Raw genomic sequence first — 47,096 nt, 5'->3', positions numbered from 1 at the left:
GGGTGGTGCGGCGGTCTGGTATGGTCCAGGCTGCCGCCTTCGTCGTTTGTGCGTTTGGACGCCGGAAAACGCCCGGTCCATGTCCGTACCCGCCGGTTACAATTCTGACAGTATGGCCTGCCGTCCACGCCACGATTGTCATGCTGCCAGGCGCGGAGCAGACCCCAAGAATGGGAGATTTCATCGTATGACATTGTCAGCCGCAATCATCCTTGCCGCAGGTGAAGGTACCCGTATGCGTTCTGCCACACCAAAAGTGTTGCATACGCTTGCCGGCAAGACCTTCCTCGAGCGGGTTATGGCGTCCGTCGCGGGGCTTGATCCTGAAACCCTCGCCGTGGTGGTCCATTACCAGGCCGAGCGTGTCGCCCAAGCTGCGCGTTCCTATAACGAATCGGTCGAAATCGTCCATCAAGACGACCTGCCCGGCACCGGACGCGCAGTCCAGTGTGCGATGAATCAGCTCGCTGCAGAAGGCAAAGCCGCGGGGACCGTGCTGATCGCCGCATCCGATATGCCGCTGCTGGATACCAACACCCTTGCTGGATTGCTTGACTATCATCGCACCAGCGGCAATGATGCGACGGTCTTGACTACTGTGCTCGACGACCCGACCGGGTACGGTCGCATCATCCGTGACAGCGACGGCAGCGTGCTGCGCATCGTCGAACAGAAGGACGCCAACAGCAGCGAACTGGCGGTTCGTGAGGTCAACACGTCCGTCTACGTATTCGATGCGAAAGTCTTGGCCGCTGCCATCGCCGGCCTTGACTCCAAGAACGCGCAAGGCGAATTCTACCTGACCGACGCGTTGGAAACCGCCCGCCGTACCGGACGGGTTGGGGCGTGGGCGGCTCCGGATCCCCTAAGCGTCGAAGGGGTCAACGACCGCGTGCAGCTTGCCGCGCTTGCCGGCGCGCACAACCGTCGGATTTGCGAATACTGGATGCGTCAGGGCGTGACCATCCTTGATCCGTCAACCACCTGGATTGAGGATGACGTGCGTATCGAACGCGATGCCGAAATCCTGCCAGGCAGCTTCCTGCAAGGGAAAACCACCATCGGCGAAGGCGCGGTCGTCGGCCCGTACACCACGCTCATCGATGCGACGATCGACGCCGAGGCTCATGTGGAACGTTCCCGCGTCCAGGAGTCGCATGTCGGCCGTGGCGCGAATATCGGTCCATGGACGTACATGCGCCCGGGCAACGAACTGGGCGAAGGCACCAAGGCCGGCGCATTCGTCGAAATGAAGAAAGCCCATATCGGCGACGGTACCAAGGTGCCGCATTTGAGCTATATCGGCGACGCCCAGCTCGGCGAACACACCAATATCGGCGGCGGCACCATCACCGCCAACTACGACGGTGTGCACAAGAACCGTACCAAGATCGGCTCCAACGTCCACGTGGGCGCCGGCAACATGTTCGTCGCGCCGGTTGAGATCGGCGACAACGTCACCACCGGAGCGGGATCGGTCGTCCGCCACGACGTGCCCGACGACGCGATGGTATACTCCGAGAACACACAACACATCATCGAGGGCTGGAAGCCCGCTTGGGAGCGCTGATATGACCGCATTGCAAAGTTCCATCGACGCCGTCCGCATCGCCGCAGCCGCAGCGGACCGCATGAAAGGCACGGATATCGTCGCCTTCGACGTGACCGGCCCGATTGCCATCACTGATGTGATGATGATCGTCACCGCGTCCAATGAACGCCAGGTGCTCGCCGTCGCCGAGGAAATCGAGAAGGATCTGTACACCAAGGGCGGTCATCTGCAGCCGCGTTCGCGCGAAGGCCTGCAGGAAGGCCGTTGGGTGCTCCTTGATTTCGGCGACTTTGTGATTCACGTGATGCATGAGGAGGAGCGGCGCTTCTACCGGCTTGAAAGCTTGTGGAAGGATTGCCCGGCCATCGATCTGCAGTTGCCCGGCGCTCCTGAAGGCGCGGGCACGGATGCCGCCGCCGCGGCCGCCGACGAGCAGTGAGTATGGCAAACCGTATGCTCCGTATGGGCGGCGAATATCACGGTCCTGAGCATCGCCGCGTCCAGCCGACCGGCCCGCATGTCAGGTCGATCATTATCGTGCGGCACGGACGGACCTCCTACAATGAGCAGCATCGTCTGCAAGGCCAGGTGGATATTCCGCTTGACGAGGTTGGTGCGTGGCAAGTGCGTCAGACGGCGCAAACCTTGCGTGAGTTGTACGTTGAAGGCCGTCCCGATATTCCCAAGCAGCTCGTTGTCTGCTCCGACTTGGGTCGTGCCGTGCAGACCGCCCATGCGTTCGCCGATCCGCTCGGTTTGGATGTGCATCCGGACGCCCGCGTCCGCGAACGCAGCTTCGGCGCATGGGAAGGCCTGCGTCTTGAGGAGCTTGAGCGGGATTTCACCGAGGACTACCAGTCGTGGCGTCATTTCGCCGGTGGAGAGCTCAAGCATGGCGCCGAGCCGAAAGGCGCGGTGGGGGAGCGCGGCGTCGAAGCGATCGACGACTGGTCGCATCGTGCCGGCCCGGACACCACGCTGTTCATTTTCTCCCATGGGGCGTGGATTTCCCAGACCTTGCAAACCCTGCTGGGCATGGCATCAGGCAATCATGACTTCGGTGCGATGACATCCATGTTCAACGCCCATTGGGCGCGGTTGACCGGTGCCGATCAGCCGGACGGCACGGTCCGTTGGAGAATGACCGAATACAACCATGGTCCCGCGATTGCGGACACCGACCAGTGGGAAGCCCCGACGCTGCACTGATTGCTGGGTGCCCATTATCCTGCCGCCGCAGTCCCTCTCCTACACAAACTGGCTACGCTAATAAGCAGCCAAGCGTAGCCAGTTGGTATGCGCACCCAAACTGGTGACGCAACGGAGGCCGTGAGCGTAGACAGTTTGTATAGTTACTCAAACTGGTTACGCTTGGGTGCGGCTGTGTGTAGATAGTTTGTGAATGGGCGTGCGCCGGTCCCAGCCATGTCGCGTGCCGACTGTGTGACGATTCCGGCCACGTGCCGATACTGACCATGCTGCGGGGCATGCCATGTATGTTGTTCACCGTGTGTTCATCTCTTGCCTTCCGTTCGATTATCATCGAAGGCGAGGGGTGATCGCTATGACCACATCACATGCGCACATGCCCGGCATCGAAGTCGCGGCGGAAAGAGGGCGGCGCACGTCGCGCATACCGGCGTGCGTGAACCCGATTTGGCGGGGAGCCGTCCGCCAGCCAGCAGTAGCCGGCACGTTCTACCCGGCGGATCCGGATGCGCTGCGGAACATGATCGACCGGCAGCTCGACTATGCGCGCACCTCGCTGTCCCATCAGCAGCAGCCCAATCGGCTGCCCGAAGGCACTCCGAAAGCCGTTATCGTGCCCCACGCGGGATACATCTACTCGGGCACCACAGCAGCTGTCGCCTATAGCCTGCTCGCCCGGGGGCGCGGCGAGATTCACCGGGTCCTCATCATCGGCCCCACCCACCGTGTTCCGGTGCACGGATCAGCCTGTTGCACCGCAGGTGCGTGGCGCACGCCATTCGGCGTCATGCCAATCGACACGGAAGCCGAATGCGACGCACTCGATGCCGGTACGCCCGGCCTCATCGTCAACGATGACACGCACCAGCGGGAGCACGCCGTCGAAGTCCAGCTTCCTTGGATCCAGCGCACGCTTGGCGGGAACGTCAGCATCATTCCCATCAATGCGGGAGACACCACGCCCCAAGAGCTCGGCACGTTGATTGAGCGGTTCTGGGAAGATCCCGGGACTGTCATCATCATCAGCTCGGATTTGTCACACTACCATCCTGAACATGTCGCCCGCAGCCTTGATGACGACACCATCTGGCGCATCGCCACCCGGACCATGCCGATCGTACCCGACCGCGCCTGTGGTGCCTACCCGGTCAACGGGCTGATCGACGTGTGCATACGGCACAACCTTGCCATCAGGCCGCTCGGCTGCTCGACATCAGGCGATGATGGAGCGCTGGCGCTCGCGGGCGGTGACGGTCTGCCCATGCGTCGGCCGGATATGGCCGATCGCGACCAGGCAGTCGTCGGCTATGCGTCTTTCGCTGTGTGGAACCAAGATGACGGTTCAGCGCGTCATGTACGCGTGCAAGAACCGCCCGAACGTGAGGATGCAGGACCGCAATTGCCTCCGGAAGCACAACACGTGCTGCCCGGTCTTGCCCGCGCGGCGCTTGCCCGGTATTGCGGCATCGACACCGATGAGCCGACCGCTCAAGAGACAAGCCAGACGCATCCTTGGCTGAACCGCGATGGAGCCAGTTTCGTCACCTTGCGCGAGCAAGGCGATTTGCGGGGTTGCATCGGCTCGTTGGAGGCGACTCGGCCGCTGGGTGAGGATATCGCCTGCCACACCGTGGACGCCGCAAGCCACGACCCGCGGTTCAGGCCGGTGGCGCCGTGGGAGTATCCGGGCATCAGCATCGAAGTGTCCGTGCTGTCCCCGAAACGGGCGTTGCCGGTATCTTCACGCGCTCAGTTGGAAGCTTCGCTCGTACCTCGGCGCGACGGACTCGTCATCGATGACGGGCATGGGCATCATGCCACGTTTCTGCCGCAAGTATGGGACCAGCTGCCGCATCCGCATGATTTCGTCGGCCACCTGCTGGCAAAGGCAGGGCTGCGCGCGGACACCACGTGGAATGATGCGCGCTTCGCCGCATGGACATACACGGTAAGCGTCTACGATGAGAAGGAAACGGGTGCCGATGCATCGGGCAGGGCTACCGGCGAGGAAAGGAAGCATCATGCATGAACGCAAGGCGCAGGCGTCGCATGGCGCCACGGATGCCGGGCAGCCGCTCGACCAGCCGCATCCGGATGAGGTCGCGGCTTCGATGCGTGGTGGATTTCAGCCGACCAGCCCGTTCCCGCACACCTATGAGTCGCCGTCGCCTCAACCGGACGGCAGGCGCGATATGGCTTCCGCGCCTGTAGCGGGTAATCGCGCGACCGGTCGATGGCAGCATCGTCTTGAAGACGGCAGAGTCCAATGCGACTTGTGTCCGCGCGGCTGCAAGTTGCGGGACGGCCAGCGTGGCTTCTGCTTTGTGCGTTCCAACCATAACGGGGTTATCGTGCTGGATACCTACGGGCGAAGCTCCGGATTCGCGCTGGATCCGGTGGAGAAGAAGCCGCTGAATCATTGGCATCCGGGCACGGCAATTCTCAGTTTCGGTACCGCCGGATGCAACAGCGGGTGCCGTTTCTGCCAGAATTGGGATATTTCGCGATCGCGGATTTGGGACACGTATGCGGTCGAAGCGCAGCCGGACGATATCGTCCGTGCCGCCCAAGGGTGCGGTGCCCCGTCCGTGGCGTTCACGTACAACGATTCCGTAGTGTTCGCGGAATACGCCATCGACACCGCGCATGCCTGCCGCGATCACGGTATCGGCACGGTGGCGGTCACGGCAGGATACATGTCTGCTTGCGCGCGACCTGAATTCTACCGGTATATGGATGCGGCGAATATCGATCTGAAAGGGTTCACCGAGGATTTCTACTGGCATGACACCGGTACGCATCTGACCGATGTGTTGGCGACGATCGACTATGCGGTCAATGCGGCTGATACGTGGGTGGAATTGACGACCCTGCTTATTCCCGGCCATAACGATGACGACAAGACCTTGCACGCGGAATGCGCGTGGCTGCGTGAGCATTGCGGGCGTGACGTGCCGTTGCATTTCAGCGCGTTCCATCCCGACTACCATATGCTGGACGTGCCGCCGACACCCAAGGAACGACTGTTGCACGCCCGCAGGATCGCGTTGCAGGAAGGCTTGCGTTACGTGTACACAGGCAATGTGTCGGATCGGGATGGCGGCACTACGTTCTGCCCGTCCTGCGGGGCGCGGCTGATCGAGCGCGACTGGTATGACATCACTGGATATCGGCTGACCGCCGACGGTACATGCCCTGATTGTGGGGCGATTGTCCCTGGCGTGTGGGACAAGCATCCAGGCACATTCGGCGGGATGCATCTGCCGGTTGATATTCGCCGGTATACGGCACAATAACGGGCATGACAGCGCAAGAGCGCGCTACGACAATATGACAAGGGCGACGGCGGACGGGTTTCCGTCTTGCCGTCGCCCATGTCAACACGGGTTGGACAACCTGATCGGCTCACCAGCGGAGCGCCTACGATGTCGTGTCGTGCGCCCAGGATTGCGCCGGTCAGTGTCGCGGCTCAGTCCTTTTCGATGACCGTGCCGGCCTTCGCGCCTGCGGTCAGATCATCGATTTCGGTGACTTCCAGCACCGGCACTACGGCAGGCTTCTTGGTGCCGTTGCGCTCGGCGACTTTGACCTGCTCCTCGTAGATCGCATCGTCGCTGTGCAAGGTCACTTTGCCGCGGAAACGATAGCCGGTTTTGGTTTTCAGGTCCGCAACACCGATGACCAGTTCGCTGCCATCGAGCAGGTTCTGGTAATGCTGGCGTGCGGTGCGCTCATGGTAGGCGATGTGATGATCGTCGAGCACGAAGGTGGACATCTTCGGTCCGATGTTGAGCTGGCCGTCTTTGCTGATGGTCGCCACCCAAGGCAGGTGGTTCGCGATGAAATCCTTCATTTCCGGGGTGATGGTAGCCATGATATTCCTTTCGCTCGTGGTCTTGCGTGTGTACCGTCTGGGGGCGCCTTGCACGCCGCCGCATCGCGGCTGCCGACCGGGTCGCCGGCGCCTGTGCGAACCGGTGATATCAGCTTACGGCAGTTTTCCTGTCATTGACGGCATGAAACGGGGGATTGTGAGGTATCTCACGACGGTTTCGCCGCGGGCGTTGAACCATCGGAGGAACGGGATATCGCACGAAGATCGGCGGCTGCGGCCTGATGGACGATTCGTGCCTCAAGGCGGAGGCGATGATATTTCAGTGAGGTGAATCTTGCGAAAAATCGGATGGCAGTCGGGCGTGTTCTTTCCTGGTGATGGCTATCGTAAGTACGACGAAAGCGACGATTGCCCGCACCTGTGTCGGCGTATATCGTCCTGAGCATCGAAGCCTACGGGGTGAAGGAGGAGCATCGCATGCGTGCACGCAGCCGCTTCCAGGAATTTCGCAGCCGCATGTCGCGCACATTCCCGCCGAATCTCGCCCGTATCATGCTGTTGTGCTGCGCCGCCCTGTGGGGTGGCAGCTATCTGGTCGCGAAAGTGGCGATGAACGCCATCACGCCCCAATGGCTGATGGCTATGCGCATGACCGGTTCCTGCATGATCATGTTCATCCTGTTCCATCGTGTGATCATTCCAGCGCTCACCCGTGAGATCATCGTTCCCGCGCTTGTTGTGGGCGTCACATATTACGGCACGATGGTGATGCAGACCGAAGGCTTGAAAACCATTGACCCCGGCCGCAGCGCCTTCCTGACCGCCTCGTACTGTGTGCTCACTCCGTTTGCGGCATGGCTGGTCGCCAAGCAGCGCCCCAAGATGATCAATCTCGTCGCCGCGGTCATCTGCCTGACAGGCGTGGGATTCGTCGCTCTGAAACCCGGGTCAGGCTCACTTGCGCTCAGCCAAGGCGATCTGATGACCATCGCGAATGCGGTGATTTTCTCGTTCAATCTCACGTTCCTGGGGCGTTATACCCAGCGGTTCCACCCGATCGCCGTCACGTTCATGCAGTTCGCCGTCGCCGATGTGTTCTTTTTGATCGGTGCGTTGCTTACTGAACCGCTGCCGAATGCGTCGTGGCTTGCGCCTGACGTGATCATGAGTTTCCTGTATTTGCTGATCGGCGCGACCACGATGGCGCAGATCATGCAGAATATCGGTCTCGCCCACGTGCCGCCATCGAGTGCCGCCATCATCATGTGTACGGAAAGCCTGTTCGCTGTCGCTTTTTCTGCCCTGTTCTGGGGCGAGGCGATTGGTTGGACGTCGATTGTGGGCTTTTCGCTGATTTTCGCTGCCATGATCATGTCCGTGGTGACGAAACGCAAGTAGCTGTCGCGGGTGCAATGCGGTTGTATCACAAACCGGTGCGCGGTATTCGAGCTGGGACTCGCACGTCACCGGTGTGGGAAGAACCCGCGCATGCACCCTTCTGCCGACGCTGAGTGTGTCGTGAGTGTCGGCAGAAGCAGGGAGTCGTCGCGATTGTCTCGCGAGACCGATGTGCCGTGAATGCGCTGCGCGTCAATCTTGGCAGAATGCGATGGCACCAAGCCGAATCACAGGGAGCGGCAGCGTCCCGGCGATTACTTTTCCAGTGAGCCGAGTTCCATGAAATTGGCCAGATCGTCGAGGCCAAGTCCCGCATAATCTTTGATATTCGTCACTTGCGGGCCGTCAAAGACCACGCCTTCAGGCGTGAATCCGGTGATCGCGACGACCGTGGCTCCGCTGGCGCCGCCGGATTGCAAGCCGACAGGAGAATCCTCGAACACCAGGCAATCAGACGGGTCGGCGCCCACGATTTCAGCGGCGCGCAGGTAAGGCGCCGGATCCGGCTTCGCCGCCAGTCCGTCCTCGCCGCAGACATATCCTACGAATGCGCCTTCAGGAGCCTGACGCGCCATATTGTCAACCATCGCGCGTGGGGAGGCGGACACGATCACGTTCGGGATGCCGGCATGCGAAAGCAGGTCAAGCAGTTCGACTGCGCCCGTCGCCCAGCATGGCTTCTCACGTTCGCGCTCAATCACATAGTTGACGATTTCCGATCGTAGCAATTCCGTATCCACCGGCGAGGGAATGTACTCCTGCACGATTTGCAGCAGGCGAGGGGTGGACTGGCCGCGCGCACGCAACGGTACTTCTTCGCTGAACGTGCCGCCATGCAGTTCGATGACATGCTGTTCGGCTGCAGCCCAGTAGATTTCCGAATCGATCAGTGTTCCGTCCATGTCCCAGAACACAGCTGCCGGAAGGCTTTCCGGCGCTTCGAGCACGGCGGACGATTGAGAAAGTGTCAAGGTGTCGTTGAAAGTCACCCGGCTCATTATGCTCATATGCGCGAACAAATAGGCTGCCGATCGCCGGCAAAGCGCTACCTCTGCGCCGCTGGTGCAATGCTGGGAGAACGACATCGCAACGGCTTAACCGATACATCACCCGGTTGTGACATGCATCCACATGGTGAACATGTGTGAGCATGACGCGATTTTTCAGCACCTGCCCAGCGTATTCCTGTCTTTTTCGATAAAGTCAAGCATGTGAAGAACTTTTTCAAGGGAATATCTGTGCCGCAGCTTGTCGCCGGTGCACTCGCCGCGGTCACCTCGTTCTTGCTGTCAGCCAAGATCGGTATTGCCGGTTCAGTCATCGGTGTGGCTGTAGGTTCGATCGTATCTGCGGTGTCATCGCAGCTGTATCAGAACATTCTCAAGGCGTCATCGGAAAAACTCCAGGATGTCAAAGGTGTTGATGACGAGCATCCGGACAGCGATGACGACAGCCAGTCGAACGATGCAGATGAAGGGGATGGGGAAGCCGCCAAGCCTCGACAGGTCAGCAGCGGCGAGACCACCGTGCTGCCCGCCCAGCATGAAGGGCAAGGCACGTCTGATGCGACACGGGCCATGCCCGCTGCCGGCGCGGCGGACGCGACCACGGTAATCCAGCCCGGGGATGACGCCACGCGCGTCATCGCAGGTGGGCTTGCGGACGACGCGCACCTTGAAACGCATGGCGGCGCGGGCGGACGTAAAGCGCGGGTTGTCGTCTCCGGCGAGCAGACCGGGAGCGCGGCGGCTCGGCATCTCACCGGCACGACAAGCAACGGACGCACCCGCAACGCTAAACGTGTGGCGATTATCGTGTCTGTGGTCAGCGCGCTGGTCGCTGTCGGCATCACCGCAGGCGTCATCATGCTGATCACTCGTGGTCAGGGTACGGATAGCGTGGTACGGGATATGGTCGGCACCGCGCGGGTGACGCCGAAGCCGACACCGAGCGAATCGCAGATGCAGGACGACAAGGACAGCCAATTCAACCGCCCGAGCACCTCGCCGTCTGCGACCGCGAGCGCGTCGCCATCGGCGAGTTCCAGCGCCTCTGCGTCTGCAACCCCAAGCTCCTCGCCGTCTTCATCGGCGACCGCGTCCCCGTCTGCGAGCGCGTCGAGCAGTGCGGGCACAGACTCGAATTCAGGCTCGGGCTCGGACTCGTCGTCCAGCTCGAACGGCGCAACCGGCTCGAATTCCGGTTCGTCCGACTCGTCGGGCTCCGGGACAACGGATTCAGGGGCTGGTACATCAGGGGCTGGTTCATCGTCCTCAAGTTCGACCGATGGGTCCGGGGCAACGGCAAACTGAACAATCCATAACGGGCGGTTGCGTGAGGCGCCGCCCGTTATGTTTGCCGCGTCAACTCGGCTAGATGCCGAATGCGTGACCGCGGACGAGAATCACCACGCCAAGCGCGATAAGCACGAGTGGAAACACGTACCGATCCGAGCGTTCTAGCCACTCGCCGATGCCTGGTCTGGTGGCGATGAACCGCGCAAGGAGCACAAGCACGGTGACCAGGATGAGGAACACCACGCAATATACGGCGACCACAGGGAGCGTGTTGGATACGAATACCGGCACGTACACGCCGATATTGTCCCCGCCGTTGGCGAATGTGACCGCGGCGACCGTCGGCAAGGTGACGCCTTTGCCTTCGCCGGTCTCATCGTCGTCGTTGCCGCGGATGCTGTCCCAGCCGGCTTTGATGCCGAGCGCCAGTGGAATCAGGCCGAAGTAGGGGATTGCTTCGGCGGGTAGCAGGGTGACTGCGCCGTATGAGGCGACGGCGGCGATGATGAGGATGCCGAGAAAACCGAGATACTGGCCAAGCAGGATGGTTCGTGTTGTCCCGCGATGTTTTGCGCCGCGGGCGAAGAACAGGGCGAGCACGATGATGTCGTCAATGTTTGTGACGGCGAATAGTGCCACGGCTTGGATGATGGATGCGATCATGGCGGATTCCTCCCGATTGGCTGATGTCCAGTGTGTCTGGTGCGTGATGCGTGGAGTGTGGTGTGCGTAGATTATCGCTGTCGGCTTGTCGCCGATGGTTGTTGGTCTCTTGCTGCCGGCAGTCGACTGATGTGCTGCGATTCCGGCTTCACTGGCATTGTTGACGCTGCTGACTGTATTTGACTGTGTTGACTCGTGACTCTCTCGCCGCCGCTGGCCTTACGTTCCCCAAGCGCGATATATCAACCAACAGCAGCTATCCGAGCTGTATTCCAGCTACAGTGTGTCGAAGGGAGGAATCGAATGCGACACGCCGAGAGGGGTGGTCGATTTTGATATTGGTCTGCGATGTTGTAATGTATACGAGGTTCGCGAAGAACGGACAACATAGCTGAAGACCGACCGGGGCTATGGCGCAGCTGGTAGCGCATCTCCATGGCATGGAGGGGGTCGGGGGTTCGAATCCCCCTAGCTCCACGATTTACCCGCATCGCAATCGCGATGCGGGTTTTTTATTCCGTAGCAAGGTCTGATATTGTCGGGGCAACAAGCGCAACCTGCGGATTGTGGATGTGGGTCTCAGCGTCGGCAGAAGCATGGACTGGGGCGTGCCGACAACCCTGTACTCCGCATCGCATACCCGCCAATCGCGACGGCTCAAACGGCTCAAGTTGACCATCAGACAAACGCGCGCTGAACATCGCGTTACGTCATGGGGTGAAACCGCGGGAAGACGGTTTCGTCCCAGCCGTGAGGGATTATGCTTATTTGGGATTCTTCGGCGGTCGCCGCGACTCGTTTGGAGTCAGGCCGCGGAACATCCACAGAAGGACGGTGGCTCAGGCGCACGATTCGCGTACGGCGAGAGCATAGATGAAAGGCAGGTGAGCGCATGCTGAGAATGTTCAGCACCATCAACGGTCAAGTGGAGCAGATCGAGAAACCGGAAAACGGCGCATGGTTATGTCTTTCGGAGCCGACCGACGTGGAGCTCGCCACGGTCTCCCAGGAAACCGGCATCGATCTGGCCGACCTGCGCGCCCCGCTCGATGACGAGGAACGTTCCCGCGTGGACGCCGAAGACGATTACACGATGATCATCGTCGACATCCCGACCGTCGAGGAACGCAGCGGCCGTGACTGGTACGAGACCATCCCGTTGTCGATTATCGTCACACAGAACCTCATCATCACCGTGTGCATGCAGGACACGCCCGTCCTCCACCCCTTCATGGAAGGCACCATTCGAGGCTTCAACACGTATATGAAGTCGCGGTTCATCCTGCAGATCCTGTACCGCAACGCCACGATGTACCTGCGATACCTGCGCATCATCGACCGCGAAACCGACAAACTCGAACTGCGTTTGCGCCACTCGATGCAAAACCGTGAAATCCTCATGCTGCTCGAATTGAGCAAGACCTTGGTCTACTTCACCACGAGCCTGAAATCCAACGAAATCGTGATGGAAAAACTCACCACGCTCTCACGGATCAAGCAATACCCGGAGGACGAGGATCTGCTTGACGATGTCATCACCGAAAACAAGCAGGCAATCGAGATGGCGAACATTTACAGCGGGGTCCTTGCGAACATGACCGACGCCTTCGCTTCGATCGTGTCCAACAACCTGAACAATGTGATGCGCATCTTCACCATCATCTCCATCGCGTTGTCCATTCCGACGCTCGTGTTCTCCATGTACGGCATGAATTTCCAGACCGGCATGCTTGGTATGCCGCTGACGGCCAGCAAATGGGGCTTCCTTATCGTCATCGTCCTCGCCATTGCCGCGGGCGGCCTGACTGCATGGTTCCTCGCCCGTTCCCGTCTATTCAAGTGATGTGAGCCTGAGCCCGGGCGCCTGCCGATCGGCATACCGCCTAGGTAGACACCAGAAGGTAAGGTCAGACACCAGACGCTCGCCATCGCCGCCGGTGATTCGCAGGCCGGTGACACACGGCAGCAGCATATGGCGGCGACACTCACAACGGCGACGCATACCACTGCGACACGCGTAGCCGCGATACGCACAACGGAGGTGATCAGATGCGCACACCACGACGAATACTTGCCACTGTGCTTTGCTGCGCCCTCGCGGCCGCATCTCTGACAGGCTGCGAAGGCGCCTCAGACGCGTCCGCCAATCTGCCGGAAGGCCCGACCATCACCATCGGCGTCGCCGCAGACATGCCGGGATTGAGCCGCTTGCACGACGGCTCCTACTCCGGATTCGACGTGAATGTCGCCACCTACGTGGCCAATGAGCTCGGTTATGCGAAAAAGCAGATCATGTTCAGGTCGGTCACCGTCTCCGATTACAGCAAACGGCTCAACGACCGCTTCGTCGACATCGTCGCGGCACCCCTGCCAATCGGAATCACCTCCAGCGACGACGCCACAACCTTCGCCGGCCCGTATTTGAGCGCCGCGCAAGGACTGCTCGTCCGCGCCGACGACGCCGACACGATTACCGGCACCGATGACCTGGCAGGCCATACCGTGTGCACCGTCACCGGGTCGGGAGCTTCCGACGGCATTCGCAGCCTCCAGCCCAAGGCGCGCATCCAGGAGCGTGCGACCTACCTGCAATGCGTCACCGCGCTGCTCGTCGGGGAGGCTGACGCAGTCAGCGGTGATGACGCGGCGCTCGCCGGTCTCGCCGCGAACGAAGGATCGCAGTATCTGCACGTTGTATCCGGCCGATTCGGCACGTCCTTGCACGCCGTAAGCGTCAAGGCGGGGGAGAGCGCACTCGCCTCGAAAATCGACGCGATCCTCAAGCAGATGGTCACCTCCGGCACTTGGCGCTCTTTTGCCGATGAGATGACCAATCAGCTCGGTTACCACCCGTCCGCGAAGCTCAATCCGCCGACAATACGTTCGGATAATGGATAGGCACTCGCGTCGTGTCCCGTTGTGCGGCAATAATCCTTGTTTATGACCGACAACACGCAAGCACACGAAGGCGAGCCAGCGTACCGCTATAACGCGAAGCTCGCACAGACCATCGAGGAAAAGTGGCAGAAGACCTGGGAAGAGCAGGGCACGTTCTGGGCGGCGAATGTCAAGGGTGACCTGACGGACGGCAACGGCGAGAACGCCGACGGCCGCACCCCCTACTTCGCCATGGACATGTTCCCCTACCCGTCCGGCAAGGGCCTGCACGTCGGCCACCCGCTCGGATATCTGGCCACCGACGTGGTCAGCCGCTACCACCGCATGAAGGGCGAGAACGTCCTGCATGCCATGGGTTATGACGCTTTCGGTCTGCCGGCCGAGCAGTATGCGGTCCAGACCGGCCAGCATCCACGCGTCACCACGGAGCAGAATATCGCGAATATGAGCCGCCAGCTGCATCGCATGGGACTGAGCTTCGACAACCGCCGCAGCTTCGCGACCATCGACCCTGATTACATGCGCTGGACGCAGTGGATTTTCTCCCGCATCTACGATGCTTGGTACGACCCTGATTTCGTCCGCCGCGACGGCGGCAAGGGTTCCGCCCGCCCAATCAGCGAACTGGTCGAGAAGTTCAAGTCCGGTGCCAAGCCAATCCCCGGCTTCGAAGACAAGGCGTGGAGTGATCTCAACGCCCGCCAGCAGGCCGACGTGCTCAACGATTTCCGTCTCGCCTACATCTCCAAGTCCCCGGTCAACTGGTGCCCGGGCCTTGGCACGGTTCTGGCGAACGAGGAAGTCACTGCGGAAGGTCGCTCCGAACGCGGCAACTATCCGGTTTTCCAGCGCGAGCTGCGCCAGTGGTCGATGCGCATCACCGCGTATGGCCACCGACTGATCCAAGATCTCGACACCATCGACTGGCCTGAGAAGGTCAAGCTCATGCAGCGCAACTGGATCGGCGAATCCCACGGTGCTGCCGTGCATTTCCCGGTCGCCTCGGAAGACGGCGAACAGGATATGGAAGTCTATACGACACGTCCCGATACCCTGTTCGGCACCACCTTCGCGGTGGTCTCCCCGGAACACGAACTGCTTGAGCATGTTCCCGCCGCTTGGCCGCAGGATGTGCCCGAAGCATGGAAGGGCGGGTACGCGACTCCGAAGGAGGCTGTGCACGCGTACCGGCTTGCTGCTGAGGCGAAAACCGCCAAGGACCGTGTCGACGAGGGCGGCGAGAAGACCGGCCTGTTCACCGGCCTGTACGCGACCAACCCGATCACCGGCAAGCAGCTGCCAATCTTCACCGCCGACTACGTGCTCATGGATTACGGCACTGGCGCGATTATGGCGGTGCCTGGCGGCGACCAGCGCGATTACGATTTCGCCGCCAAGTTCGGTCTGCCGGTCATCTACACCGTCAAGCCGCTGCCCGGCTCAAACGACGACCTCGCCAACTATGAGGGTAAGGCCCCGTTCGTCTCCCATGATGGCATCGTCGTCAACTCTTCGACCGACTCCACTTATGCGAAGGGCGACAGCCTGTCGCTCGACGGTCTGCGTGTTGACGAGGCAATCGACAAGGTCATCGGTTGGCTGGAAGCCGCCGGCGTCGGCAAGGGCACGGTCAGCTACCGTCTGCGCGACTGGCTGTTCAGCCGCCAGCGCTACTGGGGCGAGCCGTTCCCGATCGTCTACGACGAGGACGAGGTGCCGCATCTGCTGCCCGACAGCATGCTGCCGATCAACCTGCCCGACGTGCCGGACTACAGCCCGAAGACCTTCGACCCTGAGGACGCCGAATCCAACCCGGAGGCGCCGCTCAGCCGCAACGACGACTGGGTGAACATCACCCTCGACCTGGGCGACGGTCCCAAGCAGTATCATCGCGACACGAATACCATGCCGAACTGGGCGGGGTCCTGCTGGTACTACATGCGCTACATCGACCCCAAAGACGCCGAGCACATGGTGGAGACCGACGAGTTCAACTACTGGATGGGCCCGCACCACAACAAGACCGCAGGCGAATCCGGCGGTGTCGACCTGTACATCGGCGGCGTGGAGCATGCGGTGCTGCACCTGCTGTATTCGCGCTTCTGGCACAAGGTCCTGTACGATCTGGGATATGTCAGCTCGCCGGAACCGTTCCACAAGCTGTTCAACCAGGGCATGATTCAGGCTTACGCCTACACGGACGACCGCGGACAGTACGTGCCGGCCGACGAGGTCGAGCAAGGCCCGGCCGGCCCGGACGGCGAACCGACCTTCACCTGGCACGGCCAGCATGCGAACCGCGAGTTCGGCAAGATGGGCAAGAGCCTGAAGAACATCGTCACCCCGGACTACATGTACGAGAACTACGGTGCCGACACCTTCCGCCTGTATGAAATGAGCATGGGCCCGCTGGACGAGTCCCGCCCGTGGAACACGCGCAACGTGATCGGCGGCATGCGTTTCCTGCAACGCCTGTGGCGTAACGTGGTCGACGAGAACACCGGCGAAGTCAAGGTCTCCGACGATCCGATGGACGAGAAGACCTTGAAGCTCCTGAACAACACGATCGCCGACGTGACCGTGGAAATGGAGAACATGCGCCCGAACACGGCAATCGCCAAGCTCATCGTGCTCAACAACCACCTGACTGGTTTGAAGGCCGTCCCGCGCGCCGCCGTGGAGCCGCTGATTCTCATGCTCTCGCCGATCGCCCCGCATATTTGCGAGGAACTGTGGAACCGTCTGGGGCACGCCGAGTCGCTCGCCCATGAGCCGTGGCCGAAGGCTGATGAACGCTACGTCGGTCAGGATACGGTCACCGCGGTCGTGCAGATCAAGGGCAAGATTCGCGCCAAGCTGGAGGTCAGCCCGGATATCGCGCCCGAAGAGCTCGAAAAGCGCGCGCTCGAAGCGGTTGCCGACCGTCTCGGCGGCAAGGAACCGCGCAAGGTGATTGTCAAGGCCCCGAAGATCGTGTCGATCGTCCCGGCGGAGTGATTCGCCGGCCAAAGGTGTTCCCGCATCGGGGAAGCATCCTTTGACCACATTTGCCTTGACGGCGTGCAAAGCACCCATGTCCCCGGCATGCTGGAGACATGGGTGTTGTATTTTCCGAGTATGATGACGCGTCCCCGGGCAGTCTGCTTTCGCCGCCTCCGCCGCCTTGTAGAGCAGGGGCGGCGGCCGAGTCCGCCGGCGGGACCGAAACGAACACTGCCTCAGTAGCCGCATCTGAGACAGGCCTGGCCCCTGCCGGCGAATCAGCCGGACCAGCAACCGGCACGGGGTATACCAGCCTCGCCGCGCTCGCCGGCGTGAGAAGCACAGACGCGGTCGCGGCATGCCAAGGCACACCGGGGGAGCGTCGCCCGCGACTGACCTGCACCCCCGGTCAGGCAGCCATCATCATGCTCATACTCATTGGCGCGTTATGCGCCAGTTTGGGGCTCCTGATTCGGCAATCCGTCAATCTTGCACGGCTTGACGGGCACGATGCCGCCACCCATGCACCCGCCGCCCCTACCACGGGATCGGCCTTCGCGTCCCCGAACGACGCGACACCAGATGCCGGCACAGTCGCCGGCGGGCAGTCGCAGGCAGGGGAAGACGGGCAGAGCGGACAATCCGGTGTCGTACAACAGTCGGACGCGCCTGCGCCGACACCGGCTGCAACGGATGACGGGCGTATCGACATCAACACTGCGGATGCCGCACAGCTGCAAACCTTGAACGGCGTCGGTCCGGTCACCGCGCAACGCATCATCGACTACAGGAATGAGCATGGCCGGTTCTCCAGCGTCGACGATCTGCTCAACGTCAGCGGCATCGGGGCGAAAACCCTCGAAAAACTGCGAGCCCAGGCGGTCGTCCGATGAGCCGGACGTCAACCGGAGTGCGGCTCGATGGCCGCCACGATTTGAGACTGCTGCCCGTCGCCATTGCCATGTGGGCGGGGGAGCTCGCCGCCTCGGCAGTCTGCAACCGTGCCAACCTCGCTTCCGGCGCCTCCCCGGGCGCCACGGTATGGACGGCGTCCATGATGCCCGTTCTTCTTGTGGTTTTTCCTGCCAGCCTCGCATTGCTCGCAGCGATGATATATGCCCGACGCAGCCTTGCCTGCATTATCCGCACCGCATGGCGGGGCACGGTTCCCACAGGCGCAGGCATCGTGCTGCTAGTCATGGTCCTTACGGCGAGCGGGGCAGGAATACTGGTCTCAAGCGCCCACCAGCGGACGCAACAACGTGATCCAGCCATGCGTGTAGCCCAACAGACGTCAGCGTCGCGACTATCCACGCTTGATATGCGTATCGACACGCCGATGACCGCATCATCGAGACGCGGGGCTGATTGCCAAGCGGATGTCACCATCATCGGCGTGCAAGAAGCTGCGCGCGTGACACCCTCGCATGCGAGCGCACGGCTGTTCGCCAACGGCGACACCTGTATCAGCCTCGACCACGGCATGCGGATTCGCACACAAGCAAGCGTGAGCCCAGCCGCATTCGGCAGTCGACCGTTGTGGGTGGATGACCTTACGCACACCGGGATTACGCGCGCGCCGCAACCTGCCCGCTCTCTTGCCAATCGGATGCGCCACCGCTTCGCCGCCGTGACCGCGAGACTATCTGATCAGGGCAGGATTCTCGTGCCGGGATTGACTTGCGGTTTGCTTGGTCAGGATTACATCGGCCCGGGATCTTTGGAACAGCCGGACGCCACGTATGCGGCACGGGTCGAACAGGAATTCCGCACGAGTGGCATCATGCACCTGATGGCCGTGTCCGGTGGGCATTTCATCCTCATCGCCCAACTGGCCCAATGGCTGGGCGCCGCCATTCGCCTGCCACGCCCTGTTGCCGCGATCGGCGTTATCGCAGCCTATCAGGGGCTCGCTATCCTCGTGTACCCGTCGGATTCCGTGCTGCGCGCCCAGATCATGGGAACGTTCAGCGCCATCGGCATGCTTTTCGGTCGTCCGCCGCAGACCGCCAGTGCGCTCGCATGGACCACGATTATGGTGTTGGCGCTTGCTCCGGGAAAATCCGCAAGCTACGGGTATGCGCTTTCCAGTGCGGCGGTGCTCGGCATCACTCTGTGCACCCCGCCGTTGCAACGGCGATTGGATCGCCGACTGCCGCACACAGCAAGTCAAGCGGTCGCAACGACCCTGTCCGCGCAGATATTCACCTTGCCCATACAAATCCTTATGGAACCGCAGATCCCGCTGCTGTCCGTCCTTGCCAACATCATGGTGGCGCCGTTTGTCAGCTGGGCCACCATCACCGGGCTGATTGCGCTGATACTCGCGCCGTTCGTGCCGGCTTTGGCGTTCGCGGCCGCATGGCTGGCTAGTTGCGGTACCGCCATCATGGCGTGGACCGCCCATGTGTGCGCGGCCCCGGATTGGACAGCGTTGGCATGGCCGTCCGGCATCCCGGGGGCGCTACTGGCACTTGCCGTGCAAGCGGTCATCGCGTTGCTGCCCGGCATCATCCGTTTGGGTGCGCATGCCATAGGCGACCGTGCAATCCGCTATGGTCGCCCGCGAGCGGGCCGGGAACAATCCGGGCAGGATACATGCACCTTCATGAATCCCGGACACGCACGACGGCCGCACCCGCCGATCGCGGGCAACAGCCGTGCGGGTTGCACTCCGGCGGGACGCCCATGGCGGGCATGCGGGAAGATTGGGGCATGGCTTGCCGAAACACGCGGTATGATCGACGACCAATGGCACCGGCACAATCGATGACTTGTCGCATCCCGATACCTCACACACCCGAAGATGTCCACCGATACAGCGAGATTGGAACCATGGCAGCCACGAAACACACTTTCCCGCCGTTTTACATTGTCTGTGGCGGGGATTCCTACCTCAACGAGGAAGCCGTACGCGATATGCGCCGACAGGCCTCAGCCGCGCGGCCCGACGCAGAAACCGTGGAGCTCGATGCCTCAACGGCAGACCGTTACGCCTTCGACGAAGCCGTCAGTCCCTCGCTGCTGTCGCCCGTATCCATCGTGACCGTCACCAATATGCAGAACGCCGACGAACAGCTCGGCGACAGCATGGTCGCCTACTGCAAGCAGGCAGTCGCCGACCCCGGGCAGGCAAGCATTGTCATCGCCCAGCATGAAGGCGGCCCCAAAGGCAAACGGCTGCTCGACGAGCTCACTCGCGCCGGAGCGCGTGTCGATAAGCCAGCCGACCTGAAAAATCCGAAGGCGAGAGTCCAGTTCGTCACCTCGCAATTCGAACAACGGCACCGGCGGATTGAGCCTGCGGCCGCGCAGCAACTTGTCGCGGTCCTTGGAGAGCGTACTGGCGAGCTCGCCGCCATGTGCGAACAATTGTGCTTCGATTTCGACGATGACCCCATCGGGCTTGATCGTGTGAACCAGTACCTGACCGCCAACCCGCAGGTCACCGGCTTCACCGTCGCCGACACCGCCATGGCGGGCAACACCACACAAGCCATCATCGCCATGCGATCGGCTGTCCAACAGGGCACCGACCCGATCGCGCTCATCGGCGCGCTCGCCCTGAAACTGCGCACCATCGCCAAGGCGTCAGCCGTGCGAGCGGGCACCATTTCCGTGGCTGAAGCGAAAACCAACCCGTGGGTCATGCGCAACACCATGCGCCAGCTGACCGGTTGGACCTCCGCAGGGCTGTCCGCATGCATCCAACAGCTCGCGTGGGCCGACGAACAAAGCAAAACCAACGGCGGCGACCCCGTATACGCGCTCGAACAAGCCATCCAACTCATCGCCCGCAAAGGCAGGCCAGTGGCCTGAACAAGAACCGGACACACCGAACAACCAGACATCGAGAACACGCCATGACACACACCATCAATCCAAACACCAGCGATGCTGGCACAACCCATACCAACGTGGGCGACACCGACACAACCCACAGCGAGACCGGCACGACGCTGAGCGTCGAAGTCCCCACCGCCGACGCGATGCGCGCGCTCGGCATCCGCATCGGCAGCATGCTGCACGGCGGTGACGTCCTGCTCCTGTCCGGGCCGCTGGGAGCCGGGAAAACCACACTCGCCCAAGGTATCGGCGCCGGACTGCACGCCGACGAGCCCGTCGTGTCGCCCACGTTCACCATCGCACGCGAACTGCACGGCCAATTCGCAGACGGTACGCCGGCAACACTCATCCATGTCGACGCCTACCGGCTGGGTGGAAACGCGTACGCGCCGGGACAAGACAGCGTGGACCGGCTGCTTGACGAGCTCGAATCCATCGGCCTTGACGAAGAACTCGACAACCCGAGCGACAACACCGTGATCCTCATGGAATGGGGCGAGCAAATGGCTGCCGCGCTCGCCGACGAACGGCTCGACATCCACATCGGCAGGCCCTTGCCAGCCGCCCCGCACACTGACAGGGGAGCAGAAAGCGCCACGCCGGAACTGACCAGCGACGGCATCAGAACCGTCGAACTCATTCCCATCGGTAAACCATGGCAGCGACGGATTGACGCCATAGCTGACCTCCGGTAAGCGCCGTTCACGTTTTTGCCCGGGCGCTGCAAACTTCAACGCCCGAGCATCACCCGCGCGACAAGAGTAAAGTAACTGAGGATCCGCAAACACGCAGGAGGCACCATGACGCATACGCTGGTCATTGACACATCATATGGTTCGACGGTGGGGCTCGTCGGGCACGAGCCCATCATCGAAACCGACTCGCGAACCCATGTCGAACGCCTCCAAGTCAATATCAGCCGCGCCTGCGAGCAGGCGAACATCCAGCCGCAGGACATTAGCCGCATCATCGTAGGCACCGGTCCGGGGCCGTTTACCGGGCTCAGGGCGGGAATCGTCACCGCCAAGGCGCTCGCTTTTGCGACCGGTGCCCAGCTGATCGGGCAGAACATTCTCGACGCGCAGGTGCTACTCGGCCTCCTGCGCAAGGAAGACGGCAGCCTCACATCTATCACCGGCGAACAGGCGCAAGATGACGACCCCGATCCGGATGGGCCGCACAGGCTCATTCTTGCCGTCAACGATGCCAGGCGCCGCCAACTGTACTTCCAGCTCGTCGATGCGCAAGCCTACCTCGACGCGTTGCGCACCTCGCAACCCGTGGAAGAACGCGGTCGTATCGCCACGTTGATCGGCATGGATATCGACTACCCGGACAATATCGTGCAACGGGTGAACGCCGTCGTCCAACAGCTGCGAGAGGCCGACGGGCGCGGCAGACAGATTGACATCATCGTCGACGTCATCGGACATGGTGCCCAACGCTACAGCCAAGCTTGGAATCAGCTTAAACACCCGGGTACCGTCCTCGATGCATCCCTGCCGGAACAAGGCGAACCAGGATTGCGGGCCTTCGCTGAACTGGCCATGACCCAGCTCAGCGCGGGAGCGACCCCGGCAAGCGCAGAACCCCTGTATCTGCGCCGGCCCGACGTGTCCATCCCCAATCCGCTCAAACACGTGCTCAACCACGGCGCCGCAACCGCAGCCGACATCCGTTGACCACGTAGCTGAACCGGAACACAAGACATACGGACCGACAGCCATGATTGTCGACTACACCACACTCGAACGCGAACCGCTGATCGCCACGCTCGCCGGGCTCGAACGCGACCTGTTCGGGCGCGGATCGTGGACAAGCACCATGATTCGCCAAGAACTCGACGCACCCGCGCGCACGTATCTAATTGATATCGTTTCTGATTCCGACATCGACCATTCGACGGCGGCACAGCCCGGAACCCTGCCCATCCGCGGATATGCCGGCTACTGGTACGACGGTGATGACGCTGAAATCATGACCATAGGCGTCGCCCGCCCATACCAAGGCCAGGGCATCGCCACACGGCTGATGGGCGGGCTGATCGGCCGCGCGCGAACACAAGGTGCCCGTCGCATCCTGCTCGAAGTGCGCGTCGACAATGAACCCGCACTGGCGCTGTACCGGCATCAAGGGTTCACCACGCTCGGCAGGCGCAAACACTACTATCAGCCGGACAACGTCGACGCCTACACTATGGCGCTCGATTTGACGCCGCATATCGCCGGATTTGCGCTTTCCAGTGATGATGCGACGGGCGGCATGCGGCATGATCCGTGAGACGCCTTGAGAAACATACGAACAGCACGAAAAACAGCAAGCGTGAACGGCACGCAGCGCAACGCATATGATCAGCATCCAAAGGAATCAACCATGAACCAGCCAACCATTCTCGGCATTGAATCCACCTGCGACGAAACCGCCGCAGCCATCGTTCAGGGCAACACTCTGCTTTCCAACGTCGTCTCCTCATCCATGAACGAGCATGCGCGCTACGGCGGAGTCATCCCCGAAATCGCCTCACGCGCTCATGCCGAAGCCTTCGTCCCGTGCGTCCAACAGGCGCTCGCGGATGCCGGGCTTGAGCTTTCCGACGTCGACGCTATTGCCGTGTCCGCAGGTCCAGGCCTCGCCGGATGCCTCGCCGTCGGGGTTTCCGGGGCCAAAGCGCTTGCGTGGGCTGCGCACAAACCGATTTACGGTATCAATCATGTCATCGGGCATATTGCGGTTACGCAGCTGCAATTCGGCGCATTTCCGCCGGACACGCTCGCGCTGATTGTTTCCGGCGGGCATACGTCACTGCTGCATGTCGAGGATGTCGCGCGGCATATTGATGTCGTTGGCACCACGCTCGATGATGCGGCGGGGGAGTGCTTCGACAAGGTCGCCCGCCTGTTGGGATTCCCGTATCCGGGTGGCCCGCATATCGACCGGCACGCGCAGCAGGGCAATCCGCATGCCATCCGCGTGCCCCAAGGGTTGACGCAGGGTAAGGCCGGACGGGAGCATCCGTACGATTTCAGCTTCTCCGGTGTGAAAACCGCTGTCGCCCGGTGGATCGAGGAGCAGCAGGCCGAAGGACGAGCCATCCCGGTGGATGACGTGTGTGCGTCGTTGGCGGATTCCGTGGCGAGCGTGTTGGCCCGCAAGGCGATGCACGGCTGCGAACAATATGGGTCGAAGACGTTGATCGTCGGCGGTGGTTTTTCGGCGAACTCCCAGTTGCGAGCCAAGCTGCTTGAAGAAGGAGAGCGTTGCGGGGTGGAGGTTCGTATCCCGCAGATCAAGCTGTGCACAGACAACGGGGCGATGGTCGCGATGCTTGGTGTGAATCTGGTCGAGGCTGGAGTCAAGCCGTCCGACCCGGATTTCCCGATCGACTCGGCCATGCCGCTGACGACGATTAGTGTGTGAACGGATTCTCGCAACTCTCACAATTGTGGGGGCTTGGCTCGGGGAATTGGCTTGGGAGACTGACTTCTGCTTGTTCTGCTTGTTCTGCTTGTTCTGTTTGTGCAGCGGGGCTCTGTGTGAGCCAATCCTCACATGGATTGTGTCTTGACCGGTCATGGGGCTAATTCTGATTGAAATATCCGCTGTTATGTGAGTGAATCCTCACATGGTGGTGCATGGATTGGCCAAATGGGTGATTACGGCCGTCGGATGGGCCGTTGTGTGAGTGGGACCTCACAAGGACAGGCATTGGATTCATCCGATTGATTTGCAGATAAACCCGCCTACGGTGCGATTGGATGTCACACCGCAAGCGGGTTTATTTCATGATGTCGAATCGTTGCGATTGATGCACCGGATGCGATTTTCGTTGAAACCACGGGCGACACGCCGAATGCTCGCTCGATTTGCGTATCTGCTCGCTGCGTGTAATATATATCAATTGTGCGCGGGAGTTAATCCCACGGACAAAGCGAAAGCAGATATTCCTGCGTAGCTCAGTTGGCAGAGCATCCGACTGTTAATCGGACGGTCGCTGGTTCAAGCCCAGCCGCAGGAGCTCCATCAGCCCCCGGGTCACCGGGGGCTGTTTCCGTATCACCCTCATGCACCTTCCGTGGCGGCATATAGGAACTAAAGTTATTGCGGCGTATAGGAACAACGTGGTGCTTTAGGCTCCGTTCTTTGACTCCTATATGCCTCATTCGATGACATGGAACAGGTCGGCACAACCCTTACACCCCTGCGTGGATCTGTCGGCGCAGTCCGTGATCCAGCGGCCCCCGTCCCGGTCACCGTTCTGATGCTCGCGAGCTGTTCGTTCGACAGGCTCCTGTGGAACCCGTCATGTCACCAGGCATGGTGCGCCTCAACCGGGCATGCAGTCGATCCGCACGGGCTGGGCCGCGCATGGCCGCCGCCTGTACCATGGGTGACCTTGATGACGACGCATGTATCTAGTGGTTCAATGGTGTCGAGACTACTACATGTACGGAGTGTATTCTTTTGACGCGATGGTGTTTGACCGATTAGTCTTTATTTATGTTAAAAGCCACCAATGCCTCTCACTGAAGCACACTAGGGTGGCATTTTTCTTATCGGAGGGGACCATGGACGACGACGGTATTCAGCAGTTGCACCCCTAGTGGTGCCGGTTCCCGGCTGAATGTCACCGATGGCCCGTATTCCCTTTGCCGACGATGCGCGCGGGCACTCCCACCGCCGTCGCGTGGCATGGGACGTCATCGAGCACGACGGCATGCGCGCCGATACGGGCATCGTCGCCCACGCGGACATGTCCGAGTATCGCGGCACCTGCCCCGATCAATACGCGATTGCCAATGTGCGGGTGCCGTAGCATTCCGTGATTATCAACGCTTCCCAATGTCACACCTTGGTAGATGACTACATCATCGCCGATTACGGCGGTTTCACCAATCACCGTGCCGGTACCATGGTCGATGATAAGTCTTTTCCCGATTCTCGCTCCAGGATGGATTTCAACGCCGGTGAGAATTCTGGCAAGCTGGGAAATTATCTGTGCACAGAACTTATGGTTATGTATCCATAGTCTGTGGGCAAGCCGGTGAAGCCATACCGCGTGCAGTCCGGAGTATGTGAACGCAACCTGGGCGTCGGACGTGACTGACGGGTCGTAATCCCGTATGGCTTGGATTTCTTCTCTTGCAGTCTGTGACGCTGTGTGGGTTCTCGTGCACGGCAAGACGAGCATGACGATGGTGCTAGCAAGAACAATGATGCTGATACTACTATGACTGTGACGCTGTTTGCTGCAATACCTTGTTGCTGTATCAGTCTTGGTTTCTAGGGAATCCATCGTCATGCTTAACCTCTTGGCTGGAATGGTGCATCGCGTTGCTAAGCATCAATCGCGGTATCGTCCTGTTTCGACATCTGAAATCGCTTGGTCGAGAATTGTCAATCCATCATCAAGTTCGGCGTCACTGACCGTCAAAGGAGGTGCGATACGGAATACGCCGCCCATGCCGGGCAGGCAGACAATGTTCATATGAAGTCCGAGTTCATAGCATCTGCGGGTGATGAGGTCACCAAGAGCGGCGGAGCGTTCCTTGCCTTGCTTGTCTTTTACGATTTCAATGCCTTGCAGGAGCCCTCTGCCTCGTGCGTCACCGACTATGTCGTGCGTTTCGACAAGCCGTTGGAGTCCTGCATGCAGACGGTCACCTTTCTGTGCTGCTTTGGACGGAAGGTCATCGCGTTCGATGACATTCATCACTGTGCACCCTACTGCGGCGACAAGGGGGTCATTGACGTGTGACGTGTAGAATGTGAACCCGCGTTCACGTGCGGTTGCCTCGATTTCATCGCTGGTGACTAGCGCCGCAAGGGGTAGTCCTCCGCCGAGTGTCTTGGACAAGGTCAGGATATCCGGAACAACGCCATCGTGTTGGAAGCCATACCATGTTCCTGTGCGGCCGAAACCTGTCTGCGCTTCATCGAATATCAAGAGCATGCCGCGTTCATGGCATTTCTTCTTGAGCTCGGCCAGATATCCGTCTGGAGGTACCAGAATGCCGCCGCCGGACAGTATTGGTTCGACGATGCATGCGGCGAGGCTGCCTGATGATTGGGCGTCCACCATGTCGAAGCCGAAGTCAAGTTCCTTTCGCCAGTCGAGTTTGCCTTCCGCATCGGTGAAATCGGGACGATACTCGTACGGTGTGGGTATGGCGAACTGCCCGGGCGCACAAGGAACGCCGACTTTGCGAGCTGAAGAATACGTCGCTGCGGCGCTGGCCTGTGTCAAGCCGTGCCATGATCGGCTGAACGAGACGACTTCGAACCTGCCGGTTACCGTCTTCGCCATGCGGATCGCTGCCTCATTCACCTCCGATCCTGTAGACAGGGGAATGACCTTGTTCAATGGTTCGGGAAGGGTTTGCGCAATATGCGTGCACAGGTTGATTGATGGTCGTGACAACATGCCGCTATACAGGTGGTCGAGTCGGCCGATAGTCGTACGGATAGTCTGGACGACTTCCGGGTTGTTATGGCCCAGCGTTGCACACATCTGACCCGAAGTGAAATCGAGGATTTTCCGCCCGTCCTCCGTGTATATATAGCTTCCTTCAGCGCGGTCGATGATATCGGGGGCGAAATAGGGGGCTCCATAATGCCCGACATGTTGTTCCACTTCATGCCACGGGTCCGTGGAGCGTTCGAATGGTTCGATGGTCATGGTGTGTCCTTTCGTTGTGCTGTTGTACCGGTGATTCTTCAAGTATCGGAATGATGACTTGTCGGTGTGGTTTCCAACGTGGAATATTGCCGAACAGAATGTTCAGAAAATACGAACGAAGAGGTATTGACGGTACGGGTTGATGCAACAGACTTGCCATACAATGCATTCATCGTCGGTTCGGCCGGCGGAAGGAGGATGCATGCTGAATGTCTGGCGTTTGCAGCTACTCATGCAATTCGAGGTGCTGGGTACCATGCAACAAGTCTCGAAGATCATGAATGTTAGTAAGTCCACGGTTTCGCAGCAATTGAATGCCCTGGAACACGAGACGGGGACCGTGCTGTTCGAGCGTGCCGGTAGGCAAGTCCGTCTCACTGCAGCCGGACATGATCTTGCGGCGAGGATAAGGCCTGTTCTGGGGCAGCTGGAATACATCGGCAATTCGCTCGGCAAGACGAACGGGGAAATCGCTGGGACAGTACGTATTGCTGCGTTCTCTAGCGCACTGGAACGTATTGTGCTCCCGTCTGTTGCCGTGATGCAATCCGGCTACCCGAATCTTCGTATCCTCGTGCAGGAGATGGAGCCCAGCGAGAGCCTTCCCGCTTTGGACTCGCATCAGATTGACATCGCTGTTGTCGCATATTTGGGATTGGGCGGCAACCTGCGTAGGTATGACCGAATGATTCATGAACTGGGTGTTGATGATCTGAGGATTCTGATGCCTTGCGAGCACCGGCTTGCCGGACGTACCGTGGTGAATGTGGAAGATCTGTCCGAGGAAGTCTGGGCAATGGAGAGTGGCGGGGCATACCTTCCCGGATATGTTGAGAGTCTGTGCAAGGCAGCGGGCTTTTCCCCCAAAGTAGGCGGTTTGTTTACTTCCTATTCCGCAATGCAGTGTGCGGTGGCTACGTGTGGCATGGTATGTGCTTTGCCCACCTTGGCGATTGACAGGCATGGAGGAATCGCCGCAGTTCCTCTTGAACGGGCTCACAGAAGACGTATGTTCATCGTGACAAGGGCTTCGCAACAGATGGTGCAATCCATTCATACCGTGGCGACGGCGATTGAGCAATATGCTTCTGAAGTGCTTGATGATGATACAGGAACGAACGAAGACGAAGCGGCGATGGGGTAGTCGCGGTCCCTGCAATATGGCATGAAGACAGGGCGGGTTGGCAATGCCATCCTGCCCTGCCGCGAGTGTTGGTCATGTTGTTGGTTGGAGCTCAACTTACCTTGCCGGTCTGGGAGTGGTCGAATTGTGGCAGATTGGATGCATCGTAGGTGAATACTCCGATGCTTGCCGAACTTGGGTCGTGTTTCGTATTGAATGGTCCAATTCCTGCGAGCCCTGAGTAAGTGATATCCTTTCCGTTTTTCAATGCGGTGATGCACGCTCGGTAACTTGTGCACTTGGTGCCGCCATCCGTGCCGGATACTGAAGCGAGATTGTCCTTGACTGTTCCGCTGTCTGTACTTCCGCCCTTCTGCGCGGCAAGCGCGGCGAGTACCACCGCATCATAGGTTTCTGCGCTGAAGGTATATGTTGTCAATGAAGAGTCGATGGTCTTGAGGCGTTTGCGGAATTCAGCGGTCGCGATGGCTCCCGGAACCGTACCTTTGTCTCCTTCAAGCATGCCGGCGTCGAGTGTCTTCGAATAATCGGACATGTTGCCGTCGAAGAAATACAGATGCTTGGTGTTTACTCCGACAGAAGACAGGCTTTTGATCAGTGGAACTGTTTGGTCAAAGGTGATGACCAGGACTGCATCAGGATTTGACGCCTTGATGGAAGACGCCAATGATGAGAAATTCTTCTCTGTGGGATCGAATGACTCCTTCTCGCCATAGACAATATCCACGCCAGCTGATTGCAGGTGCTTGACGACGACATCGCGGATGCCGTTGCCCGCTTCGTCGTTGAAACATGCGATGGCCAGCTTCTGCACGCCGTCTTGGGCGATGGTATCGGCAAGCACGGCGCCCTGGACGGTGTCCGGCGGGACGGTTCTATAGAAGTAATCGCTGATTCCCGATAGCGATGCCGCTGTGGCTCCATTGGAGATCATTACGACCTTCGATCCTTCGGCCTCGTGATATGTGTTCTTCACGACACCGCTGGAGGGATTGCCCACGATAACACTGGGGTTCTTGGACAGTACTGACTGTAAGCCGGCGGTGTTCTGGTCGGCGTGGTCGGCGTCACTGACGTCTGCGATAGTCGTTGTGATGGACTTCCCGAGTACGCCGCCGGCGGCATTGATGTCCTGGGCGGCAAGTTTGAACGCTGCCATCTGCGCCGGTGCTACATAGCTCAAGGAACCGGTCTCGGGGAATAAACCGCCGAGAACGAAATCCGTTCGTTTCGAGGTGCTGGCCCCTGATGACGATGTTTGGCTCGACCCGCAGGCGGCCAGTCCGCATGTCGCGGCTAGTGCGGCGGTGCAGAGCATTGCTGTGATTACTCGGGTTGTGATTCGGTGCGTTGATCGCATGATAGGCTCCTTACGTATGTGTGCACTCCTGCTTTGACATCACGGGTGTTTTGTCGCGCACGGTGGCGGAAAGCGCGGAAATGCGGTTTGTTGTATTTGGAAGGCCTTTCAGGGTTCACGATAGACCGATGTCGCAATCGGGGGATTTCGTTGCTATGACACGATGGTGAAGTCCGTCAGGAACTGTTGACCCGTATCGTTCGGAGAATCCGAACGGTTTATGTTAGCTGCCTACTGCACTCATAGTGCCTCAACCCCATTCCGCAATAAAGTGAAAATTCCGGCATATGGACACAACGGCAGAAAAAAATACGGCGGCAAACGGTTGCGGAACGGTGAAAATATCAAGTTTTCAAGTCTGAGTTTACATGTTCGTAGCACAAGTGTCGATAGTCGTACATCTGCGGAACTTTTACTCTCTCGTGTATCCACTAGCGCCAAGCAGGAGATAACAGATGGTTAATGGTATCCGTAAGGCTGCGTTCTCGTGCAGCAAGTATGTGTCCGGCAAGAGCATGGATGAAGTCATGCGCGAGTATGGGCTGGACAGTGTTGTCAAGCTCGGATCGAACGAGAACATGTACGGCCCGTTCCCGCACGCTCTCGAGGCGATGCGCGACGAGGTCGCAATGATTAATATCTATCCGGAACGCAATTACATCAAGCTCAAGGAGCTGCTTGCCGACCGTTTCGGGCTCGAGGATGCTAGCTGGGTGTCGCTCGGCCATGGTGCCGGCAATGTGCTCGATTCCATTGCGAAAACCCTGCTTGAAGATGGCGACGAAGTCATCATCCCGCAGCAGTCTTATCGCCTGTATCCTGAGATCTCGAAGATCATGGGCGCAAAGGTTGTGGAAGTGCCGCTCGATGAGCACTATCGTATAAGCCTGCAGGATTTCGCCAAGGCGCTGACACCGCGTACCAAAATCGTGTGGCTGTGCAACCCGAACAATCCGACTGGCACAGTGGTGAACCGTGAGGACTTCGCATGGTTCATCGACCAGATGCCGACGGATTGCTGGCTGGTCGTCGATGAGGCATATGCTGAATTCGCCGACCAGAACCTGCTTCCGGACGTGGTCTCCTTCATCCGTGAAGGTCGTCAGGTCATTGATGTGCGGACCTTCTCGAAATACTATGGTCTCGCCGGTGGCCGTATCGGTTATCTTCTTGCGGATCCTGAATTCGTCAACTGGTATGACACAGTCAGCGAACCGTTCAACTCGAATCGTACCGGTCTTGCGGGTGCCGTCGCGCTGCTCGAACACGACCTGCCCGAATGCCAGCGTTGCTGTGACCTGATGAAGGCGGACAGAACCCGCTTGAATCAAGAGTTGACTGCCATCGGTTGCGATTGCATTGATTCCCAGGCGAATTTCCTGTTCTTCTCGACACCATTCGATGCCAATGAACTTGCCGAACGTCTGCTGCGGAGAGGCGTTATCGTCCGCCCGTGCGCCGGTTGGGGGTATGACAAGCATCTGCGGGTCAGCATCGGTACCACCGAACAGAATGATGAGTTCCTCCGACAATTCAAGGCCGTGTACAGCGAAATGCTCCAGGCAGCGGCCTGACCTCAATCCGAATCTTGCCAAAGAAGGATCACCATGAACACCACAGTTCGTAAATACCTCACACTCATCGCGCTCGGATTCTCCGCTGGAGCGGTGTATTGCCTGCCATACATCAAATACGTGTTCTATGACGCCATGCTCGACGTCATGCATATCTCGAACACCCAGTCAGGCTTCCTGCTGTCCATGTATGCGTTCGTTTGCATATTCCTCTATATTCCGGGAGGTATGCTCGCAGACAGGATATCCGCCAAGAAGGCCATCGTATTCTCACTCCTGGGCTCTGCGCTGATGGCGCTGATTTTCATGTTCACGTTCAACTACGTTGTCGCGCTTGTCGTCTGGCTGCTCTACGCGTTCGGCTCCGGCTTCGTGTTCTGGTCAGCGATCCTCAAAGCGGTACGCATGATCGGCACCGAGGATGAGCAGGGCTTTATGTACGGCGTCTACTATGCCGCCAACGGCGCCGGCGGGGCGATCACCAACGCCGTCGCGCTGAAAGTGTTCGACGGGTTTTCCGATGCAAGGCAAGGGATGTTCTGGGCCATTGCCGTCATGATCACCTTTGTCGCGCTCGCCGCCATCATCCTGCTGGGCCTGCTTGATGAACCGAGCGCGAAGGAACAGGCAGCCACGCCGGAAAGCGAGCGGTTCCACTTCTCCGACCTCGGGGCAGTACTCAAGAATCCCGCGGTGTGGCTGATTTCCATCGTGTTCTTCTGCATTTACGCGCAGTACAGCTGCTCGTCGTTCTTCACCCCATACCTTACCGATGTCATTGGTTTCGATTCCACAACATCTGGGTATCTGCAGATTGTGCGCTCCTATGTCGTCATGCTCATCGCTGCTCCTGTTGGCGGCTTCATCGCGGACAAACTGTGCCATTCCACGTTACGATGGTTTGTGATTGGATCAGTCATCCTCGGCATCTCCATTCTGGCTGTCGTACTCGCGGGGCCACACGCCAACGGCTGGCTCGTCGCCATCCTGACGCTCATCCCCGGACTGTTCAGCATGTGCCTGTATGGCGTGATGTTCTCCTCGATGCAGGAAATCAACATCCCGGTGAAAGTAGCAGGCACGGCCATAGGCATCGCATCAATCGTGGGATATCTTCCGGATGTCATTCTCCAGCCGTTCTTCGGGAGCCTCATCGATAATCGTGGCAACAACGGTTATACGGCTATCTTCCTGTATCTCGCAGCATTCTGCGCGGTCATCGCGGTGCTCAGCGTGGTACTGTTCCGTCGATTCGCCCATCCGGCGGGACAGGACGCGCCGAGAGTCGTCGAAAACAGCGCTATTGGTGACAACGCCATCGATGACAGCGCTATCGAAAATAGCCGCGTAGAAACCGCATGATGGCAGGTCGGGGCTTGCGCCACCTGGGCTTGCAAGCCTCCGACCGAAGTCCTCACACGCATGCCCGTCTCGCATATTTCACATCGCTGACGGCACGGCATATGCCATCACTCAATACGCATACCCATTAGGAGTCTTCGAACATGAAAATAGCAATCTGCGATTATAAAGAGCCATTGAACCGTGATCTTGATCTCGAACGGCGTTTCTTCACTGAAGCCCTCGGTGAGAATACCCAGGTCGAGGTTTACGAACATCACGGCGACAACGAAGCGTTGAAGAACGCGATCAAGGATGCCGACGGGGTCTTGACATCCTATCTGGAATTCCCCAAGGACGTCATCGAATCGGCGCCGAACTTGAAGGGCATCTCCATCGAGGCGACGGGTTACAACTATGTCGATGCCGATGCGGCTCAACGACACGGCACCGCGGTCGCGGTCATCGGGGAATACTGCACGCAGGAAGTGGCGACACACACCATTGCGCTCGTCCTCGCGGTCGCCCGGAGCTTGAAGCATTATGATCGCCAGATTGAATACCGTCACAGCTATGACTGGAATTCGACCAGCGGAATGATTCGCCTTGATGATTCGACGCTCGGCATCATGGGTTTGGGCAAGATCGGTCGTGCGGTCGCACATCGAGCGCAGGCGTTCGGCTTGACTGTTATCGCGTACGACCCATATTGCCCGCCTCAAGCGGCCGCGGATGCGGGAGTGCGTCTGGTGTCCAAGGAAGAGCTGTTGCGCACCAGCGACATCATCACGCTGAATATGCTGCTGACACCAGAAAACGAGCATATTCTCGACGACAACGCCTTCTCGATGATGCAACGACGTCCCGTTATCGTCAATGTATCCCGTGGACAGCTTATCGACGAGGCGGCGCTTGTCCGTGCGCTGGATTCGGGCAGGATTTTCGGCGCCGGACTTGACGTGCTGGAGGACGAGTCTGATGCAGGTGTCGCGGCTTCTCCTCTTGTCGGACGCGACAACGTGATTCTCACGCCTCATAGCGCTTTCTACTCGGACAAGGCGTTGTACGAATGCCAGCGGATTGCATGCCGGAACCTTATCCATATCCTGCGTGGTGAAGGAGATGATGTGTTCCGCATGGTCAATGACGTGGACGTGTCCGTCAACTCGCGTTGAACATCGCGAATTAACGATTGCACACTGAATGATTGCACATTGAATATTCACACCTTGAATCCGAGGAGGCCGATGATGGACGCGACATATGATGATGCCGAACGGGCGCAGTCCCTTCGCGATACGTCACAAGAGACCGGGGACCACCGTTCTTTAGGCGAAGGACGGGTACGATCGACCCCGCCGATGATCGCATTGTCCCACGTGTCGAAATCCTATGGCGACAAGCTCGTACTTGACGGTATCGATCTGGCCGTAGAACAAGGCGAGTTCGTTGTCCTCATCGGCCCATCGGGATCAGGCAAAACCACCCTCCTGCAACTGCTCAACAAGCTTCTGCCCGTGGACTCCGGGGGAATATATATCAACGGAAAAGCCATCAATACCATGGACGGAACCGTTTTACGCCGCTCAATGGGCTATGTCATCCAAGGCGGGGGACTGTTCCCTCATATGAGTGTTGCCCGAAATATCGGCATCATGATGGAACTGTCAGGTCGCCCCCGCAAGGAAATCGAGGAACGTGTCGACCAGATGATCGACATGGTGGAGCTCAGCCGATCGCTCAAAGACAGCTACCCGAACCAGCTGTCCGGTGGACAACAGCAACGTGTCGGCGTCGCGCGGGCTTTCGCATGCGATCCGGACATCATCCTCATGGATGAGCCATTTTCCGCCTTGGACCCTATCACCAGGACGGATTTGCAGGACCAGATTGTAAAGCTGCATCGCGCATACCGGAAAACTATCGTATTTGTGACTCATGATATGGCTGAAGCGGTCAAATGCGCCGATAGGATCTGCGTATTGCAGCATGGCACAATCGTCCAATACGACACCCCTGCCCGGGTGCTCGCCCATCCCGCCAGTGATTTCGTTCGCGAATTCGTAGGTCGGGCCCGCGATCTGGAGAGAACCCTTGGGGCGGCACTTGGATGCAAGGAGGAACAATGAATGCCATAGCGCAGTTCTGGATGGTTGCAACACAGCGGCATGCCGAACTTTGGCAGTTGTTTGTCCAGCACATGCAAATGACTTCCAGCGCGGTCCTGCTATCGTTGGTCGTTGGAGTGCCGCTCGGCATCATTATCACACGGCATAAGAAGCTCGCCTCTGTTGTCATCGGACTGGCAAACATCACCCAGTCCATTCCAAGCCTCGGTCTGCTCGCGATTCTCGTGCCCATTGTCGGCATCGGGCAACCCGCAGCGGTCATCATGGTCATCATCTACGCATTACTGCCGATTATCAAGAACACTTATGTAGGCGTGCGAAGCATCAATCCCAGCATCATGAAGGCAGCGGAAGGCATCGGCATGTCTTCAGGCCAGATTCTGCGGAATGTGCAACTGCCTCTCGCCGTGCCCTACATTATGAGCGGCGTGAGGATCTCCGCGGTCACCGCTGTCGGCACCGTGACCATCGGCGCGTTCGCCGGTGCAGGCGGGCTTGGCTGGATGATCAATCTCGGCTTGAATGCAAACGATGTCAATCTTGTGCTTCTCGGTGCTATTCCCGCGTGTCTTCTCGCTCTTGCGCTTGATTTCGTGCTGGGCATGGTCGAACAGGCGCTCACTCCGGAAGGTATCCTGCCTGCGAGTGTCGGATCCACACCAGCAAGCAAACGTCGCGCTCATCGTATAATGCGTCACGTCGCCGCGGCGGTCGCTGTGACCATATCGCTAATCGTCCCGTGCGCCTCAAGTATCGTTTCGGCTATCGGCAACGATCCAGACGACACGGTCACCGTGGGGGCGGAGAATTTCACCGAGGCAATCATCCTTGGCAACATCTACAGCCAACTGATACAGCACAAGACCAATCTCAAAGTCAACGAGAAATTCAATCTTGACGGGACGCTGGTCACCATGGCCGCCTTCGATGCGGGCACTATCGATACGTTCACGGACTATACCGGGGTGATCACTGCCAATGTGCTCAAAAAGAAGCTGTCTACGGATACCGCCAAGGTCTATCGGCAGGTACGTGATGGCATGGCGGAGAGTCACCAGGCTACGGTCTCCAAGCCTCTCGGGTCGACGAACGATTATGTGCTTGCAATGACCAAGGACACGTCACGCAGAATGGGCGTCACGAAATTATCGCAGCTCATTGCCCAGTCGGGTTCATTGCGGCTGGGGTGCACGACAGCCTTCTCGCAACGTTCTGATCTGTTGCCGAAGATGGAAAAGCAGGGAGCTGATTTTGCGTCGGTCAGCGGGTTGGAAGGCAATGTGCGTTATCAGGCGCTCACATCGGGCAAGATCGATGTGACCGATGCCTACTCCACTGATGCCATGGTGAAGAAGCTCAATCTGCAACTGATTGAGGATGACATCCATTTCTTCCCTCCGTACCAGGCGATATCCATCACGCGTAATGCCGTCCTGCGGAAGCATCCGGAATTGAAGACTGTCATTTCAAGCCTTGATGGGGTACTTGATAACGATTCCATGATGAATATGAACTACCAGGTCGATGTCGAAGGGAAAACCGCCAAGGAAGTGGCCATCAAGTTCCTGCAGGAGAAGAATCTGATTTGAGACCGGTTCACGGCGTTGTCATGAACCGCTAGAATGGGACAGTATTGCGGCTTTATCGAAGCCGTCGTCACAGAGGAGGGCGCATTGTCAAAGTCATCAAAGAAGGATGCCAATGAGATGCCGAACAATTACACGACATCCAGTGAAGACGGAGACACGGTGGCAAGCCCGCGTCCCAACGATGGGATATCCGCCCTGCTTCATGCGGGATTTGATGTCACTGATGCGGTGATTGTCTCGACGCTGCGCCATGACGGCCGGACGACCTTGGCGGAATTGGCTAAACTCACGTCGTTGTCGGCATCATCGGTGCAGTCCCGAATTCAGAAACTTGAACGGCGTGGAGTCTTGACCGGTTGCCGTTATCAGGTCAACTATGATGCGGTGGGCTTGGGGGTCAGTGCGTTCATCTCGGTGTTGCCGCTGGATTATGAGAAAGAGGAGGTCACTCCGGACCTGCTCAGGCAGCTGGAGGGCGTGGTTTCCTGTTATTCGGTTTCCGGCGAGCCAAGTTACATGCTCTTGGTGCGAGTCCCTTCGACCCAAGCCCTGGAGGATTTACTGACCACTATTCACAAGACCGTATCTGCAGCCACGAGAAGCATGGTGATTCTCAAGCCGTATTTTCGTGATTTATTTTGAGAGTAGCGCTTTATAATGTGCTGCGCCCTTATTCATTCATGAATAATTCACGGTGATGTCCCCTGTTGTGGTGTATAGCGATGTTGGCTGCGAAGGTGACTGTTGCAATTTTCCGCGATTCGTACCTGGGTTGATGCAAATATAGTGCTTATTTGCTGTATGGGGGTGTGCACCTCGACTATCTGTAATATCTCCGGATTGGATTGTCATTCTTTGTCTACGCAATGCCGGATTCTTTGAGGGAGACCAGCGTATTTCCAATGACACTACTTCAGGTATCGCGTGTCTGAGTACATAGATAAGCGATTAGACAGGTGCTCGGGTGCTGCAGATAGACATCCCAGGCGCAATTGTATTCCGCTTTGCCGTACCATGTCCGCTTGGCTTCCGATTGTCGGGAACATGACCCAATCACCAACCAAAGACACCAACACATTATCCGATGGAATGGGTGAAAGATGATAGTAGGTTGCAAATTCTAAGACGATTCATTTGAAAGGGTTGCCTAGCTGGTGATCATCTCAATTGCTGTATCCGCTCACCTTGGTTATTGAATGATAGGTGTATCTGAAACAGTCTTCGAAGATTTTTTGTAAAATTTCAATAGTGCACAACCCTCACCCGCATCCAATCCTCCCGCTACAATATCCATCAACGCGCAACGTCAGCGTCATTGATGGAGGCGAAGATGGGGAACGGCCAGCACACGTGCAAACTTCAGGATTTTTCGTCACTTTTCGACCAGCGGATTCTCGACCGTGCGTATGGGTATCGTGATGCCGGCATGGTCACCGATATCAGACAGTCCACGGATGACACCGATTTGTGGCATGCACAGGTGGCGGGCTCGCTCGGATTCTATGATGTCGATATCCGCATTCACGGTGGAGCGGTCATGTCTGCCGCGTGCACCTGCCCCTATGGCCAGAAACACTCGTATTGCAAGCATGTCGGTGCGGTGCTTCTGACGATTGCGGACCAGCAAGATGAGCTGCAGGCAGGTCCCGCTCTCCCGAACGACGCTTCAGAGGCCGTTCGTTGGTATTGGAATGATCAGTTTCCGGGCGCGAATGGCTGGAAAGCTGTGGACGTGCTGGACGAGGAGGATTGGAAAGCGGTTCGCCGCGTGCTGGAAACAGCTTTGGGATTGCCTGATTCACAGTTGCACTTGGTGTCGTTGATTCGCGCGAACGATTCATACACCAAACGGTCATCGACTTCTGCCCAGAGGAGCAATCAGACGAATGCCAACATGCGGTTGTTGGTTCCGCTGTTCCACCCCACAGATGTTGCACAGCTGCCTCACGGTTGGTTCACTTTCCTTGAAGCCGCATATGAGCGTCTTGGTGATCGCGAGGGACTGCGGCACATGTACAGCAGGTACATCCTCATGGCCCGCACCCTGCCCGAAGCGGTGTACGTGCAACGGCTTCGCCGGGTCTCGGGGGAGCATTGGCAGGAGGACCGAGACGCCATCGTTGATTTCGCATCCCGGCATTCGCTGGAGATTTCCTATGGCGGAAACAATCCGGCATATGAACGATTGCTACGGGAAGAGCATTTGCCGCAAGCTGCCGCAATATATTGCCGGCACAATGCGAATCCCCGGGTATTGCTGAATCTGCTTGATCTGGTGGCGCAAACCGATCCGGAACGGTGGAAGGACCGGGTGTGCACGATGCTGCTGCAACCTGATTCGGAGTTCTACCGAGTGAATAACGATGCCTCGGTGCGGTATGTGGCGGCGTGGATCAGCAGGATTGAAACGGTGTTCGGTGAGGAGCTGGCCCATGAATTGGCTACTCAGATTGTTTGCATGTTTCCGCAGCGCGAATGGTTGCATACGCGGTTGCTACCGTACTGCGGCGTCACGGAGAGCGAGCAAGAGCTGGAAACAACAGATGAAGATACCGATGACTCTGACGGCGGGAATGAGGAGAGCAATGAGCAAGAACAATGACTTCCATGATGAGAATTTCATCGAGGAGCGGCCACACGGAACTATGGAATCGTTGCTTGCTGCGACGATGAGCTACCGGTTCGGGTACCGTTTTCTCCAGCAGGATCTGCTTACCGACCCCCAGTGGGAAACGGTCAGAGATATTCTTGAACGCTACTTCGGGATGAAGGATGTCACCACCGCGTTGCGCTACGCAGCTGAGCGCGTACATGATGGGCTGCAGCGAAATCCAGGCGTGCCAGGGCATGCGCGTTTTCGGCAGGATCTGGACTCGATGCTTTGCGCTGGCGAGAATGATTATCGCAAGGGTACCGGTGGCGGCATTGCCGGTGATGGCAAGGTTGGCAATACCGCAGAAAATACTGTCCCTCCAAGCCCGGGTGAGATTGCCAGGCATGGCCTGCCCGGAGGAGTGTTTGACGTATTGGAGGCTGCGTATGAGCATTTCGACGACAATGAAGGCTTACTCAGAATCGCAGTGTACGCGATTGTGTCCGATATCGTTCCCGCGCACCGCTACCTTGCCATGGCGAAGGACCTCGCTGGCGATGAATGGCCGCAAACTCGCGATTACATTGTCGAACTGTTCGAAGAATTCGACAACAAGGTATTCATCGGGCGCGACAATCGCAATGTCTCGTACGAACAGCTGCTGGTCCAAGAGCAACTGGGTGATGCCGCGTGGAATTATCTTCGTCGGCGGAAACCTCCCGTCGGTGGATGCGAGCCGATTCTCATGAGCGATAGTGTCGAGGACTGGGATTCTTTGTTCAGTACGCTTGCGCCGGTTGCGGCTCTATCTCAGCGCGAGGCAGTGGTCTCGATGCTGATGCATCCGTTACAGGACGCCGATGGCGATCTGCTCCATGAGGATACCGAGAAGAACCGGGCGAAGATTCAGTGCATCTTCAGACAGTGCATACGTTTTGGCGCTCGTGACCGCGCGGTACAGGAGCGAGAGCGGTTACGGATGATGTACCCACGCCGCCCGCAACTGCAAATGATGCTGGATAATGCGCTCGAGGAGCATGATGATGACGCTTCCTGAGAGCGGGGCAGCAAGTGACAAGCCCGCATTGCTGTATTGCTGTAATGTAATACAGTATGCTGCTTGCTGACAGGCAGTCCTGCTTGTTACCTTAACTGATATTCCGCCCGCACTGTTAGCCAGCTTCCCCTCTCTCGTGGTGTTTCCTCGACGTTCAACTTGCCGCCATCTCCTGTTCGCGACGGGTAAATTTTCATGCCTTAGCCTGCCAGCAGGAGGACTGCATCTCGTGTACAAGACTGTTGAAATTGGGTATCATCCGAAAGCCAGCGATATGGCTGCGGCGATCGAGCGCGCCGCGAATGAACTTGCCGCACAAGGCTATCGTGTCGTGTCGTTTTCTGTGACAGGTAGCGCTAAAGCCATCATTCTCGCCGAAAGAGAGTCTGACGATGTGCCAGCGGAAGGTGTTGAACATGAACAATGATATTCGCAAGGCACTGCTCATCATCGGTGTCATCGGTATTGTCTTCGGTGTTCTCGGGTATATCGGTCTCCTGATTGGCGGCAATTTCGGCGCGTTTATCAAAGGCATGACGCCGGGCATACTGCTTGGCCTTTCCGCGCTGGTGATTATTGTCGCTGCCAACGGTGGGCAGCGACACCACGACGATTAATCGGCATTGCATAACCGTGCGTTTTCCGTTCGATTCCTAAAGCTGGGGCCGGGTCTTGTCATCGTCAATCAGTGGGTGCACTGGTGCATCTGAGTGTTGGCACGCCGGTATACACTGATGACATCAAGCTCGTCTTGCACAGATATGTGTGAACAGATTTGTGTGATACGAGGGGGCAGGGAATGAGGGAACGGCAATGAAATACTGCATGATTTGCGGCCGATGGAACGAAGACAGTGACAAGTTCTGTACTGGTTGCGGGGCTAGTCTCAGCCAGGATGATGCGCAGGGCAATGAGCCTTCTGCTGTGCAACCTGATGCGTCGGCTTCGAAACCGACCGCTGCACAAGCTGATACGCCCGCCCCGAAGCAGGCCGCTCTGCCTGATGTTCGTGTGTGTCCGGCGTGTGGTGCTTCCAATGAGCCGTCGTCACGATTCTGCACCAGTTGTGGAGCAAACCTGAAAGGCGAGACATCTTCGCAGGAACCTCCCACCGCTGACCCTGATGTCCGTGTATGCCCGGCGTGTGGTGCTTCCAACGATCTGTCGTCGCGCTTCTGCACCACATGCGGTAAGCCGCTTGCAACCGATTCCGGTGTTGCTGAGCAAACCATCAGCCCAGACACTGTTCAGACGGGTACCACTGCGGCAAGTATTGCTCAGGCGGCTGCTACTACGGCGTCACCGGCACCTGCCGTATCGTTGCCGCCGTTGCCGTCGTCTTCATCATCAAATGCCGACGCGGCAACAGTTCCGATTGCACCGGTGCCTTCGTCTCAGACTTCGCCGTCTGCACCAGTACCGGGATTTACGCCTGCTCCGGCGCCAGTGTCGCCTACGCAGCCTGTTCAGCCACCCACACTTCCAACGCCGACTCCTGCAGCGCCGACCTTCGCTGATTTCAATGGTTCAGGCACTGTTCCGAATGCCAGTGGGAAGGACAAGAGCCGTCGTATTGTCGTGGCTGTTGTTGCTTGTGTCGTTGTCATTGCGCTGATTGTCTCGGGAGTGCTGGTTTGGCGATCCCGTAATACCAAGGAATCGCAGGTTCAATCCGGGGCTTCGGCTCCGAGCGCTAGCTCGAACAGCAGCAGCACGAAGAGCCCGGCAAAGAAATCGAAGTCCCCAAGCGCGAAGTCAACCGAATCGACCTCATCCGACACCGCTTCCCGTGTGCTGGACAAGCAGGTGATGGACGCCATCGTGGACACGTATAACAGTGGATCAAGCAATGCGGCTGTATCGGTGATGACCAGCGACAACCTGAAAAGCTATTCGTCGAGCAAAGCCTCATATTCGATGAACGCTGCCGGATTGTATTTGCCGCCGTGGCTCGCATATTACGATTTGGTTGGTGGAAGTCCCGCCGGCGGATACCAGTCGGTGTTGTCCTCCATGGATAACGACAAAGCGAATGAGCTCATCGACCGCGACGGCGGCATGGATATGCTTAACAGCTGGCTCAGCGCTCATGATTATAACGAAACGCGTTTCGGACACCTTTACGGTGATGTGAACGCTTCCGAAAACGGCTATAACAATACGACGTCCTCGGATGATGCCGCGAAAATGCTGACGCAACTCATCGCCAAGGGCGAGGACGGTCTCCTGAGCTATAACGTGACATCGGACGGTGTCGTCGTGCCTGATGGCGCTACCGTGCATGCACATCGCGGTATGGGCGTCGGTGATGCGTACGACTACTTCATGGTGGTATCCAACGGTTCGAAGAAAGTCGTTGTGGTTGTGCTCACTGAAGGCCAGACCAAAGAGCAGGCGGCATCCTTGACGTCGAATGTGCTCAAACAAGTCTGGCAGAAGATGTTCGTTTCCGGAAAGTGAGTTCCTGTGGCTCGGCATTCAGCACCCGCCAGAGGAAAATCCAATCGGCGCATAATCCTGGGCGTTGTCGCTGCCGTCGTTGGCATTGTGTTGGTCGGCGTTGCAGGTGTGGTGTCTGCGACAGTCATGCATACTAGCGTGTCACGCCAAACAGCGCAGTCCCAGTCCGTGTCTTCGCATTCGACAGCCCGGGCTTCTTCCTCTCCCAAGACTTCCAAGACTGCGCGGCAGCGGCAATCCCAGCCGACTTCGACGAATACCCCCGATGCGCAGGAGCAAGCCAAGCTTGACAGGCAGAAGACGCTGGACTCATTATCCGCCCAATTGCAACAGAAAATCTCAGGGTATGACGGCCACTGGCAGGTGTACGTCGAAGATCTGCCGACAGGTGCGTCTATCAGCATCAACAGTCACCAGCAGTATTCAGCGAGTGTCATCAAACTGATGGTCATGCTCGCCGTATTCCAGCGCATACATGACGGGGCATTCCAAGATAGCGCCTCCGTTGACAACCTCCTGACACAAATGATCACGATCAGCTCGAACGAAGCGACGAATACCCTGGTCGATCAACTTGGCGGCGGAAATACCGAAGCCGGATATGATGTTGTGAATTCCATTGCGAAGCAATACGGGTTTTCCCAATCGCATCTGAATCAACGGATGGGGGATTTGACGGGCACCACCGGCAAACAGACATCGGTGGATGACCAAGGTCGCCTCCTCGCCGCTGCTTGTCGAGGCCAATTGGTTTCCGCTGAATATAGCCAGCGGATGATCAACCTGATGCTCAACCAGCAACGGCGCAGTAAAATCCCCGCAGGCCTGCCGTCGAATATCAGTGTCGCGAACAAGACCGGAGAAAGCCCGGGAGTCGAGAACGATTCGGCAATGGTGTTCGCGTCCAATGACGGCAGCAGCATCGCCGGATCCCAGCCGGGTCAAGGCGACTATGTCATCGCCGTCATGAGCGAAAACATCAGCTCATCGAGCACGGCACAAGCACATATCCGTGATATTTCCGCAAGTACTTGGACGGTATTGCAGTAGCAAGACGTATGGAGGTTCAATTAGCGGATTTCCGGTTGTCACCGGTATGATGATAAGTGAAGGCATGCACGCTTTTCATCGTGATGATTCGGCGGAAAGCTAGAGAGAAGAAAGGATGCCCCCATGTATTGTCCTCAATGTGGCAGCAATGTCGCTGACGACGCAAAATTCTGCAATCAGTGCGGTACACAGCTGGCGCCATCACAGAGGAACATCGCGTCACAAACAGTTCCACTGCCCGGATCGAGTACCGCCGCGTCGAATCAACCGGTTCCCGCGCCAGAAATCCCACAAGCGCCAACGCCTGCATCTGCACGGTCAGCGGCTATGCCAAACACAGCACAGAACCAGGGTGCGCCGGCAACACCGGCAGCGTTCCAGCCCACAGCAGGGCCGTCAGCGCCTGTCGCTTCGAATCCGACGCAACAAGTTCCTGTACCCGGTCCTGCGATTCCGGCAATGCCACAGCCGCAGTTCGCTCAAGCTGGTGCTCAGCCGGCTGTCCCTCCGCAGATGCCGCCGAAACAAGTGCAAAAGCCTGTGCAACCGATCGATATGGAAGGTCTCGCACGCAGCGGTGGAGCCGGTCTCGGCATTGGTGTCGCTTCAGCGTTCGTAGTATCGATCGTCACCGCGATACTTGCGCTCGCAGTATCTTCTTCGGCGTTGAGCCAGATTTCGGATGATTCTGGTCCCTTCGGATCGATGTTATCCTCAAGTCTGCTCGGTGGCTCCCAAGACATGAATATCTTGCAATCCATCCTCTTCTTCATGATCCAAGGTGTCGCCGGCGGATTCTCCATTTCCTATCAGGGTGACGGATTGTTCTCGTTCTCATCGGAGGCATTCGCCTGGCAGGGTGCGGGATTCTCTGGATTCGCCCTCTTGCTGGGTGTCGCTTTTGGTGTATATCTGTTCGGCAGGAAAAACACAATCCACTTCAGGTGGATGGGCATCGCAACTGCTGCAGTCGTCGGCGTCGCCGCCGGTATTGTGTATGAACTGCTCGCGTTGATTGGCCGCTTCCAGGTTTCCAGAGTCACCGTAAGCGGAACAACCGTCCGCACCTTCTTCATGGCGTTCCTGTTTGCAGCGGGTGGGGCTCTCATTGGTTATGCTCTCGCGCAAATCACGCCTGACGCCTCGAATGTATTTTCCGCTATGCATTTGTGGTTCCAGCGTGCCCGTGGCTTCGTTCGGACATTCGCCGAGACATTGCTGCTGTTCAGCATTGTCTCGCTCGCTATCGCATTGGTGCTGTATGTCATTGTCGCAATCCATGCAAATGAAGCGGCATCAATTCTTCTCTTCCCGGCAGCGCTTCCTCTGATTGCTGGGCAATTATTCAGTCTCGGTTCTCTAGGCGCGGTTGCCGAATACGGCGAGGCTGATGGAACAAGCTATGGTCTTCTTGGCGGTTCCGGTAACCTCTCATCGATGAGCGGATCGGGGTGGCTCTGGCTGTATGTGCTCGTGGTCGTCATCGCCGTCCTGTATCTCGGCCTTCGGGAAGCCGCCCGCAACATGTATGACCCCGCTTATGCCGGGTGGCAACATTCATGGAAAGCACCACTGACTGCAGGACTGTTCTGGCTGGTGTACTCGTATGCTGCGCTGTCCAGTGGAAGCGAGTCGTCGTTCGTTATGCCGGCATTATGGTCTTGCCTGATCGTGGCGTTCTGGTTCTTCCTCGTTGAGGTTGTTGCTCTCACTTTCGGTCCGTCCATCATTGTCTCTGTTCCCGGGTTATGGAAGTTTATCGTCGGCGGCACAGTGAAACCGACGCCGCAGGAAGTCTTGGACTACAACCGTGCGATGAACCAGCATTCATCTGTTCCGGCTGTTCCTGCAACTGACGTTCCGGGCAATGGTTCGCCGTCCGTTCCTTCGCCGGCGGCTCCTGTCGAGTCAAGGAACAATGGGCAGAGCGCCAATACCGGCAACGATTCGCAGACGTTCCACATGGCTGCTCCCGCTGCTGCTCCTGCCACTCCGCCTGTACCTGGCGTTCCCGGTGCTGCCGCCGCGCAGCCGATGTCATCGAACACGAAGAAGACGATGATGATCATCGGTATCGTAATCGGTGTTCTTGTTGTCCTCGCTGTGGTGATTGGCGCACTGTCTTCGACGGTGTTCAATCCCAAGAACGCTGCCAACAAGTATTTGAGCCAATTGTCTTCCGGTGACTACGATGCGGCATCGAAAACCGTGGATCCTGGCATCGATACCAACATGCGGGCTTTGCTGACTTCTGCCGTCTCGGCTAACGGCAAGAATGCCCTGTCGTCTCCGAAAGTCGATTCGGTGTCTGTCAACGGCACTGAGGCGACGGCTCAGATCGAGTATTCTGTCCATGGAACGACGACCAAAGATACGCTGTCGTTGCATAAAGACGGCAATACGATGCTGTTCTTCCCGAAGTGGGTGGTATCCAAGCCGTTGTTGTCCTCGATTGTTGTGGAGGATTCCGGTGCGGTCAAGACCGTTTTGGTAAACAATGTCAAGGTTTCCAAGACGAACGCGGATTCAAGCTCAAGTTCGGGATCCCTCAAGTTTGCGGTGTATCCGGGTACGTATACGGTTTCGCTGCCGAAGAGTGATTACATCACCGCTTCCTCGGTGACCACATACGTGATGGGCGGTTCCTCGACATCCACCGCAGTAGCGCAAATCAAGGTAACGGCGACCGACAAGCTGGTTTCTGCGGTCAATGATGCTATCAAGACGAAGATGGGGGAATGCGGAAAGGTCACTGACCCCACTTCTGAAGATTGCTTGTTGAACGAGCAGCTCTACAATACCGACGACCAACGCAACATGTCGTGGACTGTCACCAAGCTGCCTACCATCACAGTGAAAGACATCAGCATCACTGACAGCGGAATCGAGTTCAGCACCGGTTACGGAGATGGCAAAGCTACCCTGAGCTATGAGGAGCAGGATTGGTTCGATGAGAACACCTGGACACCTGAGACAGATGATTATTCATTTGGCTTGTCAGGGAGTGTAACCATCGATAACGGTAAACCTGATATCACGTTCGAAGATGCCGATTAGGCGTGATTGATATCAATGCGATTGTCATAAGGAAGTAATCGCTTCCTGCGTATGTATCGCAGACGGCAGGGTCCCGATCCAGAGTGCAATGCTGTGGATTGGGACCCTGCCGTCTGTTTGTTTGTGTTTGGTGGCATGTTGTGGTGGGTGGTGGCTTGTGGAACCGCGGGTTTGGGTGGTGGGTTGGATGGTGGTTGGCGGGTGTCGGTTGATTGTTGGGTGTGTGGTGTGGATTGGATGTGACGTGTGTTTTTGGTGTTTGTGGTTTGTATTTGGGTTGTGTTGGTGTTCTGGTGTGGTTGTTGGGTGTGTTTTCGACACGCCGGTGTTTGGTTGGTTTTGTGGGGTTTTGGGGGTGTGTGGTGTGGGGTTGGTTTGCGTGGTTG

The 47,096-nt window shown here is 58.2% G+C and carries 38 protein-coding genes, 2 tRNA genes and 2 pseudogenes; 35 read left to right on the top strand and 7 right to left on the bottom strand.

What is annotated here, in order from left to right:
* The first annotated feature begins 187 nt into the window (after positions 1–187).
* The 5 genes from glmU (at position 188) to amrS (ending at position 6,057) form a co-directional block, all read left to right on the top strand.
* Entirely contained in the window at positions 188–1,570 is a 1,383-nt protein-coding gene (gene glmU, locus DSM100238_RS08290) for a bifunctional UDP-N-acetylglucosamine diphosphorylase/glucosamine-1-phosphate N-acetyltransferase GlmU (RefSeq protein ID WP_152356187.1), read from the top strand.
* Between the two features lies 1 nt (position 1,571).
* A complete protein-coding gene (rsfS, locus tag DSM100238_RS08285; protein ID WP_152356186.1) occupies positions 1,572–1,991 on the top strand; it encodes a ribosome silencing factor in 420 nt (139 codons plus the stop codon).
* 23 nt (positions 1,992–2,014) lie between these two features.
* The gene (locus tag DSM100238_RS08280; protein ID WP_152356190.1) at positions 2,015–2,761 is read left to right on the top strand and encodes a histidine phosphatase family protein; all 747 of its coding nucleotides are present in this window, start codon (positions 2,015–2,017) and stop codon (positions 2,759–2,761) included.
* A gap of 355 nt (positions 2,762–3,116) precedes the next feature.
* Positions 3,117–4,790, top strand: a complete 1,674-nt coding sequence (amrB, locus tag DSM100238_RS08275; protein ID WP_167511120.1) for an AmmeMemoRadiSam system protein B — start codon at positions 3,117–3,119, stop codon at positions 4,788–4,790.
* Positions 4,783–6,057, top strand: a complete 1,275-nt coding sequence (gene amrS, locus DSM100238_RS08270; RefSeq protein ID WP_152356184.1) for an AmmeMemoRadiSam system radical SAM enzyme — start codon at positions 4,783–4,785, stop codon at positions 6,055–6,057. The genes amrB and amrS overlap by 8 nt, the downstream gene beginning before the upstream one ends.
* A gap of 173 nt (positions 6,058–6,230) precedes the next feature.
* Here amrS and DSM100238_RS08265 read toward each other — a convergent pair whose 3' ends face one another.
* The gene (locus DSM100238_RS08265) at positions 6,231–6,635 is read right to left on the bottom strand and encodes a pyridoxamine 5'-phosphate oxidase family protein (protein ID WP_152356183.1); all 405 of its coding nucleotides are present in this window, start codon (positions 6,633–6,635) and stop codon (positions 6,231–6,233) included.
* 438 nt (positions 6,636–7,073) lie between these two features.
* Here DSM100238_RS08265 and DSM100238_RS08260 point away from each other — a divergent pair, with 438 nt between their 5' ends.
* Complete coding sequence (locus DSM100238_RS08260; RefSeq protein WP_240812415.1) at positions 7,074–7,994, top strand: DMT family transporter; 921 nt, start codon at positions 7,074–7,076, stop codon at positions 7,992–7,994.
* Positions 7,995–8,248: 254 nt separating this feature from the next.
* Here DSM100238_RS08260 and DSM100238_RS08255 read toward each other — a convergent pair whose 3' ends face one another.
* Positions 8,249–8,983 carry an HAD family hydrolase gene (locus DSM100238_RS08255; RefSeq protein WP_167511119.1) on the bottom strand — a complete coding sequence of 245 codons (735 nt, stop codon included), beginning with the start codon at positions 8,981–8,983 and terminating at the stop codon, positions 8,249–8,251.
* Between the two features lie 222 nt (positions 8,984–9,205).
* Here DSM100238_RS08255 and DSM100238_RS08250 point away from each other — a divergent pair, with 222 nt between their 5' ends.
* Entirely contained in the window at positions 9,206–10,306 is a 1,101-nt protein-coding gene (locus tag DSM100238_RS08250) for an ABC transporter permease (RefSeq protein ID WP_152356181.1), read from the top strand.
* A gap of 60 nt (positions 10,307–10,366) precedes the next feature.
* On the opposite strand, the gene DSM100238_RS08245 is transcribed toward DSM100238_RS08250, so the two are convergent.
* On the bottom strand, positions 10,367–10,954 hold the full coding sequence (locus tag DSM100238_RS08245) for a cadmium resistance transporter (protein ID WP_152356180.1): 588 nt from the start codon (positions 10,952–10,954) through the stop codon (positions 10,367–10,369).
* A 404-nt stretch (positions 10,955–11,358) separates the two neighbouring features.
* Here DSM100238_RS08245 and DSM100238_RS08240 point away from each other — a divergent pair.
* The 12 genes from DSM100238_RS08240 to DSM100238_RS08185 all read left to right on the top strand — a co-directional run bounded on the left by DSM100238_RS08240 (position 11,359) and on the right by DSM100238_RS08185 (position 24,695).
* Positions 11,359–11,431: transfer RNA gene (locus DSM100238_RS08240), tRNA-Ala, on the top strand.
* 415 nt (positions 11,432–11,846) lie between these two features.
* Positions 11,847–12,797, top strand: a complete 951-nt coding sequence (locus DSM100238_RS08235) for a magnesium transporter CorA family protein (protein ID WP_015451239.1) — start codon at positions 11,847–11,849, stop codon at positions 12,795–12,797.
* A 206-nt stretch (positions 12,798–13,003) separates the two neighbouring features.
* A complete protein-coding gene (locus tag DSM100238_RS08230; protein WP_101452638.1) occupies positions 13,004–13,852 on the top strand; it encodes a transporter substrate-binding domain-containing protein in 849 nt (282 codons plus the stop codon).
* 42 nt (positions 13,853–13,894) lie between these two features.
* Positions 13,895–16,849 carry a leucine--tRNA ligase gene (leuS, locus tag DSM100238_RS08225; RefSeq protein WP_152356179.1) on the top strand — a complete coding sequence of 985 codons (2,955 nt, stop codon included), beginning with the start codon at positions 13,895–13,897 and terminating at the stop codon, positions 16,847–16,849.
* A gap of 317 nt (positions 16,850–17,166) precedes the next feature.
* On the top strand, positions 17,167–17,727 hold the full coding sequence (locus tag DSM100238_RS08220) for a ComEA family DNA-binding protein (protein WP_033493508.1): 561 nt from the start codon (positions 17,167–17,169) through the stop codon (positions 17,725–17,727).
* Positions 17,724–19,607, top strand: coding sequence for a ComEC/Rec2 family competence protein (locus DSM100238_RS08215; RefSeq protein ID WP_152356178.1), 1,884 nt, complete (start codon positions 17,724–17,726; stop codon positions 19,605–19,607). The genes DSM100238_RS08220 and DSM100238_RS08215 overlap by 4 nt, the downstream gene beginning before the upstream one ends.
* Before the next feature lie 62 nt (positions 19,608–19,669).
* A complete protein-coding gene (gene holA / locus DSM100238_RS08210) occupies positions 19,670–20,653 on the top strand; it encodes a DNA polymerase III subunit delta (protein WP_152356177.1) in 984 nt (327 codons plus the stop codon).
* Between the two features lie 170 nt (positions 20,654–20,823).
* Positions 20,824–21,375 carry a tRNA (adenosine(37)-N6)-threonylcarbamoyltransferase complex ATPase subunit type 1 TsaE gene (tsaE, locus tag DSM100238_RS08205; RefSeq protein WP_044282524.1) on the top strand — a complete coding sequence of 184 codons (552 nt, stop codon included), beginning with the start codon at positions 20,824–20,826 and terminating at the stop codon, positions 21,373–21,375.
* Positions 21,376–21,480: 105 nt separating this feature from the next.
* Positions 21,481–22,362 (top strand): tRNA (adenosine(37)-N6)-threonylcarbamoyltransferase complex dimerization subunit type 1 TsaB, encoded by an 882-nt coding sequence (gene tsaB / locus DSM100238_RS08200; RefSeq protein WP_152356176.1) that lies wholly within the window; start codon positions 21,481–21,483, stop codon positions 22,360–22,362.
* Positions 22,363–22,405: 43 nt separating this feature from the next.
* Positions 22,406–22,960, top strand: a complete 555-nt coding sequence (rimI, locus tag DSM100238_RS08195) for a ribosomal protein S18-alanine N-acetyltransferase (RefSeq protein ID WP_152356175.1) — start codon at positions 22,406–22,408, stop codon at positions 22,958–22,960.
* A gap of 93 nt (positions 22,961–23,053) precedes the next feature.
* Positions 23,054–24,097 (top strand): tRNA (adenosine(37)-N6)-threonylcarbamoyltransferase complex transferase subunit TsaD, encoded by a 1,044-nt coding sequence (gene tsaD / locus DSM100238_RS08190; RefSeq protein ID WP_015451230.1) that lies wholly within the window; start codon positions 23,054–23,056, stop codon positions 24,095–24,097.
* Positions 24,098–24,622: 525 nt separating this feature from the next.
* A tRNA-Asn gene (locus tag DSM100238_RS08185) sits at positions 24,623–24,695 on the top strand.
* Between the two features lie 609 nt (positions 24,696–25,304).
* On the opposite strand, the gene cysE is transcribed toward DSM100238_RS08185, so the two are convergent.
* Together cysE and DSM100238_RS08175 are read right to left on the bottom strand one after the other, a co-directional pair.
* Positions 25,305–25,868 (bottom strand): serine O-acetyltransferase, encoded by a 564-nt coding sequence (gene cysE / locus DSM100238_RS08180; protein ID WP_101452691.1) that lies wholly within the window; start codon positions 25,866–25,868, stop codon positions 25,305–25,307.
* Positions 25,869–26,021: 153 nt separating this feature from the next.
* Positions 26,022–27,356, bottom strand: coding sequence for an aspartate aminotransferase family protein (locus tag DSM100238_RS08175; RefSeq protein ID WP_101452632.1), 1,335 nt, complete (start codon positions 27,354–27,356; stop codon positions 26,022–26,024).
* Between the two features lie 202 nt (positions 27,357–27,558).
* Between DSM100238_RS08175 and DSM100238_RS08170 the strand changes: the two genes are divergently transcribed.
* Entirely contained in the window at positions 27,559–28,500 is a 942-nt protein-coding gene (locus tag DSM100238_RS08170) for a LysR family transcriptional regulator (RefSeq protein WP_167511118.1), read from the top strand.
* 91 nt (positions 28,501–28,591) lie between these two features.
* Here the strand turns inward: DSM100238_RS08170 and DSM100238_RS08165 are convergent, their stop codons facing one another.
* On the bottom strand, positions 28,592–29,860 hold the full coding sequence (locus DSM100238_RS08165) for an ABC transporter substrate-binding protein (RefSeq protein WP_240812414.1): 1,269 nt from the start codon (positions 29,858–29,860) through the stop codon (positions 28,592–28,594).
* Positions 29,861–30,315: 455 nt separating this feature from the next.
* On the opposite strand from DSM100238_RS08165, the gene hisC reads away from it, so the two are divergent.
* From hisC to DSM100238_RS09725, 11 genes and pseudogenes are all read left to right on the top strand, one after another.
* A complete protein-coding gene (hisC, locus tag DSM100238_RS08160; protein WP_101452630.1) occupies positions 30,316–31,434 on the top strand; it encodes a histidinol-phosphate transaminase in 1,119 nt (372 codons plus the stop codon).
* Between the two features lie 33 nt (positions 31,435–31,467).
* Entirely contained in the window at positions 31,468–32,796 is a 1,329-nt protein-coding gene (locus DSM100238_RS08155) for an MFS transporter (RefSeq protein WP_152356173.1), read from the top strand.
* Between the two features lie 143 nt (positions 32,797–32,939).
* Positions 32,940–33,950 carry an NAD(P)-dependent oxidoreductase gene (locus tag DSM100238_RS08150; protein WP_152356172.1) on the top strand — a complete coding sequence of 337 codons (1,011 nt, stop codon included), beginning with the start codon at positions 32,940–32,942 and terminating at the stop codon, positions 33,948–33,950.
* A gap of 72 nt (positions 33,951–34,022) precedes the next feature.
* Entirely contained in the window at positions 34,023–34,904 is an 882-nt protein-coding gene (locus tag DSM100238_RS08145; protein ID WP_101452627.1) for an ATP-binding cassette domain-containing protein, read from the top strand.
* Positions 34,905–34,981: 77 nt separating this feature from the next.
* Positions 34,982–36,493 (top strand): ABC transporter permease/substrate-binding protein, encoded by a 1,512-nt coding sequence (locus DSM100238_RS08140; RefSeq protein ID WP_167511117.1) that lies wholly within the window; start codon positions 34,982–34,984, stop codon positions 36,491–36,493.
* Between the two features lie 84 nt (positions 36,494–36,577).
* Positions 36,578–37,135, top strand: a complete 558-nt coding sequence (locus DSM100238_RS08135) for an Lrp/AsnC family transcriptional regulator (protein WP_240812413.1) — start codon at positions 36,578–36,580, stop codon at positions 37,133–37,135.
* 688 nt (positions 37,136–37,823) lie between these two features.
* Positions 37,824–39,095: an SWIM zinc finger family protein gene (locus DSM100238_RS08130; protein ID WP_167511116.1), complete on the top strand. Its 1,272-nt coding sequence runs from the start codon at positions 37,824–37,826 to the stop codon at positions 39,093–39,095.
* Complete coding sequence (locus tag DSM100238_RS08125) at positions 39,079–40,143, top strand: hypothetical protein (protein WP_152356169.1); 1,065 nt, start codon at positions 39,079–39,081, stop codon at positions 40,141–40,143. The genes DSM100238_RS08130 and DSM100238_RS08125 overlap by 17 nt, the downstream gene beginning before the upstream one ends.
* A gap of 229 nt (positions 40,144–40,372) precedes the next feature.
* Complete coding sequence (locus DSM100238_RS08120) at positions 40,373–40,570, top strand: hypothetical protein (RefSeq protein ID WP_152356168.1); 198 nt, start codon at positions 40,373–40,375, stop codon at positions 40,568–40,570.
* Positions 40,560–40,760 carry a hypothetical protein gene (locus tag DSM100238_RS08115; RefSeq protein ID WP_152356167.1) on the top strand — a complete coding sequence of 67 codons (201 nt, stop codon included), beginning with the start codon at positions 40,560–40,562 and terminating at the stop codon, positions 40,758–40,760. Before DSM100238_RS08120 ends, DSM100238_RS08115 begins: the two co-directional genes overlap by 11 nt.
* Positions 40,761–40,956: 196 nt before the next feature.
* Positions 40,957–41,337 (top strand): annotated as a pseudogene (locus tag DSM100238_RS09725) (zinc ribbon domain-containing protein); the annotation flags it as partial.
* 473 nt (positions 41,338–41,810) lie between these two features.
* Here DSM100238_RS09725 and DSM100238_RS09585 read toward each other — a convergent pair.
* Positions 41,811–41,993, bottom strand: a complete 183-nt coding sequence (locus DSM100238_RS09585) for a hypothetical protein (protein ID WP_240812412.1) — start codon at positions 41,991–41,993, stop codon at positions 41,811–41,813.
* A 16-nt stretch (positions 41,994–42,009) separates the two neighbouring features.
* Between DSM100238_RS09585 and DSM100238_RS09580 the strand changes: the two genes are divergently transcribed.
* The 4 genes and pseudogenes from DSM100238_RS09580 to DSM100238_RS08100 all read left to right on the top strand — a co-directional run bounded on the left by DSM100238_RS09580 (position 42,010) and on the right by DSM100238_RS08100 (position 46,710).
* Complete coding sequence (locus DSM100238_RS09580) at positions 42,010–42,603, top strand: serine hydrolase (protein ID WP_240812411.1); 594 nt, start codon at positions 42,010–42,012, stop codon at positions 42,601–42,603.
* Between the two features lie 138 nt (positions 42,604–42,741).
* Positions 42,742–43,653 carry a serine hydrolase gene (locus tag DSM100238_RS08105; protein ID WP_167511115.1) on the top strand — a complete coding sequence of 304 codons (912 nt, stop codon included), beginning with the start codon at positions 42,742–42,744 and terminating at the stop codon, positions 43,651–43,653.
* Positions 43,654–43,776: 123 nt separating this feature from the next.
* Positions 43,777–43,842: pseudogene (locus DSM100238_RS09720) on the top strand (zinc-ribbon domain-containing protein); the annotation flags it as partial.
* A 270-nt stretch (positions 43,843–44,112) separates the two neighbouring features.
* A complete protein-coding gene (locus tag DSM100238_RS08100; protein ID WP_240812410.1) occupies positions 44,113–46,710 on the top strand; it encodes a zinc ribbon domain-containing protein in 2,598 nt (865 codons plus the stop codon).
* Positions 46,711–47,096: the final 386 nt, after the last annotated feature.

This window comes from Bifidobacterium apri, from assembly GCF_009299485.1.
GTDB classification, from domain to species: domain Bacteria; phylum Actinomycetota; class Actinomycetes; order Actinomycetales; family Bifidobacteriaceae; genus Bifidobacterium; species Bifidobacterium apri.
The sequence above is the reverse complement of the archived record's forward strand: the minus strand, read 5'-3'. Positions and strand labels throughout refer to the sequence as shown.

What these genes read in the sequence shown, in the direction of transcription:
- tsaB (WP_152356176.1), top strand. Translation starts at nt 21,481, where the DNA reads ATGACGCATACGCTGGTCATTGACACATCATATGGTTCGACGGTGGGG.
- DSM100238_RS08100 (WP_240812410.1), top strand. Translation starts at nt 44,113, where the DNA reads ATGCCACAGCCGCAGTTCGCTCAAGCTGGTGCTCAGCCGGCTGTCCCT.
- amrS (WP_152356184.1), top strand. Translation starts at nt 4,783, where the DNA reads ATGCATGAACGCAAGGCGCAGGCGTCGCATGGCGCCACGGATGCCGGG.
- DSM100238_RS08265 (WP_152356183.1), bottom strand. Translation starts at nt 6,635, where the DNA reads ATGGCTACCATCACCCCGGAAATGAAGGATTTCATCGCGAACCACCTG.
- DSM100238_RS08150 (WP_152356172.1), top strand. Translation starts at nt 32,940, where the DNA reads ATGAAAATAGCAATCTGCGATTATAAAGAGCCATTGAACCGTGATCTT.
- DSM100238_RS08260 (WP_240812415.1), top strand. Translation starts at nt 7,074, where the DNA reads ATGCGTGCACGCAGCCGCTTCCAGGAATTTCGCAGCCGCATGTCGCGC.
- DSM100238_RS08155 (WP_152356173.1), top strand. Translation starts at nt 31,468, where the DNA reads ATGAACACCACAGTTCGTAAATACCTCACACTCATCGCGCTCGGATTC.
- DSM100238_RS08215 (WP_152356178.1), top strand. Translation starts at nt 17,724, where the DNA reads ATGAGCCGGACGTCAACCGGAGTGCGGCTCGATGGCCGCCACGATTTG.
- DSM100238_RS08165 (WP_240812414.1), bottom strand. Translation starts at nt 29,860, where the DNA reads ATGCGATCAACGCACCGAATCACAACCCGAGTAATCACAGCAATGCTC.
- DSM100238_RS08170 (WP_167511118.1), top strand. Translation starts at nt 27,559, where the DNA reads ATGCTGAATGTCTGGCGTTTGCAGCTACTCATGCAATTCGAGGTGCTG.
- DSM100238_RS08235 (WP_015451239.1), top strand. Translation starts at nt 11,847, where the DNA reads ATGCTGAGAATGTTCAGCACCATCAACGGTCAAGTGGAGCAGATCGAG.
- tsaE (WP_044282524.1), top strand. Translation starts at nt 20,824, where the DNA reads ATGCGCGCGCTCGGCATCCGCATCGGCAGCATGCTGCACGGCGGTGAC.
- amrB (WP_167511120.1), top strand. Translation starts at nt 3,117, where the DNA reads ATGACCACATCACATGCGCACATGCCCGGCATCGAAGTCGCGGCGGAA.
- DSM100238_RS08145 (WP_101452627.1), top strand. Translation starts at nt 34,023, where the DNA reads ATGATGGACGCGACATATGATGATGCCGAACGGGCGCAGTCCCTTCGC.
- tsaD (WP_015451230.1), top strand. Translation starts at nt 23,054, where the DNA reads ATGAACCAGCCAACCATTCTCGGCATTGAATCCACCTGCGACGAAACC.
- glmU (WP_152356187.1), top strand. Translation starts at nt 188, where the DNA reads ATGACATTGTCAGCCGCAATCATCCTTGCCGCAGGTGAAGGTACCCGT.
- rsfS (WP_152356186.1), top strand. Translation starts at nt 1,572, where the DNA reads ATGACCGCATTGCAAAGTTCCATCGACGCCGTCCGCATCGCCGCAGCC.
- DSM100238_RS08230 (WP_101452638.1), top strand. Translation starts at nt 13,004, where the DNA reads ATGCGCACACCACGACGAATACTTGCCACTGTGCTTTGCTGCGCCCTC.
- cysE (WP_101452691.1), bottom strand. Translation starts at nt 25,868, where the DNA reads ATGCTCGTCTTGCCGTGCACGAGAACCCACACAGCGTCACAGACTGCA.
- DSM100238_RS08280 (WP_152356190.1), top strand. Translation starts at nt 2,015, where the DNA reads ATGGGCGGCGAATATCACGGTCCTGAGCATCGCCGCGTCCAGCCGACC.
- rimI (WP_152356175.1), top strand. Translation starts at nt 22,406, where the DNA reads ATGATTGTCGACTACACCACACTCGAACGCGAACCGCTGATCGCCACG.
- DSM100238_RS08125 (WP_152356169.1), top strand. Translation starts at nt 39,079, where the DNA reads ATGAGCAAGAACAATGACTTCCATGATGAGAATTTCATCGAGGAGCGG.
- DSM100238_RS08140 (WP_167511117.1), top strand. Translation starts at nt 34,982, where the DNA reads ATGACTTCCAGCGCGGTCCTGCTATCGTTGGTCGTTGGAGTGCCGCTC.
- hisC (WP_101452630.1), top strand. Translation starts at nt 30,316, where the DNA reads ATGGTTAATGGTATCCGTAAGGCTGCGTTCTCGTGCAGCAAGTATGTG.
- DSM100238_RS08175 (WP_101452632.1), bottom strand. Translation starts at nt 27,356, where the DNA reads ATGACCATCGAACCATTCGAACGCTCCACGGACCCGTGGCATGAAGTG.
- leuS (WP_152356179.1), top strand. Translation starts at nt 13,895, where the DNA reads ATGACCGACAACACGCAAGCACACGAAGGCGAGCCAGCGTACCGCTAT.
- DSM100238_RS09580 (WP_240812411.1), top strand. Translation starts at nt 42,010, where the DNA reads ATGACCAGCGACAACCTGAAAAGCTATTCGTCGAGCAAAGCCTCATAT.
- DSM100238_RS08130 (WP_167511116.1), top strand. Translation starts at nt 37,824, where the DNA reads ATGGGGAACGGCCAGCACACGTGCAAACTTCAGGATTTTTCGTCACTT.
- holA (WP_152356177.1), top strand. Translation starts at nt 19,670, where the DNA reads ATGGCAGCCACGAAACACACTTTCCCGCCGTTTTACATTGTCTGTGGC.
- DSM100238_RS08245 (WP_152356180.1), bottom strand. Translation starts at nt 10,954, where the DNA reads ATGATCGCATCCATCATCCAAGCCGTGGCACTATTCGCCGTCACAAAC.
- DSM100238_RS08115 (WP_152356167.1), top strand. Translation starts at nt 40,560, where the DNA reads ATGAACAATGATATTCGCAAGGCACTGCTCATCATCGGTGTCATCGGT.